At 69.7% G+C, this 55,508-nt stretch carries 55 protein-coding genes and 3 pseudogenes (2 of these 58 cut by a window edge); 25 read left to right on the top strand and 33 right to left on the bottom strand.

The window, feature by feature from the left end; translation table 11 throughout:
* The 7 genes from uppS to ispH all read right to left on the bottom strand — a co-directional run.
* Positions 1-261 carry the start of a polyprenyl diphosphate synthase gene (gene uppS, locus ACWGDX_RS07940; RefSeq protein WP_453623295.1) on the bottom strand. Its footprint begins 498 nt before the window's first position, so 261 of the gene's 759 nt are visible here — the first part of the coding sequence; the start codon lies at positions 259-261; the stop codon falls past the left edge of the window.
* A gap of 127 nt (positions 262-388) precedes the next feature.
* Complete coding sequence (locus ACWGDX_RS07935; RefSeq protein WP_453623293.1) at positions 389-1,276, bottom strand: SAM-dependent methyltransferase; 888 nt, start codon at positions 1,274-1,276, stop codon at positions 389-391.
* 52 nt (positions 1,277-1,328) lie between these two features.
* Positions 1,329-1,688: a hypothetical protein gene (locus ACWGDX_RS07930; RefSeq protein WP_453623291.1), complete on the bottom strand. Its 360-nt coding sequence runs from the start codon at positions 1,686-1,688 to the stop codon at positions 1,329-1,331.
* Between the two features lie 31 nt (positions 1,689-1,719).
* A complete protein-coding gene (locus tag ACWGDX_RS07925; protein WP_453623289.1) occupies positions 1,720-2,805 on the bottom strand; it encodes a polyprenyl synthetase family protein in 1,086 nt (361 codons plus the stop codon).
* Complete coding sequence (ispG, locus tag ACWGDX_RS07920) at positions 2,802-3,962, bottom strand: flavodoxin-dependent (E)-4-hydroxy-3-methylbut-2-enyl-diphosphate synthase (RefSeq protein WP_453623287.1); 1,161 nt, start codon at positions 3,960-3,962, stop codon at positions 2,802-2,804. The genes ACWGDX_RS07925 and ispG overlap by 4 nt, the downstream gene beginning before the upstream one ends.
* Positions 3,959-5,863 (bottom strand): 1-deoxy-D-xylulose-5-phosphate synthase, encoded by a 1,905-nt coding sequence (locus ACWGDX_RS07915; RefSeq protein WP_453623285.1) that lies wholly within the window; start codon positions 5,861-5,863, stop codon positions 3,959-3,961. The genes ispG and ACWGDX_RS07915 overlap by 4 nt, the downstream gene beginning before the upstream one ends.
* Positions 5,860-7,182, bottom strand: coding sequence for a 4-hydroxy-3-methylbut-2-enyl diphosphate reductase (gene ispH, locus ACWGDX_RS07910; RefSeq protein WP_453623283.1), 1,323 nt, complete (start codon positions 7,180-7,182; stop codon positions 5,860-5,862). Before ispH ends, ACWGDX_RS07915 begins: the two co-directional genes overlap by 4 nt.
* A gap of 268 nt (positions 7,183-7,450) precedes the next feature.
* Here ispH and ACWGDX_RS07905 point away from each other — a divergent pair, with 268 nt between their 5' ends.
* Positions 7,451-8,797 carry a hypothetical protein gene (locus ACWGDX_RS07905; RefSeq protein WP_453623281.1) on the top strand — a complete coding sequence of 449 codons (1,347 nt, stop codon included), beginning with the start codon at positions 7,451-7,453 and terminating at the stop codon, positions 8,795-8,797.
* Between the two features lie 340 nt (positions 8,798-9,137).
* On the opposite strand, the gene ACWGDX_RS07900 is transcribed toward ACWGDX_RS07905, so the two are convergent.
* From ACWGDX_RS07900 to ACWGDX_RS07890, 3 genes and pseudogenes are all read right to left on the bottom strand, one after another.
* Positions 9,138-9,488 carry a beta/gamma crystallin domain-containing protein gene (locus tag ACWGDX_RS07900; protein WP_453623280.1) on the bottom strand — a complete coding sequence of 117 codons (351 nt, stop codon included), beginning with the start codon at positions 9,486-9,488 and terminating at the stop codon, positions 9,138-9,140.
* A gap of 286 nt (positions 9,489-9,774) precedes the next feature.
* Positions 9,775-9,963: pseudogene (locus ACWGDX_RS07895) on the bottom strand (IS5/IS1182 family transposase); the annotation flags it as partial.
* A gap of 62 nt (positions 9,964-10,025) precedes the next feature.
* Positions 10,026-10,631 carry a TetR/AcrR family transcriptional regulator gene (locus ACWGDX_RS07890; protein WP_453623278.1) on the bottom strand — a complete coding sequence of 202 codons (606 nt, stop codon included), beginning with the start codon at positions 10,629-10,631 and terminating at the stop codon, positions 10,026-10,028.
* Between the two features lie 183 nt (positions 10,632-10,814).
* Here ACWGDX_RS07890 and ACWGDX_RS07885 point away from each other — a divergent pair, with 183 nt between their 5' ends.
* Positions 10,815-11,207, top strand: a complete 393-nt coding sequence (locus ACWGDX_RS07885; RefSeq protein ID WP_453623276.1) for an ester cyclase — start codon at positions 10,815-10,817, stop codon at positions 11,205-11,207.
* 204 nt (positions 11,208-11,411) lie between these two features.
* On the opposite strand, the gene ACWGDX_RS07880 is transcribed toward ACWGDX_RS07885, so the two are convergent.
* A complete protein-coding gene (locus ACWGDX_RS07880) occupies positions 11,412-12,017 on the bottom strand; it encodes a TetR/AcrR family transcriptional regulator (protein WP_453623274.1) in 606 nt (201 codons plus the stop codon).
* A gap of 110 nt (positions 12,018-12,127) precedes the next feature.
* Between ACWGDX_RS07880 and ACWGDX_RS07875 the strand changes: the two genes are divergently transcribed.
* Entirely contained in the window at positions 12,128-12,781 is a 654-nt protein-coding gene (locus ACWGDX_RS07875; RefSeq protein ID WP_453623272.1) for a hypothetical protein, read from the top strand.
* Positions 12,782-13,411: 630 nt separating this feature from the next.
* On the opposite strand, the gene ACWGDX_RS07870 is transcribed toward ACWGDX_RS07875, so the two are convergent.
* Together ACWGDX_RS07870 and ACWGDX_RS07865 are read right to left on the bottom strand one after the other, a co-directional pair.
* Positions 13,412-13,807, bottom strand: coding sequence for an effector-associated constant component EACC1 (locus tag ACWGDX_RS07870; protein WP_453623270.1), 396 nt, complete (start codon positions 13,805-13,807; stop codon positions 13,412-13,414).
* 31 nt (positions 13,808-13,838) lie between these two features.
* Positions 13,839-14,216, bottom strand: a complete 378-nt coding sequence (locus tag ACWGDX_RS07865) for a winged helix-turn-helix transcriptional regulator (RefSeq protein WP_453623268.1) — start codon at positions 14,214-14,216, stop codon at positions 13,839-13,841.
* 128 nt (positions 14,217-14,344) lie between these two features.
* Here ACWGDX_RS07865 and ACWGDX_RS07860 point away from each other — a divergent pair, with 128 nt between their 5' ends.
* Entirely contained in the window at positions 14,345-14,752 is a 408-nt protein-coding gene (locus ACWGDX_RS07860; protein ID WP_453623267.1) for a RidA family protein, read from the top strand.
* A 285-nt stretch (positions 14,753-15,037) separates the two neighbouring features.
* Here ACWGDX_RS07860 and ACWGDX_RS07855 read toward each other — a convergent pair whose 3' ends face one another.
* Positions 15,038-15,994 (bottom strand): alpha/beta fold hydrolase, encoded by a 957-nt coding sequence (locus ACWGDX_RS07855; protein ID WP_453623265.1) that lies wholly within the window; start codon positions 15,992-15,994, stop codon positions 15,038-15,040.
* Positions 15,995-16,235: 241 nt separating this feature from the next.
* Between ACWGDX_RS07855 and ACWGDX_RS07850 the strand changes: the two genes are divergently transcribed.
* Entirely contained in the window at positions 16,236-16,736 is a 501-nt protein-coding gene (locus ACWGDX_RS07850; RefSeq protein ID WP_453623263.1) for a winged helix-turn-helix transcriptional regulator, read from the top strand.
* A gap of 222 nt (positions 16,737-16,958) precedes the next feature.
* On the opposite strand, the gene ACWGDX_RS07845 is transcribed toward ACWGDX_RS07850, so the two are convergent.
* From ACWGDX_RS07845 to ACWGDX_RS07820, 6 genes are all read right to left on the bottom strand, one after another.
* Positions 16,959-17,267: a hypothetical protein gene (locus ACWGDX_RS07845; RefSeq protein ID WP_453623261.1), complete on the bottom strand. Its 309-nt coding sequence runs from the start codon at positions 17,265-17,267 to the stop codon at positions 16,959-16,961.
* Between the two features lie 206 nt (positions 17,268-17,473).
* A complete protein-coding gene (locus ACWGDX_RS07840) occupies positions 17,474-18,955 on the bottom strand; it encodes a multicopper oxidase family protein (protein ID WP_453623259.1) in 1,482 nt (493 codons plus the stop codon).
* A 365-nt stretch (positions 18,956-19,320) separates the two neighbouring features.
* On the bottom strand, positions 19,321-19,917 hold the full coding sequence (locus ACWGDX_RS07835) for a hypothetical protein (RefSeq protein WP_453623257.1): 597 nt from the start codon (positions 19,915-19,917) through the stop codon (positions 19,321-19,323).
* Positions 19,918-19,990: 73 nt separating this feature from the next.
* Complete coding sequence (locus ACWGDX_RS07830) at positions 19,991-20,470, bottom strand: hypothetical protein (protein WP_453623255.1); 480 nt, start codon at positions 20,468-20,470, stop codon at positions 19,991-19,993.
* Positions 20,471-20,507: 37 nt separating this feature from the next.
* Positions 20,508-21,101, bottom strand: a complete 594-nt coding sequence (locus ACWGDX_RS07825) for a hypothetical protein (RefSeq protein ID WP_453623253.1) — start codon at positions 21,099-21,101, stop codon at positions 20,508-20,510.
* A gap of 104 nt (positions 21,102-21,205) precedes the next feature.
* Positions 21,206-22,147 (bottom strand): CPBP family intramembrane glutamic endopeptidase, encoded by a 942-nt coding sequence (locus ACWGDX_RS07820; RefSeq protein ID WP_453623251.1) that lies wholly within the window; start codon positions 22,145-22,147, stop codon positions 21,206-21,208.
* A 446-nt stretch (positions 22,148-22,593) separates the two neighbouring features.
* Between ACWGDX_RS07820 and ACWGDX_RS07815 the strand changes: the two are divergent.
* Together ACWGDX_RS07815 and ACWGDX_RS07810 are read left to right on the top strand one after the other, a co-directional pair.
* Positions 22,594-22,770 (top strand): annotated as a pseudogene (locus ACWGDX_RS07815) (AAA family ATPase); the annotation flags it as partial.
* A 33-nt stretch (positions 22,771-22,803) separates the two neighbouring features.
* Positions 22,804-23,389, top strand: a pseudogene (locus ACWGDX_RS07810) (ECF transporter S component); the annotation flags it as partial.
* 77 nt (positions 23,390-23,466) lie between these two features.
* Here the strand turns inward: ACWGDX_RS07810 and ACWGDX_RS07805 are convergent.
* The gene (locus ACWGDX_RS07805; protein WP_453623249.1) at positions 23,467-24,123 is read right to left on the bottom strand and encodes an SDR family NAD(P)-dependent oxidoreductase; all 657 of its coding nucleotides are present in this window, start codon (positions 24,121-24,123) and stop codon (positions 23,467-23,469) included.
* An 82-nt stretch (positions 24,124-24,205) separates the two neighbouring features.
* Here ACWGDX_RS07805 and ACWGDX_RS07800 point away from each other — a divergent pair, with 82 nt between their 5' ends.
* Positions 24,206-24,595: a MerR family transcriptional regulator gene (locus ACWGDX_RS07800; protein WP_453623247.1), complete on the top strand. Its 390-nt coding sequence runs from the start codon at positions 24,206-24,208 to the stop codon at positions 24,593-24,595.
* Here the strand turns inward: ACWGDX_RS07800 and ACWGDX_RS07795 are convergent.
* On the bottom strand, positions 24,489-24,824 hold the full coding sequence (locus tag ACWGDX_RS07795; RefSeq protein WP_453623339.1) for a hypothetical protein: 336 nt from the start codon (positions 24,822-24,824) through the stop codon (positions 24,489-24,491). The genes ACWGDX_RS07800 and ACWGDX_RS07795 overlap by 107 nt on opposite strands.
* A 396-nt stretch (positions 24,825-25,220) precedes the next feature.
* On the bottom strand, positions 25,221-26,186 hold the full coding sequence (locus ACWGDX_RS07790) for a pirin family protein (RefSeq protein ID WP_453623245.1): 966 nt from the start codon (positions 26,184-26,186) through the stop codon (positions 25,221-25,223).
* A 122-nt stretch (positions 26,187-26,308) separates the two neighbouring features.
* Here ACWGDX_RS07790 and ACWGDX_RS07785 point away from each other — a divergent pair, with 122 nt between their 5' ends.
* Together ACWGDX_RS07785 and ACWGDX_RS07780 are read left to right on the top strand one after the other, a co-directional pair.
* Complete coding sequence (locus tag ACWGDX_RS07785; RefSeq protein ID WP_453623243.1) at positions 26,309-26,695, top strand: tetratricopeptide repeat protein; 387 nt, start codon at positions 26,309-26,311, stop codon at positions 26,693-26,695.
* Positions 26,696-27,050: 355 nt separating this feature from the next.
* Complete coding sequence (locus ACWGDX_RS07780) at positions 27,051-27,410, top strand: hypothetical protein (RefSeq protein WP_453623241.1); 360 nt, start codon at positions 27,051-27,053, stop codon at positions 27,408-27,410.
* 118 nt (positions 27,411-27,528) lie between these two features.
* Here ACWGDX_RS07780 and ACWGDX_RS07775 read toward each other — a convergent pair whose 3' ends face one another.
* Together ACWGDX_RS07775 and ACWGDX_RS07770 are read right to left on the bottom strand one after the other, a co-directional pair.
* A complete protein-coding gene (locus ACWGDX_RS07775; protein WP_453623240.1) occupies positions 27,529-29,379 on the bottom strand; it encodes a transketolase in 1,851 nt (616 codons plus the stop codon).
* 76 nt (positions 29,380-29,455) lie between these two features.
* The gene (locus ACWGDX_RS07770) at positions 29,456-30,784 is read right to left on the bottom strand and encodes an NAD(P)/FAD-dependent oxidoreductase (protein WP_453623238.1); all 1,329 of its coding nucleotides are present in this window, start codon (positions 30,782-30,784) and stop codon (positions 29,456-29,458) included.
* Positions 30,785-31,114: 330 nt separating this feature from the next.
* On the opposite strand from ACWGDX_RS07770, the gene ACWGDX_RS07765 reads away from it, so the two are divergent.
* Positions 31,115-31,570 carry a DUF5709 domain-containing protein gene (locus ACWGDX_RS07765; protein ID WP_453623337.1) on the top strand — a complete coding sequence of 152 codons (456 nt, stop codon included), beginning with the start codon at positions 31,115-31,117 and terminating at the stop codon, positions 31,568-31,570.
* A 96-nt stretch (positions 31,571-31,666) separates the two neighbouring features.
* Here the strand turns inward: ACWGDX_RS07765 and ACWGDX_RS07760 are convergent, their stop codons facing one another.
* From ACWGDX_RS07760 to ACWGDX_RS07745, 4 genes are all read right to left on the bottom strand, one after another.
* Positions 31,667-32,158 (bottom strand): ATP-binding protein, encoded by a 492-nt coding sequence (locus ACWGDX_RS07760; protein WP_453623236.1) that lies wholly within the window; start codon positions 32,156-32,158, stop codon positions 31,667-31,669.
* Positions 32,159-32,365: 207 nt separating this feature from the next.
* A complete protein-coding gene (locus ACWGDX_RS07755) occupies positions 32,366-32,734 on the bottom strand; it encodes a hypothetical protein (RefSeq protein WP_453623234.1) in 369 nt (122 codons plus the stop codon).
* Positions 32,735-32,882: 148 nt separating this feature from the next.
* Positions 32,883-33,416 (bottom strand): type 1 glutamine amidotransferase domain-containing protein, encoded by a 534-nt coding sequence (locus ACWGDX_RS07750; protein ID WP_453623232.1) that lies wholly within the window; start codon positions 33,414-33,416, stop codon positions 32,883-32,885.
* 135 nt (positions 33,417-33,551) lie between these two features.
* A complete protein-coding gene (locus tag ACWGDX_RS07745; protein ID WP_453623230.1) occupies positions 33,552-34,556 on the bottom strand; it encodes an amino acid ABC transporter permease in 1,005 nt (334 codons plus the stop codon).
* A 731-nt stretch (positions 34,557-35,287) separates the two neighbouring features.
* On the opposite strand from ACWGDX_RS07745, the gene ACWGDX_RS07740 reads away from it, so the two are divergent.
* From ACWGDX_RS07740 to ACWGDX_RS07685, 12 genes are all read left to right on the top strand, one after another.
* The gene (locus tag ACWGDX_RS07740; protein WP_453623228.1) at positions 35,288-36,433 is read left to right on the top strand and encodes an LLM class flavin-dependent oxidoreductase; all 1,146 of its coding nucleotides are present in this window, start codon (positions 35,288-35,290) and stop codon (positions 36,431-36,433) included.
* Positions 36,433-37,056, top strand: coding sequence for a GNAT family N-acetyltransferase (locus ACWGDX_RS07735; protein WP_453623226.1), 624 nt, complete (start codon positions 36,433-36,435; stop codon positions 37,054-37,056). The genes ACWGDX_RS07740 and ACWGDX_RS07735 overlap by 1 nt, the downstream gene beginning before the upstream one ends.
* A gap of 127 nt (positions 37,057-37,183) precedes the next feature.
* A complete protein-coding gene (locus ACWGDX_RS07730) occupies positions 37,184-38,074 on the top strand; it encodes an ABC transporter substrate-binding protein (RefSeq protein ID WP_453623335.1) in 891 nt (296 codons plus the stop codon).
* A gap of 15 nt (positions 38,075-38,089) precedes the next feature.
* Positions 38,090-39,148: an amino acid ABC transporter permease gene (locus tag ACWGDX_RS07725; protein ID WP_453623224.1), complete on the top strand. Its 1,059-nt coding sequence runs from the start codon at positions 38,090-38,092 to the stop codon at positions 39,146-39,148.
* 143 nt (positions 39,149-39,291) lie between these two features.
* Positions 39,292-40,044: an amino acid ABC transporter ATP-binding protein gene (locus ACWGDX_RS07720; RefSeq protein WP_453623333.1), complete on the top strand. Its 753-nt coding sequence runs from the start codon at positions 39,292-39,294 to the stop codon at positions 40,042-40,044.
* 72 nt (positions 40,045-40,116) lie between these two features.
* The gene (locus ACWGDX_RS07715; protein ID WP_453623222.1) at positions 40,117-41,106 is read left to right on the top strand and encodes an ABC transporter substrate-binding protein; all 990 of its coding nucleotides are present in this window, start codon (positions 40,117-40,119) and stop codon (positions 41,104-41,106) included.
* Positions 41,107-41,222: 116 nt separating this feature from the next.
* A complete protein-coding gene (locus ACWGDX_RS07710; protein WP_453623220.1) occupies positions 41,223-42,296 on the top strand; it encodes an LLM class flavin-dependent oxidoreductase in 1,074 nt (357 codons plus the stop codon).
* 179 nt (positions 42,297-42,475) lie between these two features.
* On the top strand, positions 42,476-44,767 hold the full coding sequence (locus ACWGDX_RS07705) for an APC family permease (protein ID WP_453623218.1): 2,292 nt from the start codon (positions 42,476-42,478) through the stop codon (positions 44,765-44,767).
* Positions 44,768-44,937: 170 nt separating this feature from the next.
* On the top strand, positions 44,938-45,123 hold the full coding sequence (locus ACWGDX_RS07700) for a hypothetical protein (protein ID WP_382857540.1): 186 nt from the start codon (positions 44,938-44,940) through the stop codon (positions 45,121-45,123).
* A gap of 92 nt (positions 45,124-45,215) precedes the next feature.
* Positions 45,216-45,860 (top strand): hypothetical protein, encoded by a 645-nt coding sequence (locus tag ACWGDX_RS07695; protein WP_453623216.1) that lies wholly within the window; start codon positions 45,216-45,218, stop codon positions 45,858-45,860.
* 206 nt (positions 45,861-46,066) lie between these two features.
* Positions 46,067-47,020 (top strand): DUF6895 family protein, encoded by a 954-nt coding sequence (locus ACWGDX_RS07690; protein WP_453623214.1) that lies wholly within the window; start codon positions 46,067-46,069, stop codon positions 47,018-47,020.
* A 158-nt stretch (positions 47,021-47,178) separates the two neighbouring features.
* A complete protein-coding gene (locus tag ACWGDX_RS07685; protein WP_453623212.1) occupies positions 47,179-48,231 on the top strand; it encodes a serine hydrolase domain-containing protein in 1,053 nt (350 codons plus the stop codon).
* A gap of 53 nt (positions 48,232-48,284) precedes the next feature.
* On the opposite strand, the gene ACWGDX_RS07680 is transcribed toward ACWGDX_RS07685, so the two are convergent.
* Entirely contained in the window at positions 48,285-49,676 is a 1,392-nt protein-coding gene (locus ACWGDX_RS07680) for an LCP family protein (RefSeq protein WP_453623211.1), read from the bottom strand.
* 325 nt (positions 49,677-50,001) lie between these two features.
* Between ACWGDX_RS07680 and ACWGDX_RS07675 the strand changes: the two genes are divergently transcribed.
* Together ACWGDX_RS07675 and ACWGDX_RS07670 are read left to right on the top strand one after the other, a co-directional pair.
* Entirely contained in the window at positions 50,002-50,568 is a 567-nt protein-coding gene (locus tag ACWGDX_RS07675; protein WP_453623209.1) for a COG4315 family predicted lipoprotein, read from the top strand.
* Positions 50,569-50,619: 51 nt separating this feature from the next.
* On the top strand, positions 50,620-51,117 hold the full coding sequence (locus ACWGDX_RS07670) for a hypothetical protein (RefSeq protein ID WP_453623207.1): 498 nt from the start codon (positions 50,620-50,622) through the stop codon (positions 51,115-51,117).
* 166 nt (positions 51,118-51,283) lie between these two features.
* On the opposite strand, the gene ACWGDX_RS07665 is transcribed toward ACWGDX_RS07670, so the two are convergent.
* The 3 genes from ACWGDX_RS07665 to ACWGDX_RS07655 all read right to left on the bottom strand — a co-directional run.
* Positions 51,284-53,155, bottom strand: a complete 1,872-nt coding sequence (locus tag ACWGDX_RS07665; RefSeq protein ID WP_453623205.1) for a LamG-like jellyroll fold domain-containing protein — start codon at positions 53,153-53,155, stop codon at positions 51,284-51,286.
* Positions 53,156-53,559: 404 nt separating this feature from the next.
* Entirely contained in the window at positions 53,560-54,423 is an 864-nt protein-coding gene (locus ACWGDX_RS07660) for a helix-turn-helix domain-containing protein (RefSeq protein ID WP_453623203.1), read from the bottom strand.
* A 158-nt stretch (positions 54,424-54,581) separates the two neighbouring features.
* Positions 54,582-55,508 carry the 3' portion of a GlxA family transcriptional regulator gene (locus ACWGDX_RS07655; RefSeq protein ID WP_453623201.1) on the bottom strand. 24 nt of this gene lie beyond the right edge of the window, so only the last 927 of its 951 coding nucleotides appear in the window; its start codon lies off the right edge, out of view — the gene reads right to left on this strand; it ends in the stop codon at positions 54,582-54,584.

Raw genomic sequence — 55,508 nt, 5'->3', positions numbered from 1 at the left:
GGTGGCGGGGCGGTGGAGGTTCTCGGTGGACAGCGGCCACAGGGTGAGGGTGGTGAGTCCGGTGATGTCCTGGCACCAGGTGAGGAAGTCAAGGACATGCTCGCCGCCGCGCCGGAACCCGTGCAGAGGTGTCTGTCCCTGGGTGCGGGCCCAGCGCCGGTTGCCGTCGAGGATCACCGCCAGATGTCGCGGGGTGGACCCCCGGTCCGCTGCTCGGTGGCCGCGTTCCTGGTGGGAGGGCGTATTGGTGAGGGACGTCATATCCCCTCCTGGGAGATGTCGTTCGACGATGTGGGCTGCTGATGTACGGGAGGCGAGGGCGGCCCCGCAGGCAGAGAAGGTTTTCGACCGCGGCACGCACGCGCGTGACAGGGCTCCAGCGACGCGACTACCCCTGCGCGGTGGTGGGGGTGAGGACGCGTTCGGCGGTGACGGCCAGGTAGTTGAGGACGTTGCTGCGGTGTCCGTTGAGGAAGGGGGACTCGACGCCGGTGCGCAGGTCGCAGTGGGTGCGCAGTTCCCAGTAGGGGATGGCGTCCTGGGTCAGGTCGGTGACCTTGATGGGGGCCAGGCCGTTGGCGGCGAGTGCCCGGAAGTAGGTGCTGCGACGGTGGATGCGGCTCACATAGTGTTCGTCGATGGCCTTGACCTCGGGTGTGTCGAGGGCGACGGCGTCGTTGGCGCACCAGGTCGTCAGGACGTACCGGCCACCGGGCTCCAGGACGCGGGCGAATTCCGCGAACAGCTCGAAGAGGTCGACGTACATGGTCGCCTCGTTGGTGATCACGTACTGGAACGAGGCGTCCGGGAAGGGTGTGGCGGCTATGTTGGCGTAGTGGAACCGTACGGATGCTGCTGAGCCGCGGCGTTCAGCGAGGTCACGGGCGAACTCAAGGTGGTGCGTGCAGAAGTTGACGCCGTCGACGGCACAGCCGAAGGTGTCGTGGATGGCGAAGGAGGTGCCGCCGCGTCCGGAGCCGGCGTCCAGCACGCGGGCGGTGGCGGGGACGGCGCCGAGGCCGTCGAGGATGAGGGAGACCTGGTCGTTCTCCATGCGGTGCATCTCTTCCAGGATGAGCCGGTCGCGGTGTTCGGCGGGCGCGTCGAGGACGGAGCGGTCGAAGTCGCCGGTGGCGAAGTGGTGGTGGTAGAGGTTGTCGGTCTGGCCGAGGAGCAGATTGATCGGGTCGTTCTGCTTCGTTGTCCAGTACTGGTGCAGGCGGTGCTCGTAGTCGTCACGTACGACGTTCCGGGGGGCTTCGCTCTGAAGGTCCATGAGTTTGTCTCCGATGGGTGTGGGCGGGGCCGGTGCTTCTTCTGTGGTGGTGTCAGGCTGCGTGGGTGACGGTGAGGCGGAAGAGTGTTGCCAGGTCGTCGTTCGTCGGACTCGGTACACCGGTGCGCTCCAGTTCTTCGAGAGCGATGCCGAGTTGATCCCTGGCGAGTTGTCCGGAGGAGGCGCGGCCCCCGGCTTCTTCGATCAGGCGGGCGGTGCGGGTCACGTCCCACGGCCGGTCGGTCGAGGAGGTGAGCAGCGCGGTGGTCTCGTTCCCGGCCGGGGTGCCGGAGCGGACCGCCGCCAGGACGGGCAGGGTGACCTCGCGCCGGCGCAGGTCGCTGAAGGCGGGCTTGCCGGTGACGGTGGGGTCGCCGCTGTGGCATCGGGCCCCGCAAGGGTGGCCCGGCATGTCGTCGGCGTTGCCCTGCGTGTCCTCGGGCTCAGGTGTTCCTGGTGATCACGGACTCGGCCAGACGTCGCAGTTCCGCGACGGCGACGGGCGCCAGACAGGGCTCCGTCAGGGCGTGCAGCGCCTGCTCGTACCGTTCGCGCAGCGCGCGCTCCACCGCGGCGACGGCGCCGGTGCTGGTGAGGATCTCCCGGATTCTGCGGGCGCCGGCCCCGTCGAGTGCGCTGTCGCCCAGGAGGGACGTGAGGGTCCGGGCCTCGGCGGGGGTGGCGTGCTGGAGGGCGGTGGCGACGAGGACCGTGTGTTTGGCCGTACGGAAGTCGTCCGTGGTGGACTTGCCGGTGCGTTCGGGATCACCGAAGACGCCGAGCATGTCGTCGCGGAGTTGGTACGCCTCGCCCAGCGGGAACGCGTAGGCGGACAGGGTCTGTAGCTGCTCCGCGCTGGCTCCGGCCAGTGCGGCACCGAGGCGCAGCGGGTGTTCGACGGTGTAGCGCACTGCTTTGTGGCGGATGACGCGCCAGGCGGAGCGGGTGTCCGCGGTGGGGCGTCCGGTGGCGGTCAGGTCGAGGTACTGGCCCACGATCGCCTCGGTCCGCAGGGCGTTCAGCAGTGGCCAGGCAACGGAACGTTGCTCCGGGGTCAGGTCCCCGAGACCGTTGAGAAGGAGCAGGTCGGAGGTCCAGCACAGGACGAGGTCACCGAGGAGGATCGCTGTGTTGGCCCCGATGGCCGTGGCGTCCGGGTGGTCCGCGTGGCGGTCGGTGAGGACGCGGTGTGCGGTGGGCCGACCGTGGCGGGTGTCGGAGCCGTCCATGATGTCGTCGTGGACCATGGCGAAGGCGTGGAAGAGTTCGAGTGACGCGGCGACGCGGAGTACGGCCGTCGGCGGTGGGGTGTCGCTGATGGACTGCCAGCCGATGACGCACAGCGTGGGCCTGATGCGCTTGCCTCCGGAGTCCAGCAGCGCGCGCAGCAGGCCGGTGAACACGGTCAGCTCCGGCAGTTCGGTGGCTTCCCGTTCGCGCTCGTCGAGGAAGTCGTGGATGAGTGCGTCGGTCGTGGCACGGATGGTGGCGGCGTCCATGGGGAACGATGTCGCCGGGCGGGTGGTCATGGTGTGTCCTCACCATTGTTGTGTTCGTCGGGGGTGTCCGGGCCCGGTGTCATCCGTGTGGTCTCGGCGAGCCGCAGGGCCTCGTCGAGCAGCGTCTCGACGATCTTGTGTTCGGGGACGGTGGTGATGACCTGGCCCTTGCGGAAGATCTGGCCCTTGCCGTTGCCGCAGGAGACGCCGAGGTCGGCTTCGCGTGATTCCCCGGGTCCGTTGACGACACAGCCCATGACGGCGATGCGCAGGGGGTGGGGAAAGCCGTCGAAGGCGGCCTCGACCTGCGCGGCGAGGCGGTGGATGTCGACCTGGAGGCGTCCGCAGCCGGGGCAGGAGACGATCTCCAGCTTGCGGGGGCGCAGGCCGAGGGAGGAGAGGATGTGGCAGCCGGCCTTGACCTGTTCGACGGGCGGGGCGGAGAGGGAGACGCGGATGGTGTCGCCGATACCTTCGCCGAGGAGGATGCCGAAGGCGACGGCCGATTTGATGGAGCCCTGGAAGGCGGGTCCGGCTTCGGTGACGCCCAGGTGCAGGGGGTAGTCGCACGCTCGGGCGAGAAGTCGGTTCGCGGCGATCATCGTGGCCGGGTCATGGTGCTTGACCGCGATCTTCAGATCCTGGAAGCCGTGCTCCTCGAAGAGGGAGCACTCCCACAGCGCGGACTCCACCAGGGCCTCGGGGGTGGCCCGGCCGTGTTTGGCGAGGAGGCGGGGGTCGAGGGAGCCGGCGTTGACGCCGATCCGGATCGGTACCCCGGCCGCCGCGGCGGCCTTCGCGATGGCACCCACCTGGTTGTCGAACTTGCGGATGTTGCCGGGGTTGACCCGTACGGCGGCGCAGCCGGCGTCGATGGCGGCGAAGACGTAGCGGGGCTGGAAGTGGATGTCGGCGATCACCGGCAGCTTCGACCGGGCGACGACGGCGGGGAGGGCGTCGGCGTCGTCCTGGGAGGGGACGGCGACGCGGACGATGTCGCAGCCGGCGGCGGTGACTTCGGCGATCTGCTGGAGGGTGGCGTCCACATCGGCGGTGGGGGTGGTGGTCATGGTCTGGACGGAGACCGGCGCGCCGCCGCCCACCAGGACATCGCCGACGTGGAGTTGGCGGGTGCGGCGGCGCGCCGGAGTGGGAGGGAGGATGGGCAGGCCGAGGTCGGTGGTCATCGTGTCCCGCCTTCGTGTTCGAGCTGTTCGAGCTGCGCGGGCTGCGCGGGCTGCGCGGGCTGCTGGGTGTGGTACGGGAGCCCTGCGCGGGCCCGGAGCACGGCGTGGAGGATGCCCCGGCTGTCGAGGCCCGCCGCGCCGAGCAGGCCGGTGCGGGTCGCGTGCGGGAGGAAGCGGGGCGGCAGGCCCAGGGCATGGGCGGGCACGGTGCTTCCGGTGTCGGTGAGTGCCTGGGCGAGGGCTGTTCCCAGGCCGCCGGAGCGGATGCCGTCCTCGACGGTGACCACCAGGCGGTGGCGGGCGGCGAGTTCGGTGAGCTGATGAGGGACGGGCAGGGCCCAGCGGGGGTCGGCGACGGTGCACCCGATGCCCCGCCGGTCGAGATAGGCGGCGGCTTCGACGGCCGCTGCGGCGAGCGGGCCGGTGGCGACGAGCAGGACGTCCCGGATCCCGGAGCGGAAGAGGATGTCGACGGGGCCGCGACGCTCCAGGGCCTGGATGTCGTCCGCGGCCTGGGCTTTGGGGAAGCGCAGTGCGGTGGGTCCGGCGTGGTGGGTGACGGCCTCGGTGAGGAGTTCGCGCAGTTGCGCGGCGTCGCGGGGAATGCCGACCCGTATACCGGGGACGGCGCTGAGCAGGGCCAGGTCCCATATGCCATGGTGGGAGGGACCGTCGGGGCCGGTGATCCCGGCACGGTCCAGGACGAAGGTGACCGGCAGCCCGTGCAGGGCCACGTCCATCAGGACCTGGTCGAAGGCCCGGTTGAGGAAGGTGGCGTAGATCGCCACCACCGGGTGGAAGCCCTCCATCGCCAGCCCGGCCGCCGACGTGACGGCGTGCTGTTCGGCGATCCCGACGTCGAAGACCCGTTCCGGGTACTTCTCCCGCATGGCGTGCAGGCCGGTCGGCCGCAGCATCGACGCGGTGATGGCCACCACCCGCGGGTGCTCGCTCGCCACAGAGGCGAGTTCGTCCGCGAACACGCCTGTCCACGACCGTCCCGGACTCTTGGCCGCCGCGGTGGGGCGGCCGGTGGACGGATCGACGACACCGACCGCGTGCAGGCAGTCCGCCTCGTCCCCCTCAGCCGGTACGTAGCCCCGGCCCTTGACCGTCACCACATGCACGACCACGGGACGGGCCATCGCCCGTGCCCGGCGCAGCGCGTCCTCCACGGCGGTCGTGTCATGGCCGTCGACGGGACCGACATAGCCGAGACCCAGATCGGTGATCACGTTCCGCTCCGCCGGGTGCGCCTGGCGCTCCGCCGTCCTGGTGCCATGGCGCTTCAGCGCGCTCAGATGTCCGGCGAGAGCACCGGTCGTGGGGGCGTAGGAACGGCCGTTGTCATTGAGCACCACGATCACCGGACGGGACCGGCCCGCGCCGAGGTTGTTCAGGCCCTCCCAGGCCAGTCCGCCGGTGAGTGCGCCGTCGCCGATGACGGCCACCACCGCACGGCCGCTCTCCCCCCTGAGGGCTCGTGCTTTCGCGAGGCCGTCCGCGTAGGAGAGGGCGGTGGAGGCATGGGAGTTCTCCACCAGGTCGTGGGGCGACTCGGCCCGCGACGGGTACCCCGACATGCCTCCGGCCTGCCGCAGCGATCCGAATTCCTTACGGCGGCCGGTCAGCAGCTTGTGTACGTATGCCTGGTGCCCGGTGTCGAAGACAAGCGCGTCCCTGGGCGAGTCGAAGACCCGGTGCAGTGCGAGAGTCAGCTCCACCACCCCCAGGTTCGGTCCCAGATGGCCGCCCGTCGCGCACACCGCGTCGACCAGGAACGCCCTGATCTCGGCCGCCAGCTCGCCCAGCTGTTCCCTGGGCACGGCCCGCAGGGCAGCGGGGCTGTCGGCCTGCTCCAGCAGCGGGAATCGGGGGAGGTGTGTGCTGATGGTGCTCATCGGTTCTTCCTCACTGCGGCAGGCGGTGCGAAGTGGATGTCCTCGGTGGTGGTGATCCGTTCCCGGACGGTGAGGGGCCCGAGCCCGGCCAGCGCCGAGAGGGTCTCCTGGACCAGGGCGGGCGGAGCGGACGCCCCGGCGCTGAGTCCGACCGTGGTCACGTCCCGCAGCCAGGCCGGCCGGATGCTGGAGGCGTCCTCGATCAGGTGGGCCGGTGTGCCCGCCGTGCGGGCCAGTTCCACGAGGCGTACCGAGTTGGAGGAGTTCTCCGATCCCAGGACCAGGACGAGGTCCGCCGGCTCGGTGACGGCCCGCAGGGCGTGCTGGCGGTTGGTGGTGGCGTAGCAGATGTCCTCCGAGCCCGGACCGCGGGCCTGGGGGAAACGTTCCTTGAGCGCGGCGATCGTCGCCCGCGTCTCGTCCACGGCGAGCGTGGTCTGCGTCAGGTAGGTGACCTTCGACGGGTCCGGCAGATCCAGGTCGGCGATGTCCCGCGCACTGCCGACGACCACGGTGGCGTCGGGGGCCTCGCCATAGGTGCCCTCGACCTCCTCGTGACCGGCGTGCCCGATCAGGACGATGCTGCTGCCGCGCTCGGCGAAACGGCGTGCCTCCGCGTGGACCTTCGTCACCAGCGGACACGTCGCGTCCACGACCTGGAGATTCCTGCGGGCCGCCTCCGCGCGGACCTGCGGGGAGACACCGTGCGCGGAGAACACCACCAGGGCTCCCGCGGGAACCTCGTCCAGTTCCTCCACGAACACCGCCCCGCGCCGCGCCAGCCCCGCGATGACATGGCTGTTGTGGACGATCTGCTTCCGCACGAACACCCGCCGCCCACCGGGCCCGTGCCGCTGTTCCTGCTCAAGGAGTGCCTCGACGACCTCGATCGCCCGCTCCACCCCGGCACAGAACGATCGCGGGGAAGCCAGCAGGACCGTCCTGGGCCCCGTGATCCGCGCCCACGAGTCCACGGCCGCCTCCGCCACCGGTCGCAGGCCCGCCTCGGAAGCCGCCACTACCACGGCCACACCGCCAGAACCTTCCGCGGCAACGGCTTCTTCGGCCCGGTCAGTGCTCACGGCGGTACGGGCGACAGCGGCCCGGAGACCACTGCCCGACCCTTCCGCCAGCAGCCGGACCGCGCCCGTGACCACCTGGTGACCCGCGGCGTCGAGTGCCCCCGCGACCATCGGCGCGGCCGAGCAGGCCATGACACGCCCGTCGGGCCACACCAGCTCGTCGGCCACCAGCACATGACCGGCGGGTAGTGCCACCGTCAGGGCGGCGGCGTACCAGGACACAGAAGACCGCGACATGCCTGTTCACCTCGTTTGCGGCACGGGAGATCGGCACCGGCAGTTCTTCACTGCCGAGGAGGACCGCGCGAACAGGGATCGCCCCCGACGGCGCGCCTGGATTGAAGGACCGATCCAGGCGGGTACCTCCCCTTCAGTACATCCCCGAAGTCCCGCACCGTGTAGGGGTTTTGGTGCGCGGATGTGCTGCGCGTGCTGCGTCTGTGCGCCCTTGTGAAGGGCGCTGTATCCAGGTCATCTTGGCGAGAGCTGAGAACGGGGAAGAGCGGTGTTCTCTCAGCAATCCAACGCACGGCTTGCGCGACTGCTCAGGGAGGCGGGATGGAACGCGACCCAGCTCGCCCACGCCGTCTCCTCGGTCGCTTCCGAACACGGGCACGACTTGAGCGTGAACCGCACGACAGCGACACGCTGGCTCACGGGCGCCCATCCGCGCCCGCCCGCGCCCGCCTACATCCTGGAGGCGCTTTCCCGGCGCCTGGGCAGGCCGCTGACCGCCGCCGACGCCGGTCTGACCCGCGCCCCCGCCCGCATACCGGACTGGTCCTGGGAGGCAAACCCCGTGCACCATCTGGCCAAGCTCACCAAAAGCCAACTCGACCCCAGCCGCGGGAAACCCCTGGGTGCGGATGTCTACAGTCTCGCCATGCTGGGGATCCCCGACTGGGAGGACCTACGCTCGCGGACCACGGCCCGCCGCGCCGGCGTCATGGCCGGACGGCGCGTCGGCCGCGCGGAAGTAGAGGCCCTGCAGAGCATGACCGCCTTCTTCGCCACCTCGACCGGCGCGTTCGGCGGCGGGCACGCCCGCACCGCCCTCACCGCCTACCTCGCCGATGACGTCACCCCCTGGCTCCTCGCCCCCGCCGGCGAGCACGTGCACGCCCAACTCCTCACGCACACAGCACAGCTCACCATCCTCCTGGGCAACATGTGCGCCGACGACGGCAACAACGCCCTGGGCCAGCACTACCACCGCACAGCCGCCCATCTCGCCGCGGAAGCCGAAGACCCGCACACCTACACCATCGCGATCAGGGCTCTCGCCTCCCACGCGCTGGAACTCGGACACCAGCAGCCCTCACTCGCCCTGACCGAACAGGCCGCCGCCACCGCGACCCGCCACTCCTCACCCCTGACCCAGTCCTTCACCCAGTCCCAACTGGCTCTGGCCCACGCACGAGCCCAGGACCGTCCCCGCGCACTCCGGGCGCTGCACAACGCGGAAGTCCTCCACAGCCACGCGGAGCAGAGTCTGTCCGACCCCTTCGACAGCTACCCGATCGCGGCCCTGCACTACCAGCGGGCCCGGACACTGACGGCACTCGGGGAACACCAGGCGGCCGACCGGGCCTTCCATGTCTCCCTGCGCGCCCGCGCCCCACAGGCACGCCGGGCTCGGGCACTGACCACGGCGCTCCTGGCCGAATCACAACTCCTGCAGGGAAACCTCGAAGAATCCCTCACCACCTGGAAACGCTTCCTCATCGACTACCCGGGGTTACGATCAACCCGCGCCAGCGCCTCCCTCACCACCATGCGCCAGGCACTGCGCCCCTACAGCACCCACCCCGACGTGGCACTCCTGACCGAGGAAGCAGCAGCCCTGAACTGACGATGCGTCACGAAAGAGTGAAAGTGTCTCCGGGGGCTCTTCGTACCGTAGCGCCACTCAGTCGGTTCTCCGGCCGGCCTCTCCCGAGGGGTCCGGCTCGCGCGGGGTGACGTCGGCGCCGGAGCTGCTGCCGTTCAGACCGCCGACCTTGCGACGGCGGCGATCCTGGGCGGCCTGCCCGGACTCCAGGTCGGGGAGAGCCTGCCGCGCTCACACCGTTTGGCTTCGTTGATTTCCAGGGGCTCCGGCTCAACTTCCGTGACGTGGTGACATTCATGTACCGGTCACGCCCGGGAGAGCGTGACCGGACAGTCATTCCCCGCGGCCGGGTGTCAACTTGTCACAGAATCTCGATGGACTTGACCTTCGGCGGACGGTTCGGGAAGCTGATTTCGGTCCAGCGATTGATCCTCACCGAGTCGCCGTTGGCGTCGTAGTAGATCAGGTCGTTGTTGCCCGTCGAGATCTTGTCGACCCACCATCCACCGAAGCCGGTCCTTCCGCGGTTCGCGTAGCAGTCGACGCTTTGCCTGCCGCCGTTGTGAGACCAGATCTTGAGGAAGTTCTCTCCGCCGCGGCACTCGACGTGGTCGATGGCGTAGGCGTTGCCGCTCGTGCTGACGGTGAAGGCGGTAACTGCGGCAAGCGACACGGCCAGGGCACGTGCGACCCTCTTGCTTTTCGAGATCACAGACTCTCCTTGATACGAAGGCCGGAGCACGGGCTGCCCCATGTCGGCGACGCTGCGCCATGACGGAGCGGTACTTCGTCGAGCGGACAGGCGGATGCGGCCCGTCAGGCAGCCATGGGACCCCATCGGGCAGCTCGTGCAATTTCGTCACCACGCTATAGACGAAACAATGCCAGAACTGCCGAAGCCAGGGAAAACGCATCAAAAGGGTGATAACTGCAGGTAAGGCCATGGCGCACGATGGAGCAGGAAACAGCCCGGCCCCCCGCCGGTCCCACCCTGTCCGCCGCCGGCGTCGCGCTCCTCCTTCCAGGCCGGTGCCCCTGTAGCCGCCCTCTGCGATGACCGTTGTACGGCCGACGGCGGCTTTCGCGCCGAACAGCTCCCATGCCTCGCAGTCGTTGCGTTTGCCGGGCAACGGCCGGCCGACGGCCACGACACGGCGGGTATCAGCGTCAACGACGACCTGGTGGTCGTCACCGAGATCGACGCACTAGCGATAGCCGGAACGCCCCGTGCGCGTCCGCCGCACGCCCGCTACGGCAGCCGGCGCTCCAGTGCCATGTCGGCGATGTCCTGGAGTTCGTCGCGGCCGAGGCCGCCGGCGGCCTGGACGGCGATGCCGAACGTCACCGTCATGACATACCGGGCGAGCTGTCGGGGGTCGGCGTCGCGTGGAAGATCGCCCTCGTCGACGGCCCGCTGGAAGCGCTCCTCAAGGCGTAGAGCCGAATCGTTGCGCCACTGGACCAGCATGTCGTGCGCGGGCCGACCCGCTTCGCTCGACGCCAGCGCGCCCTGCACGACCAGGCATCCCGCAGGGCCTTGGGGACGGGTCGTGGTCCGGACCGCTCCGCGGAGAATCGCCTCGGCCACGCCTCGCGCGGTCGGCTCCTCCAGGGCGCGCGTCCCGTAGCCGGCCGGACCCTCGGTGTAGCGCTCCAGAGCTTTGCGGAACAGCTCCTCCTTGTTGCCGAAGGCCGCGTACAGGCTTGGCTTCGTGATGCCCATGGCCTTGGTCAGATCGGTGAGGCTGGCCCCCTCGTATCCCCGTTCCCAGAACACCCGCATGGCGCGTTCCAGCGCCTCGTCGATATCGAACTCTCGGGGCCGACCCGTAACGGCGCTCCGCGAACCAGCCATGTGTGCAGCGTACTTGCGCGTGACGATCCGCACGACTTCTATACCGATCGGAATAGAAGCCTTGTGCTCTCGGTTCCCACCCACGACGGCAGTCACCACGGCGAGTTCGTGGAAGGGCGTCGTCGCAGGCCGGTCATCGTCCCAATACACACCCCGCGGTTCGGGGGCGGCAGAGAGGTCAGCATGTCCGAGAGGGAAGTACGCGAAGTCTTCGAGCGCTACATCGAGGCGCTCAACGCCCATGAGTTCGACCGGATGACCGAGTTCATCCATGACGAGCTCACCGAGAACGGCCGGCCGGTCACGCGGGACGACGTCATCGCGGAGCTGAAGGGGCACGGCGACGCGGTGCCGGACTTCACCTGGCGGGTACGGGACGTGGCCATCGACGGTGACCGCGTCGCAGCCCGTCTGTTCAACAAGGGCACCCCCGCGAAGGAGTGGTTCGGCGTCGCTCCGACCGGCGAAACGATCGAGTACGCCGAGTACTCCTTCCACAAGGTGCGTGACGGACGCTTCTACGAGATGAACTACCTGATCGACGCCCAGGCCGTACAGCGACAACTCGGCATCTGACCTCCGGAAGCGACCCGCCCCCGCGGCTGAAGCCACCGCACCTCCGGGAGCCCGGCCACCGGCCGGGCTCCCGTTGTGTGCCGGCCATGCCGCGACCCGGATCCACGATGAACCCCCAGGCCGGCGGCCCCAGGGGGTTGTGACCCGGCGGCCTGTCTTTCTCCGCGCAGTGCCGTGACCGGCGGCGTCGGAGGTGACCAGTCATCAACTGCGGGAGTCGAGGACGCAGTCGACGGCCATGTACAGGGTTTCCGTCTCGGATCGCAGGATCGATTTCTCGGCGGGCAACGCCCTCTCGGTCGCGAGTCCATTGAGGACGGTCATCAGGAATCTCGCACGTCGAGTGTTCTCTCCCGCGGCCAGCGCACCTTCCTGCGTGAGGATCGCCAGCCAGGACTCGACACGGCGTTGCCCTTCCCGGTCCATGGCGAGATACGCCGCGCGCACCTCGTCGGTCGGCTCGGAGGCGATGAATGTCTCGAAGAGCCTGCCCCATGCCTCTCGTGCCCGTTCCCCCACTCCGGCAGGCGCGAGCACCTGCCGGAGGCAGTTCACCAGCCGGTCTCGTGCCGGCACCGAACGGTCGTGGATCCCGTCCTCGGAGACCACGTGGTCATAGATGACGGCGAGCACCGCGTCCCGCAGTTCGCGCTGCGTCGGGAAAAAGTGTCTGAGTGACCCGGTGCTCACCCCGGCCCGCGCCGCGACCGCTCGCACGCTCAGGTTCACCGAAGGATCTTCTCCGATCATCGCCGCCGCCGCCGCGAGGATCCTGTCCCGCGTGCCGACGCCCTCCTTCTTCTCCGTCACTCCCGCCGCCTCCCATCACACCGCACTAGTACGCCGTGATAGCTTAGCCCCCACATCGCTAGTACAGTGTGCTAGTGCGGGATTCGGCCGAGCGCCAGGGAGGCTCAGGGATGTTCGAGGAGCGGATGCGGCGTCGAGCCGCGAAGCGCGTGCGACCGGGGGACGGGCGGCCCCTTCAACGCTTCCGCTGGTGGCAGCTGCCGGGCCGCGCGCTGTTCCACCTTCCTCTGACGCGGCACGACGGTCGTCGGACGATGTACGCGATCGATGTCCGGCACTGGCAGAACCAGAGCTCCGGCAACGTCAAGGCGCACCTGTACCTCGACGGCAGGCTCCACTCCGAATCCAAGATCCCCGCCGCCTTCCCCGTGCCGGGCGGCACGATCGAGGTGGCGATGAGCGGCTTCGGGATCAAACGCTGCCACTACGTCACCACCGCTGGTGCGGAGCACCAGCTCGTCCCGCACCCTGCCTCCGCCGAGGGCCGCCGCGCCCGCTTCGACCGCGACCACCCGGCGCTGAGCCGGTGGATCGGCTTCTGCTCCCTCATCGCGCTCCTCATGGGCGCCGGTCTTCTCGTCGTACAGATCGTTGAACCGCTCTCTCGGATACCGCCGATCGCCTCACGCGTCGGGAGCTTCGATTCGCCCGTCCACCTGCCGTTGTGGCTCAACGTCACACTCGGGGTGGCGGCAGCGATGGGCAGCATGGAGCGAGCGCTTCGACTGCGCTACAACTGGCTGCTCGACGGTGCGGCGAACTGAGTTCGGATCACGGGGCGGCGGGGCGGAGGCCGCGAATCCAGATGATGGCGCCGCTTGGCTTGTTCTCCATCTACCAGGAGCCGCCTGCTCCAGGCCAAGAAGCACGCTCACCTCGCCAACGACCCCCGGCGTCCGCGGGACGCACTGCTGAATTCCCTTCAGAGGGCAGGCCGCGGGCCGAGGCGTGAGTGGTGGGTGGTCAGGTGCAGGGGTCGTCGTAGTCCAGGTCCGGGAAGGTCTTGTGCCACGTCTTCTCGGGGACTGCTTCGGCGCGGATCGAGCAGAGCGTGTCGGCGAGCTGTGCGGGGTCCATGTCCGGAAGCAGAATCCCCGGGGTGCACCAGACAGTTGCCGTAGTGGTCGGCCCGTACGGCCGGGACGATGCGTGGGCGCGAATCGCTGTGGCGGCGAATCGCTGTGGCGGCTCGTGGTGCCGCCCAACAGGGCGCGGATGAAACTGCAGTACGCGGGCCAGATCGTTCAGGGTGGTCGCAACACTGGGCAGACTGGGCAAGCTGGACCCGGGCGCGTGGCTGTCGGCGCCCACGAGTACGGCGCGCGCACCAGGCGACGCCAGGCCGGTGGCGGCCGGGGCCGGTGGCGCCCCTTCCCCCAGCTGCTCCTGGCTGTTCACGGCGCGGGCGGCCCGGCTGTCGGACCTGCGGCGGGGCCGGCTGTCGGAACCGGGCCGCCGGGAGAGTCCGGAGACGACTCGGGCAGGGCATCGCCGCGCTCCGCGCGCACCGTCGCTCCGAGACCAGCCGCGATTCGCCGGGCCAGTTCCTCCGCTTGGTGCGCGTCCATGGCCCCGACCTGTGTGGAGGTCACGCTGATCTCGGTACCGTCGGCACGGGTGATGGTGACGGTCCGGCTGCCCTTCCTGGTCTGCATCCAGACGATCAGTGCTCCCGCCAGTACCGTCGCGACACCACCCGGGGCGAGCAACGCCAGCACCGCATCGGCCGCAAGGCCCATCGTGCCCGCCTGAGGGGCCGGATCAGCAGCTCTCCGTAACCTGCCGCGCAATACAGGCTGGTTGTCCAGCCACCGGCGCAGATCAGTCGAAGCGGCGGCGGGATTCCTCGATGTCGCTGAGGTAGTGGTGCGTCCAGTCGCACAGTCCCTCGATCGTCTTGCGCAGTGCCCTGCCCGGCTCGGCGAGTGTGTACTCGACCCGCGGCGGCACGGTGGGGTACACGGTCCGCTCCAGCAGTCCGTAGCGCTCCAGCATGCGCAGGTTCTGGGTGAGCATCTTGTGGCTGATGCCGTCGATCTCGTTGCGCAACTCGCTGAAGCGCAGGGTGTCGTCACCGAGGGCCTCGATGATCAGGAGCGCCCACTTGTTGGCGACGTCGGAGAAGATCTCCCGCGCCAGGGAGTCCGCGCGGCGCAGGTCCGCTTCGTCGCGTATGCCGCTGAACTGCTTGGTCACCATCAGGTTCCCCAGTCACCGAAAAGTGCGTTCTTCCATGTCAGCAGACACTCTCCTATGGTTCCTGAGTAACCACAAGAGAGCACGAGCCCCAGGCTCCCCCGCTCCCTGACACACGGAGGCCGCGCATCATGCCCATCACCCTGGTGAACCCCACCGGACTGCCCGAGGTCCCCGTCTACCGGCAAGTGGCGATCGCGTCCGGCTCGAAGCTCGTGTTCGTCGCCGGCCAGGTCTCCGGCGACGCCGATGGGGTCACGGTCGGGGAGGGCGACCTCGCCGCCCAGGTCGAGCAGTGCTACCTCAACGTCGCCACCGCCCTCGCCGGGGCCGGCGGCTCGTTCGAGGACGTGGCGAAGCTGACCGTGTACGTCGTCGACTGGACCCCGGACAAGCTGCCCCTACTGATGGAGGGCATCACTCGGGCGACCGTGAAGCTGGGGTTGACCCCCGTCCCCCCGGCCACCCTGCTGGGCGTGGCAGCCCTGGACGTACCCGAGCACCTGGTCGAGATCGAGGCCACCGCCGTCCTCGGCTGAGAACGGTCTCGGGACTGGTGAGTTCGCACGTTCAGGTGTCGCGTATACCTGTCCGAGGTGCGCCATCAGTCACCCTCGCAGCTCCACCGCGACGTCTCACACAGATTCGGCCGCATCCTGCGCGACACCGACGCTGAACTCTTCGGCCAACTGATCGCCGAGCGCGCTGTACTCCACCGTCAGTCACGGCAGCTGTAGTTCGTTGTGACTGAGCGAGAGTTGTCACCTGGCTCGACATCTGGCACCGACGGATCCGGAAGCCAGGCTTCGGGCTGACGGGGTGGCTCAGGCCGCTATTTCGCTCGTCCCCGTGCGTCGGTCATCCGACGCCGTCGCGTCCAAGAACAGGCGCACCAGGGCGAGCACGGTCTCGGGTGCGTCTTCAGGGATGTAGTGGCCGGCGGCCGGGAGTTCGCTGACCAGGCCATGCGGGAAGGCGGCGTGGAAGAGCGGCAGGAAGTGCTCGGCGCGCAAAGTCTGGTCCTGCATGCCCCAGACAGCCAAGGCGGGAAGCCGCGCCGCCGCCTGCTTGGCGTGGGGCGACGGTGACGCGAAGCGGTGCGCGCCCAGTGCGAAGCCCTTGGCCCAGCCGAGCGCGCCAAGGGTTTCCTCCCGGGTCGGGAAGGCGGCCGCGTAGGCCCGGATCCAGGCCGGTGTGATCACGGTGTTGTTCTGGAAGCCATTGAGTTTCAGGGTGCTCAGTGTGTTGTAGCCGAGTGCGCCGAGCACGTCGTCCAGGGTGCCGTCTGCCTGCGCGCGGGCGATCCAGGTGAACCAGGGGGAATGGGAGGCGTTCTCGGCCAGCGCCCGGGGCAGTGCAGGCTGCCCGAAGGGGGTGGGGGCGTTGAGGGCGATGACGCGGTTGACCAGTTCAGGGTGCCGGGTCAGCAGGCCCATGCCGACCGGGCCGCCGAAGTCGTGCATGACCAGGGTGATCTCGCGCAGACCCAGGTCCAGGACGAATGCCTCCAGGTTGTCCGTGTGGTCCTGGAGCCAGTACGTCCGGTCGCGCGGGGTCTCGCTCTTCCCGAAGCCCATGTGGTCCGGGATCACCATCCGGTACGAGCCGGCAAGTCCGGCGACCAGGTGGCGGAAGAGGTAGCCCCAGGTGGGCTCACCGTGCAGGCACAGCAGAACCGGACCACTGCCCTCGTCGGCGTAGTGCATGCGGAAGCCGGGGGCAGAGCTGAAGTGCGGGGTGTAGGGGAAGGTGTCGTCGAACGTCTCGTGCGCTGTGATCATCGGAAGCTGGTCTCCTCGGAGGGGCGGCAGGTGGCACGGGGCTGGGTTGATCGGCTTAGGCGGGGCACGCCCCTTCACGGTGCGGCCGTGCGGCCGCCGCGGGCCATCCTGAGGAGAATAGACACATGTGGTTTTGAATCGCAACCAGAGTGGTTTTGACTTGCTACCAATTGAGTTTCGTTGTGCAACCGAGGTAGTCTTCTCGGGAAACCAGGCTGGCGGAGTGCGAGCGGAGGCACCGATGGTCGACCAGGACGACGAACCGGATCAGCACGCGGGCGCCCCGGTGCCGCCGACGTGTCCGGTAATGAGTGCGGCCGACCTGCTCGGTGACCGCTGGACCCTGCTGATCCTGCGCGACGCGTTCAACGGGATCCGACGGTTCAGCCAGTTCCAGCGCAGCCTGGGTATCGCCAGGAACATCCTCAGTGCCCGACTTTCCGCCCTGACAGCGGCGGGCGTCCTGCGCACCGAGCCCGGCGCCGACGGCACGAGCTACCGCGCCTACGCGCTCACCGACAAGGGCATCGAGCTCTTCGACCTGATCGTCGCCCTGCGCCAGTGGGGCGAACGTCACCTGATCGACGACGGCATTGCCTATCGGCCCCTCATCGATACGCGCACCGGCGCACCGCTGCCCCGGGTGACTTACACACGCCCTGACGGCACCCCGCTGCACCACAGCGAGACCCGCCTGGGGGAGCCGCGTCCGATGACGGCAGAAGAACAGCCCACGACTTGACAGTGGCCCTCCGACAGACGGGCCAGGTCTCCGCCTCCCACTCCGTAAGTCCGGCCGGAGCCCCTTCCCCGGAGCTTCCTCACCTACCACGCGGGTGACGGATGGCCCGGAACATCGAGGCAGGCGGCAATGCCGGCGGCGAGGCGGCGACAATCATCGACGACGAAGCCCAGGCCACCGCGCGGTGCTGGTGACAAGTGTCGTGCCTGGTCACATTCGTGATCACGTGGCTGCGGTGACCTCGTTCCAGCGGCGGTGGCAGAGAGCGGCTCGGTGCTGGTGTCGGCGTCTCCAACGGGACCATCGCAGGATGTGCTCGGGGGCCACCGCGGGCTTCGGCAGGACGAAGGCCCGCACGAGTCGGAGGAGTTCGGGACGGGTGAGCTCGATCATGGTCTTCTCGGCGGGGCCGTGATCGTCGTCGCTGGCCGCCGCGTTGTCGTGCAGGGCGAGGCTCACGGCGAGGAAAGCCGCGGCGATGACGCTGATCAGGCTCCAGCGGTGCCAGCAGGTCACCTGCCCCTGGTCCATACCGCCTGCACTGCCGCGACCTCCACGGCACTGCGCTCTGATACTTCACCACAAAAGATCATGATTACGGTGTCCCTACCCCTGCCCGCAGCCAGCCCCCGAGCCGCCGACCAACACCCCCCCCGGCCGCCTCTGCCGTCTCCGCCGCCTACAGCGTGCGTCGCGCGGCGGCTGTCCGGCGCTGACTGTGGGCCGGGCGGGGTGGGTCAGGTGCAGTGCAGCAGGAGCATGAATCCGAAGTCCATGTGGAGCTGCTGGTGGCAGTGGAACAGGGAGAGTCCCGGTTGGTCGGCGGTGAAGTCGAAGTCGAGGGTCTGGTAGCCGCCGAGCATGATGACGTCCTTGTGCAGACCGTTGGTGGGGGTGCCGGCGATGTGGGTGATCTCGAAGGTGTGGCGGTGCAGGTGGAGGGGGTGGATGTCGTCGGTGGCGTTGCGGAACCGCATGCGGTAGCGCCTGCCCCGCTCCACCTCGATCACCGGCTTGTTCGTGTCCATGGAGAAGGGCACGCCATTGAGGGTCCAGACGTTGAATCCCTTGTCGGCCGCGTTGCGTTTCTCCACCAGCAGGTCGAGGGTGCGGTCGGGCCGCTGAGCGGTGGCGCCGGTGCGGGCGAAGGTCCGGTAGTCCCATCTGGTTTTCGGTGGTGCGGTCCATCGCGCGGTACCGGTGCGGCCGGCGTACTCGACCACGGTCCCCATGCCGGCCTTGCGGTCGTCGTCGGCCAGGTCCCCCAGCACCCACACGCCCGGGTGGTCCATCTCCACCAGGGCCGAGACGCGTTCGGCGGTGCCGATCCACAGCACCGGCACGCCAGCCGGGCGGGGTACGGGGTTGCCGTCGAGGGCGACCACGGTGAAGGTGTGGCCGGGCAGGGCGAGGCTGCGGATCTCAGTGGCGCTGGCGTTCAGGATGTGGAACAGCACCCGCTGCCCGGACTTGACCCTGATCGGCTCGCCGTGGCCCAGTTTGCGGCCGTTGACACTGAAGACCCGGTAGCCAACCTCGTAGCCGTGCGGCAGGCCCCGGGCCAGCGAGTCGGCCATCGCCTTCTCACCCTTGCGTTTCAGTTCCGGCACCTCGGAGCCCGCGAGAAAGTCCTGGGCCATGTCCCCGCCGTGACTGAGGGACGGCTCGAACTCCTTCAGTGTCAGGAAGACCTCTTGGTCGTAGGCCCCTGGATTGAGTTTCGGCTCGATGTAGACGGGCCCCGCCTGTCCGGTGTAGGTGCTCCGGCCGAGGTCACCGAGCGCTGCCACATGGGTGTGGTAGAAGCGGAAACCGGCCGGTCCGGGCGTGAAGGACAGACGCCGCGTCCCGTGCGCGGGAATGAACGGGGTGCCCTCCTCCGAAGCCCCATCCACCTTTGCGGGAACCACCTGGCCGTGCCAGTGCAACAACTCGGGGATGCCGGTGTCGTTGTGGACGTCGACCACGACCGGACGGCCTTCGGTGAACCGCAGCAGCGGACCGGGGAACTGCCCGTTGTAGGTCGTGGTGGAGACGACCGTGCCCGGCGCGAGCTCGACCGGCCCGGTCGCGATCCGCACCGTGTAATCCGCCTTACGCAACGTCTCGGGCCGCGCAGCCAGCTCCGTAGAACCGCACGACGAGAGCACGCCGGTGCCACCCCCGGCCACCAGGGCCGAGCCCCCCAGCTTCAGGACATCACGACGGGTGATCGGCACAGCTCGCTCCCTTCCCGGTCCAACAGCGCGCCCAGCCGATGCCAAGGACCGACAGCTTCGCACATACGAATTCACTGCATAATTCCCATGAGGGACGCCACGATCTCGGTATCACGGATCCAGACCACCCAAACGCCAGCACACCTAAAGCAATATGGCCTTCGGGAAGGATCGGACACATACGACACGGCGGCATCCCTCACCGAGCAGGTCCTGGATCCGATCGACGGTTACTGGCGAGGCTGAGCGAGTTCTTCGACGCCGCCGCCGAGCAGGCCAACGCCGCCGACACCGAGGACGGCCTGGACCTGGGCGGCCGTTTCACCGATGCCGCCCGGCGGCTCACCGAGAGGCCCGCCGTGATGTCAGGGGGACCAGGTCAGGTAGAGCAGGGCGAGGAGTTCGCCGTTCTCGTTGAGGGCTTTGAGGGTGGACACGCTGTTGTCGGCCACAGGGAACACCATCACGTTGGCTCCGGAGTCCGGATCGGTCACCTCGTCGATCCAGGGACCTCGGCGGGAAAGGACCCCGGTGGACAGCGTCGACTCCTTGAACCTCACGAGGGATTCGACGGGCATGTTCCGTTCGGCTCTGTCGCTCCACAGGCACGCGTATCCATCGATACGCAGAGCGGAGGATTCGTCGAAATCCCAGGTCGAACCGGCGAGTTCGTCGGCGGCGGCGAGGGCGACGAACAATGTGGTCACGTAGTGCCGGGACTGGCCTGGGTCTTCTCCCAGATCGACACTGCCCGCGTAGACCGGGTAAACGCCGGGCCTCACTTCGAAACTGTCGATCCCGGAATCGGCGCATTCCGGAGTGGACCAGTTCAGATCGCCGTCGACCACCACCAGATCGCCCGCCCGGTCGATCCATCCGGGCCCCGGACCGCAGAGCGATTCCTTCTCCAGTTCGGTCCAGCTCTTCCTGATGAACTCCGGAACGAAAACATCCATGTCCATGCGGCAAACCTGTCAGATCGTCAGAAACAGCTCCGGTCCGGCCCGCGACGGACCGGACCGGACCGGAGCTGCTCTACTCGGAGAGTGTGGTCGAAAAGTACGTACGCGCCGTCGGCAGGAACATCAGCACGACAGCACCGGCGATCAGGACGACCGGACCGACAGCGACGACAAGATCGTAGACGCCGCCGGCGGAGGCCTCCGGCTGATATTCGTCGGAGCTCACGCTGTTGACCAGAACGAACAGCAGGAGGGCGCCGACGGCAGTGATCGCGTTCCGCGCCCATGTCCGCCCCCGGCGCATGGCCAGGGCGAAAAGCAGCAGCAGGGCGGTGGTGACCACGGTGAATCCGGCGGACAGGGCGGTCTGCCGAATCGCTCCGTCCTCCCCCGTCTCGCCACGCATTTCATCGAATCCCGAGGGAGAGATGACGAATGTGTCCAGCACCCACGAGACCGGGCCCAGGGCAATCGCCACGAGGAAGAGCAGAAAGGCCGCCTCCACCTCCCTGGGGCGTATCCCGCTTCGGTTCATCTCCGCCTTCGTCGTCATGGTGTCCTATCGTCTCGGCGGTCCCGGCCCGTGGTTGTCACGAGTACGTCCGGACCCGCTCAGCGATGCCCTTCTTGATGATCACCTCGACGCGCAGGTTGCCGGCCTTCGCAGCGTCGTCGAGCTCCTCCGGGGTGCACTTCTCGGCCTCCGGGGTCTCGGGGTCCCCGCAGATCTCCCCGCCGATGATCTCGGTGTCGGTGGCGACCCAGAAGGCTCGTTCACCGACCCGCAGCTTGCCGGGCGCCCAGAAGGTCAGCTCGCCGTGGAACGTACCGTCGGCGCCGGGGGCGTCGGGGTTGTCGACGGGACCGTTCTCCGTACCGCTGCCGGGGGCGTCGTCGTCCGAACCGGAACCCGGATCCCCTCCGGAGTCCGTACCCGAGCCGGAATCCGTACCCGAGCTGGACTCCTTATCCGCGCTCGGGCTCTCGCTCCCGCCACCCGAACCCGCGTCGGAGCTGCCCTCCTCGTCGGCACCGGCACTCGCGGTGGGGCTGGAACCGCTCCCGGAACCGTCGGCGGCGGAGTCGGGACCGCATCCCGTGAGGAATAGGCCCGTGGCGGTCAGGAAGGCCAGAGCGGCGAGCGTGCGGGTGCGCGTTCGGGTGCGCGTACGGGTGGATCGCATGGAAGTGCCCTTTCGGCGTTGTTCGTTGGTGAGTGGCAACGCCGCGCCCCGGTCCGGGCCGCGGCGTTGCCGTAAGGAAGTTCTGGCGGTCGCGATGGGGTCGGTCAGCCGACCGGAGCGATCCGCCGCGACACGTCGGCGTCGTCCTGGCCCGGCTGAGGCGCCACCTGAAGGTGCGGGCCCGTCCGGCGATCGCGCCGCGTGGCGAGCAGCGCGCCGGCGAGAGCGACCTGTACCCCCAGGACGCATGCCTGGGTCAGCGGGGACTCGACGGTCAGCACGGCCATGGTCGCGTTGAAACCGAGATGGACCGCGACGGCCGCCGCGACTCCGGCACGCTCGTACGCGTAACCGGTCAGCAGTGCCACGGGGAAGACGCTGAGCGAGAACATCAGGCCGCTCCAGCTCATCAGCCCGAGCTCCGCCTGGACGGTTCCCTCGATGAAGAACAGCGGCAGATGCCAGACCGCCCAGACGGCACCCAGCAGAAGTCCGGCCCGAAGCCGGCTCATGGACGCACGCAGACGGGGATACGCGGTGCCACGCCAGCCGGGCTCCTCGGCCACCGGACCGCCGATCAGCATGCTGACGAAGAACGGCACGATTCCGCCGACGCTCGAAATCAGTTCCTTGCCCTCGCTCAGGCTCACCGTGGCGCCACCGAGGAAGCCGGCGAGGAGCGCGCCCGCCACCACGCTCCCCGATGTCAGCACCAGCAGGGGCAGCACCCACAACAGGCGTACGCCCTGCCGGAATCTCACCGTACGAACGGGTACGGGCTCCCCGCGGCGGGCGCGGCGCACCCGGACCGCGATCGCGCCGAACACCGGGCCGAAGCCACCGAGCAGAAAGGGGATGGCGGTGGGGGAACTCGTCGGCGATCCGCCGAGTGTGATCACGATCAGCCAGAAGGTCCAGGTCATCGCGAAGGTGACAGCGAAAAAGAGGCCGAGGCCGCTTCGCCGGCCCTGAATGCCGCCGGCCTCGGCCTGCCGCGGCGCTTCACCGCTCCCGGTGAGTCCGCCTCCGCTTTTCTGCTGGAACATCTGAACTGCCCTTTCCACTGAGGCGCTCTCCGCGCCATGTCCACGACGCTGCGCACGGCGAAAGCCCGGCACACCGGGCGTAGGGCCAGGCGGTCGACCGGGGTGCCGGCCGCCACCACGGAAGATCCCTTCGGTGGTGGGAGTGCCGCGGGATCACAGACGACCCGTTGATCGATTCTGAGGCGGGGCCGCGTCCGCCAGGAACGGTGCGCGCCTTTGTTGCCTTCCGGTACAGGCCACTGTGCCCTCGTGTCCTGCGGCAACGCGGTGGCGGGCGACCGGGCGGGCGTCGCCCTGTCGTACCTCACAAACCTCGGCGTGCCCCAGGACCCCACGCGGAATCGCGGCGTGCGAGTTGTACGGGCGCCGGGAAGTCGCCGAGCATTTCCTCGTCAAGAGCGCACCCGAGCAGAACGGCCCGCCCACGAGCGAGCAGGACGCCCCGTCTCGCCCTCGCCATCCAGCTCTCCGCCGCATCCAGGGTCGTCCTGCTGGACGAACCGACCCGCGGCCTGGACTATCGGGCGAAGACCGCACTGATCCGGATCGTGGACACCCTCGCAGCCGAAGGCCGAGCCGTCGTCATCTCCACCCACGACATCGAGTTCGCCGCGCGCGCCGCCGCCATCCGGCTGACCCCGCGCGTCGGCGTGGTCATGGCGCTGGCCGCCTTCCTCGGACTGGTCCCGTTCTTCTGGCCGTTCGTCGTGGCGCCGGGCACTTTCAGCTCCGGCTACGCTCCCCCACTGATCTTCGGGGTCCTGTTGATCCTCGTCCTGTGCGTGGTGCTCTCCGAGATCGCCGAAGGCGGCATCGACTCCAAGGCACTCAACCTGCTGGGCGTCCTCTCCGCCGTCAACGCGGCCCTGCGCCCCCTGGGAGCCGGAACCGCCGGCATCGAAAACCGTCTTCTTCGTTCTGGTCCTGGCCGGGCGGGTCCACGGTCCGGGCTTCGGCTTCACCCTCGGCTGCACCTCACTGTTCGCCTCGGCGCTCATCACCGGCGGCGTCGGCCCCTGGATGCCATACCAGATGTTCGGCTGCGCCTTCGCCGGCATGCTCGCCGGGTTCCTGCCACGCGCCACCGGCCGGAGCGAGGTACTGCCCCTGGACGTCTACGGATCGCTCCCCGGCTACCTCTTCGGCTTCCTCCTCAACCTCTCCTTCCGGCCCTTCTCCCTCGACCCGAACAGCTCCCTCGCCTACCTGCCCGGCCTGAAACACCACTCGAACCGGCAACGTAGGGCGGACCCGTCGGAGCCGGATCCAGATACTGAGGTGCTTCTTCTCGACGGCCCGTCTCTCCGGCCCCCGGGTCATCAGGAGCGGCCGGCATGCAGCACCTCGCGGTCCCACAGGTGGCGCGGCTGCGTGTGCAGCCGCCAGTAGTGCTCGGCGATGTCGTCGGGGTCGAAGTCGGTGCCGGAGGCGACCGGGCCGTCCACGGTGACGCTCGCCACATGCACTCCAGAGGATCCGTACTGCTGATCGAGCAGCGCAACCAGGGTCCGGACGCCCGCCTTGCCCAAGGAGAGGCTCACGTACCGCGGCTTGGGCTCGGGCATGCCACCCGTGACAACAAACGTTCCGCTCCCGCGCTCCGCCATTGCCGGCGCGAGACGTGCCGCGGCATTGAGCGCGCCGACCACATTGACCGCCCATGCCTCCATGTGATCACGCACCGACAACTCACCCAGCTCGTCCGCGCGGACCAACGCGGCGTTGTACACGGCGACTTCCGGCACGCCGTGCTCACCGACGGCCCGGTCCAGGGCCGCGTCCAACTCGGCCCGGTCGGTGCTGTCCGCCCGCAACGCGACGACGGGAACGCCATAGGAAGCGATCGGGCCCGCCGCGGCGCGCAGCGTCTGCCCGCCCCTGGCGATCAGCGTGATCGGCAGCCCCTCCCTGGCGAACCGACGCGCGACCGCCTGCCCGATCCCCGGTCCCGCACCAATGATCACCGCACCCGGCATGACCAGGCTCCTCTCTTCACGATCAGCGACACTGGGGGACGCTAAGGCGTCACATCAATGTGAAGGTCAAGGAGAGGACCGGATGCGAATCGGCGACCTGGCCCACGAAACCGGGGTGAGCAGAAGGCTGTTGCGCTACTACGAGGAGCAGGGTCTGCTGCGGCCGGTCCGGTCGGACAACGGCTACCGTGAGTACGCCGAGGCGGACGTCGCGACGGTGAACCACATCCGAGCGATGCTCGCCGCCGGGCTTTCCACCGCGGTCATCGCCAAAGTCGTGCACTGCCTGCACGACAAGGACGAGCTGAGGGTGCCATCCGGCTGCCCGACCTTCATCGGGGAGCTGAGACGCGAACGCACCCGCATCACCGGGACAATCGCCCAACTCGAGAGTTCCCGGCGCATACTCGACGCCGTTCTCGACACGGCGCCCCGGGACGGAGAGGACCCGTCACGCGAGACTCACCTATAAAAACGGATCCGATGCGCTCTACGGCCTCCGCGGCCAGATGGCCCCGCACCAGGAAGTACGGGCAGTACGCGACTTCCTGCTGCGGGGCGCATATGGTGACAGAAGCCGCACCGTGCTCTTCCTTGATCTGCGCCGCGACCCGCCGCACAACCGCCATGACTTTCATGAGCAGTTCTTCGCCCCCGTCACCGAGGTCGATCAGCGAAGGAATATGCCGCTTCGGTACCACCACGACGTGCACCGGATGAGCAGGGTTGGTGTGCTCGAACGCAGGGGTCACAGTAAGTGACTTTCCATGCCGGACGGTAACGTCACCGCAACCCTACCGTCCAGCCTCTACTTGCTCCTGCCTCACACCAGCCCCTTGCGATCACGACGTGGAACGCTCGGCCGAGAAGCCCGGTCGTGAGCTGACGAGCCGTCACGAAAGTCAGCATTGGGTCAGCATGAGGTCTGGCACAGACGAGAACGGGAGGCAACACCTGCGACTCGAACAGGCCCTCCGAAGCAGACCTGGACCACCCCGGCCGAGGGGCCAGATCGCTCGGCCGAGGCGCCAGATCGCTCGGCCGAGGGAATTGACGATCAACGAATGCCGTCCGGCCAACAAACACGAAAGTGCAGATCAGCGTGTGCGTCCCCGTGGTTTCAGCGGGGTCGGCGGGAGGGCTGGGGCGGGGAGGCGGTCGCCTTCGAAGCCGTGGACGTCGCCGAAGCGGGATCCGGACATCCAGGCCTCGCGGGCCTGTGCGATATCCTCGTTCGACCGGCCGATGAAGTTCCACCACATCACCAGCTCCTCCTCGAACGGCTCGCCGCCGAGAAGCATCAGACCGGCGTCGGACTCCGCGCGCAGGGGCAGTTCCGAGCGGCCGCAGCCGAGGTAGAGCATGGATCCCGGCAGTACGGGGACGCCGTCGACCTCGGCCTCGCCGGACATGGAGAGGACCGCGTACTCGAAGTCCGGTTCCAGCGGCAGGCGTGTTTCGGTGCCGCCGGCGAGTGCCAGGTCGGCGCCGATGATCGGGCTGTACGCGGTGCCGGGTGAGACCGCGCCGTCGAGCGCGCCGAGGATGACGGTGGCGGTCAGGCCCGGAGCCGTGACGACGGGCAGGTCCGCGTGGTGCTGGAAGTGCGGCTGGACATGGCGGTGGGCGTCCGGGAGCGCCACCCAGAGCTGGGCGCCGTGCAGAAAACGGGCGTGCCGGCGCGGGCTCTCCTCGGAGTGGGAGATCGCCCGGCCCGAGGTCATCAGGCCCAGCTCGCGCGGGCGTACGGTCTGGAGGCTGCCGAGGCTGTCGCGGTGCAGCACCTCACCGTCGTGCAGCCAGCTCACGGTCTGGAGGCCCATATGGGGATGGGGCGGCACCTGCATGCCGGCCTCGTCTGCGATGTCGTCGGGACCGTAGTGATCGACAAAGGCCCACGCGCCGACCATCCGCCGCCCCAGGTTGGGCAGCAGTCTGCGGACCTCGGTGGATTCACCGAGCTGGACCCGGCGCGGGCTCAGCAGCTCGCGCACCGGCTCGGCCACGACGAAGCCGCGACCGCCGCAGACGGTGAGGGCGGCCTGACGATCAAGATTGCTCATGACGCCCAACCTAATCCCGCGGCGTCCGGAGGGGCAGTATCCACACCAAATCGATAGTGGAATGTTCAACCATGTTCTGCCGTTGTCAGCGTACGAGACCATCGGAGATCGGAGGAGGACACGTGGAAAGCACGTACTACGAGTACGGAACGGCGGCCGAGCGCTGGGACCGCGCACAGCTGTTCTTCGAGGCCAAGGAGTACATGACGGCGGCCCGTATCCTCGACGGGCTGGTGGCCGAGGTGCCGGAGCAGGTCGCCCCGCGGCTGCTGCTCGCCCGTACGTACTACCACTCCGCGCGGCTGGCCAAGGCCGAGACCGAGCTGCGCACCGTCCTGGAGCGCGACCCGGTGGAGCCGTACGCGCGGCTGATGCTGGGCCGCACGCTGGAGCGTCAGGGCCGCCGTACGGAGGCCGCGACCCAGCTCCGGATGGCCGCCGCGCTCGCCGGTGAGTTTCCGGCACCGACCGCCGACGCGACGCACGACACAACCCACGACACGGCGTGACGCGACGTACGTGACGCACAGGACGTACGCGCCGTGAGCGCCACCGGCGTCAGGAGCATGAGCGCTCCTGACGCCGGACGCCGGGCCTGACCTGAGGCCCCGTCCGCCCTGGACCCGCCCCGGGCCGCCGTATCACGCACCGTCAGGCCGCGTCCGGTCCCGTCCGGTCCCCTGCCGCACCGCTGGGATGCCGCTGAACTCCGGCAGGCGTGCCGGTGGCTTGTTCTCTCCCTTTCCGCACCTTGTTGAACGTGTAAGTATTTCGCCCGGCTGCCGGTCCCGGCGGCGACACGTTCCCCGGGGCCGGTCCGCGGCGCCCCCGCCGCCCCCGGCACCCCACTGTGAAGGGACCCTCATGACCGCACGTACCAGGAAGCTCGCCGCCACCGCGGCAACCGCCGCCGCACTGGTCGCCGTCATGGGCGGGGCGCAGCCCGCCGCCGCGGCCGGTTACCCCGAGGCCGCCTTCTACACCGGTGCCGGTCAGTCGGGCACCGGGATCCTTGTCGACCTGGCCGACACCGGAACCTGCCAGAACCTGTCCCAGCCGGCCCTGTCCGGCGCGAATCTGTCCGCCCAGGACATCGATGTCTACTTCAACGCGGACTGCCGCACCGGCGCGCCCGGCACCACCAGCGACCTCTTCTACCGGCTGGGCAGCCTCCACCTCGGCGACTTCGGCTTCCCCGCGGTGAGTTACCGCGTCCGCCCCTGAACTCGCCCCGCCCGCGGGTACCTCAGCACACCGGCAAAGGCACCAGCGAAGGCACGGGCAAAAGCGCCGGCACCGGCACCGCACGGTCCTCCGTGCGGCGCCCCCGCCGCCGGCGTCCTCAGCGGATGATCTTCTCCACCAGCAGCCGCACGCCCGCCGCGATCGAGTCCGCGTCGATACCCGCCGCGCGGAGCTGCTCCCGAGGTGTCGCCGAGCCCGGAATCCTGTTCACCGCCAGCCGTACCAGCCTCTTGGGCGCCGGGCGGCCGTCCGAGAACACCTCGGCCACCGCGTCCCCGACACCGCCCTGCGGGTGATGGTCCTCCACCGTGATCAGACAGTTCGTGTCGGCCGCCGCGGCCTGGAGCGTGTGCTCGTCGGCCGGCTTGATCGAGTAGAGGTCGATCACCCGTACGGGGATGCCCTCACCGGCCAGCAGATCGGCCGCCCTCAGACACTCGTGGACGGTGACTCCCGCGCCGATCAGGGTCACCCGGTCCGCGTCCGAGCGGCGCAGCACCTTGCTGCCGCCGACCGGGAACTCCTCGTCGGGACCGTAGACGACCGGGGTCGCGCCCCGGAGCGTACGGAGATAGCGCACGCCCGACAGCGCGTGCATCTCCGCCACGAGCCGTGCCGTCTGATTGGCGTCGCAGGGGTGCAGCACCGTACTGCCGTGCACGGCGCGGAACATCGCCAGATCCTCCAGGCCCATCTGGGACGGACCGTCCTGACCGATCGCGACACCGGCGTGCGAGCCGACGACATTGATCGAGGCCCGGCTGACGGCCGCCATCCTCAGGAAGTCGTGCGCGCGGGTCAGGAAGGCCGCGAACGTCGACGCGAACGGGACATGCCCGAGCGCCTGCATCCCGACGGCCGCCGCGATCAGTTGCTGTTCCGCGATGTAGCACTCGAAGAACCGGTCGGGGTGCTCCTTGGCGAAGAACTCGACCCGGGTGGAGTCGCTGACCTCGCCGTCGAGCGCGACGACATCGCCCTGGGCCGTACCGAGCGCGGCGAGCGCCCTGCCGTACGCGTCACGCGTGGCGACCGAGTCACCCACGTCGTAGCGCGGCAGTTCGAGCGTGACGGGGTGCCTGGCGGTACGGGCGGGGGCCTCGGGCTCGGCGGGCTTCGCCACGGAGATCCGGATCGAGCGCCGTCCGCCCAGTTCCTCGATGGCGCTCTCCGCGTCGGGCAGCGGCTTGCCGTGCATCCCTTCGCGGTCCTCGACGGAGGCGACGCCCTTTCCCTTCCGGGTGCCCGCGATGATCGCGGTCGGCCTGCGGCGCGTCGACCGGGCCTCGTCGAAGGCCGCGTCGATGGCGTCGACGTCGTGCCCGTCGATCTCGATGGTGTGCCAGTCGAACGCGCGCAGCCTGCGGCCGTACGCCTCCAGATCCCGCTGATGGCGGGTGGGTCCGCGCTGGCCGAGCCGGTTGACGTCGATGACGAGGGTCAGCGAGTCGAGATGTTCGACACCGGCGTGCTCGATCGCCTCCCACACCGATCCCTCGGCCATCTCGCTGTCGCCCGACAGCACCCAGACGCGGTACGGGGTCCGGCCGAGCCGCTGCCCGGCGAGTGCCATGCCCACGCCCACCGGCAGTCCCTGGCCCAGCGAGCCGGTGGCGACATCGACCCACGGCAGCCGTGGGGTCGGATGGCCTTCGAGCCGGCTGTCGAGGGTCCGGTAGGTGAGGAACTCCTTCTCGTCGATCGCGCCCGCCGCCAGATACATGGAGTACAGCAGCGGAGAGGCATGGCCCTTGGAGAAGAGCAGCCGGTCGTTGCCCTGACGGCCGGGCCGGTCGAAGTCGTAGCGCAGGTGCTTGGCCATCAGCACCGCCATGAGGTCGGCGGCCGACATCGACGAGGTCGGATGCCCCGAGCCCGCCGTATCGGCGACCCGTACGGAGTCGACCCTCAACTGCTGGCCCAGTTCGGTCAGTTGTTCGCTGTTCATGTCACTCCTCGCGAGATGTGCCGGACGTACGGAACGTGCTCGACGTACGGGACGTGGTGGACGTGCTTCACATGCTTCACGTGTCTGAGGTGTGCGGTCCGCCGGGGACCCTCGCCAGCTCGGGCGACGACGATTCGAGCGGCACGGTCCAGGATCGGACCAGACCGAGCTGTACGGCCTGACGCGGCAGCACCGCTTCGAGCAGCCAGTCGGCGGCGACGCGTACCCGGTTGCCCGGCATGGCCGCCAGGTGGTAGCCGCGGGTGACCGCTCCCGCGAGCGGTCCGGAGAGCGGTACCCCGAGCGGATTGGCCGCGGCCTTGACACCGCCGAGATCGACGACGAATCCCAGGTCGTGGTGGCGGTAGACCCGCTGCTCCCCATGGCCGAGGGTGGCCGCCACATTGCGGCCCGCCAGCCGGCCCTGCCTGCTCGCGTGCTGGGCGGTCATCGGGGTGAACTCGCCCGGCCTGGTGAGGTCCGGGACGGCCGCCGCGTCACCGCAGGCGAACACCTCGGGATGGCCGGGCACATTGAGCCGGGCGTCGACGAGCAGCCTGCCCCGTTCGACCGGCACCCCGATCTCGGAGACCAGCGGGTCCGGCCGCACCCCCACACACCACACCAGGGTGTGGGTCTCGATGAACTCGCCGTCGTCCAGCGTGATCCCGGTCCGTCCCGCCTCCTTGACGGAGGTGCGGGTCCGTACGTCCACGCCGCGCCGGCGCAGCACCCGGTCCGCGGTGGTGGAGAGCCGCCGGTCCAGTTCGGGCAGGACGCGCGGGGCGATGTCGAGAAGCAGCCAGCGGGGTTTGCGCTTATGACACCAGGCGGGCTGTTTGCGGACCAGCGCGTCCGTGAAGAGCTGGCCCTGCGCGGCGACCTCGGTCCCCGTGTATCCGGCTCCGACCACGACGAAGGTCCCACGGGCGGTGCCCTCACGGTGGTCGTCGGTGGCGGCGGCCAGCTCGATCTGACGGGTCACGTGGTCCCGTAGGTAGAGGGCTTCCGGGAGCCCCCGGAAGCCGTGCGCGTACTCGGCGACGCCCGGGACCGGAAGCAGTTTGTTGACACTGCCCACAGCGAGGACGAGCCGGTCGTACGTCAGCTCGCCCCGGTCGCCCTCCGGCCCCGTGTACGTGACACGCCGTGACTCCAGGTCGACATGGCCGGCCTCGCCGAGGACGAGCCGTACCCGCGGCAGTGTCCCGGGGAGAGAGACGGTCACCCGGCGCGGTTCCAGAATGCCCGCGGCGACCTGGGGCAGGAGCGGGAGATAGAGGAAGTAGTCCGTGGGGTTCAGCAGGACCACTTCCGCGGTGTCCCGGACGGTGTGGGAGAGGGTACGAGCAGCCTCGTACCCGGCGAATCCGGCTCCGACGATGACAATGCGTTCTCGGCTCACATTCGACTCCGGAGTGTGACATATCGGGTCGTAAGGATCGACTTGTCACGTGCCCGCCGAGGGGAACGACAAACACCTCCCCGCCCCTGAAGCGTTCTCGGAAGCGTTGTGCGCGGTGCCGCGCACCGGGGTGTGCGGCACCGCTCTCCCCCGCCTCCACAGACCCCTCCGCCTGCCGGTTGACACGGTCGTGAGAGGTGGGAAGGTGGACGCAGAGGGAGGAGCCGCCCCCCTCCCCCGGGCAGTAACTCCCACGCGCCGGCGCACGACCGGACCGCAGGAGGCGAGGAGAACGACGTGAGCGGCGACAGCGGCGACAGCGGCCGGACCATGGGCGACGAGGTCTACCAGCCGGACGGCTCGGAGGTCATCGACGACGAGGGCATCCTCGACGCCGAGGACACTCTCCTCGACCGTGGTTCCGACCCCTTCGACGAAGGCTGGTCGCCGCCGGAGCGTCCCCTCGGCGTCGAGCACACAGGGACGACGGCCGCCGAGCAGCGGGCGGGGGAAACGCTGGACCAGCGGCTCGCGGAGGAGGTCCCCGATCTCACGGTCCCCATCGGGGACGGTATCGGTGACCTGCCGTACGGCGAGGGCGAGACGCTCGACGACGAGGTCGGCGACGGCCGGTCGGGCCGGCTGGTGGCGCCGGACGAGGGCGCGCACGAGGACGCCGAGAAGGACATGATCGCCAGCGATGTCGGCATCGACGGCGCCGCCGCTTCGGCGGAGGAGGCCGCGGTCCATCTCGTTCCCTACCCGGACGAGACCGAGCCGGAGTGAACCGTGCGGGGCGAAGCCGTACACCGGGCCCGGAGCGGGTGAACGTCCGCCCGGCGTACGGCACTTCCACCGCGCACGACGCTCACAACGGCACGGTCACACCAGCACCGGGACGAGCGGGGCCGGGATGAGCGAGGCGGGGACGGGTTCCCGCCGCGCCGTGCCGAGCCCGGTGAGCGGTGTCCACGGCACACGCGGGACGTCCTGTGGACTTCGGACGCTTCTGGTGAACCAGATGACCTTGCCCTCGGCCGTGGCACACGTACCCCAGCTGTCGCTCAGCGCCGCGACCCTGGCGAGGCCGCCGCCACCGGCCGTGAGCAGCCGCGGCATGCGCGGGCCGTTGTCCTCGACGGAGGCCGTGAGATGCCGGCCCGTCCAGCGGAGTTCGAGCACGCAGCGATTGCCGTCACCGACATGGCGGTGGACATTGGTCAGCAGTTCCTCGACACCTTTGCCGACGGATGCCACATGCAGGTCGAGCCTCCAGTACCGAAGATGCGCGGCGACGACGCGCCGGAGTTGCGGAACACGCTCCGGAGAGGCGTGCAGTTCGACCACGTAATGACGGTCGGGTGGAACGGTCATGGCCGAGGCTCCTCACAGAGAGGCCCACGAGCTTCACCACGTTGGATCAACGACCCCCGAGCACGAAGCGTGAGCGAAAGCCACTTCTGGGTCATCCTCAGGGTGAGGTGGGCCGTCCGGAAGCGCAACACGAGCCGTACCGAGGCCACGAAAGCGGCCAATCCAGTCGCAGCGGCAGCAGCTGACGGCCAGGGGCAGCGGCAGCCGCTACCGGCTCTCCAGGAGCACCTGGATCTCTTCCTCCTGGTCACCGAAGGCCGTACCGACATCGTGGACGGTGAACGCGGAGGCCAGCGTCCTACGCATGGTGTCCACCGCCGTGTAGCCGCCCTGGAGGGTGGCCGTGAGCGGCGCCGTCAGCCGCGCGGGGTCCGGCTGCTTCCGCAGACGCGAGGCGTCGAAGGTCGCGAGCCATACGGTCGGTCGCCGCTCGGCCACGTCCTGGGGGATGTCGTCGGCCGCGCGATCGCAGGCGAAGGCCGTACGGAGCACACCGAACACAGCGCGCGCGTCCTCCTTCGCCCCGCCGGTGAGCGCCACGACCACCTCGTCCATGGGCTGGTCCACACTGTTCACATCGATCGTTCCTCTCCGTGTCCCGGTGTCGCGGTGTCCGGTCTCCACCCTCTCCCCGGCGGCCGCGGTGTGCGACCGGACCGCGCACCCGCGGGACGTCTGCCGGGTCGGGGCCCGGGGGCCGATGGCTCGCGGCCGCCCGTCGCGTCTACGCTCCGAACTCCTTGAGGAACGTCGCGCAGAAGGCGTTGAGGTCGTCCGGCCTCCGGCTGGTGATCAGGGTGCTGGGTGCGGACGTGCAGACATGGACCTGCTCGTCGACCCAGGTGGCGCCCGCGTTGGCGAGATCGGTCCGCAGGCTCGGCCAGGAGGTCAGTGTCCTGCCGCGCACCACATCCGCCTCGATCATCGTCCAGGGGGCATGGCAGATCGCCGCCACCGGTTTGCCCGCGTCGAAGAAGCCCTTGACGAAGGACACGGCCGCCGGGTCCATCCGCAGGGCGTCCGGGTTGGCGACACCACCGGGAAGCACCAGCGCGTCGTAGTCACCGGCGGCCGTCTCGGACACCGTGCGGTCGACGGGGAAGGTGTCCGCCTTGTCGAGATGGTCGAACGCCTGGATCTCGCCCGGTGCCGTGGAGACCAGTACACGCTCTCCGCCGGCGTCACCCACGGCCTTCCACGGCTCGGTCAGCTCGACCTGCTCCACGCCCTCCGGAGCCGCGAGGAATGCCACACGCATGTGATTCACGTCCTCTCCCGCGCGTCGTGCTCGTACGGCTCTTCTCGTACACCTCTTCCCCTACCCAGTTTTCCCCTACCCAGAAATCCGCGTCGGTCCCGGGCGCGCGGACGCGGCGGGGCACTCGGCGGGGACTCAGAGACGTTTCGCGTCGGGGGCGGTCGCGGTACGGAGCCGTGCCGTCACGGTCGTCGTACGGCGGCGCAGTCGCTGGAGGGGCGTGGGCGGCAGCTCGCGGGCCGCGCCCCGGGCGTAGTACCGCTCGACATAGAACTGGCCGACGGACAGCACGCTGGTGACGACGATGTACCAGATGGTCGCCACCATCAGCAGCGGGATGACCTGGTACGTACGGTTGTAGATGAGCTGCACGGAGAACAGCAGGTCCTGTACGGCGAGGACGCTGACGATGCTGGTCCCCTTCAGGGTGCCGATGAGCATATTGCCCGCGGTGGGAACGATGGAGCGCATCGCCTGCGGCACGATGACACGGCGCAGCACCCGCCACCGGCTCAGCCCCAGGGACTGCGCGGCCTCGGTCTGGCCGGCGTCCACCGAGAGGATCCCGCCGCGTACCACCTCCGCCGCGTAGGCCGCCTCGTGCAGGGTGAGACCGATCAGCGCGGTGAGTCCGGCGCCGAAGAGGTTCACGGTCTTGAAGGTGAGGAACTCGGGGCCGAAGGGGATACCGATGCCGAGCGTCGGATAGAGCGCGCCGATGTTGAACCAGAACAGGAGCTGCACCAGCAGCGGGGTGGATCTGAAGATCCATACGTAACCCCAACTGAGCGTGCGCAGCACGGGGTTGGCGGAGAGCCGCAGCACGGCGAAGACCGTGCCGATGAGAAAACCGAGCACCATCACACCCGCGGTCAGCCAGAGCGTGAGCAGCAGCCCGTCGAGTACCGCGGGGGTGGTGAAGTACTGGCCGACCACACTCCACTGGAACCGCTGGTTGCGCACGACGGAGTTGACGACCATCGCGAGGACCAGCAGCGCGGCGGCGCCCGACAGCCACCGTCCGGGATGCCGGCGCGGCACGATACGGGAGATCTCGTCGGGCCGGGGCAGGGTGAGGTCGCGTCTCGGAGGGGACGCGTCCGGCACGCGGAGGACATCGGGCGGGGGCGATACAGACATGAGGGGGCTCCGGCGGGAGTGCGGTCGGCGGTGGTCGGTGTACTCCGGGTGCCCCGGGGTGCTCCAGGTCCGGACGCTCCAGGTGCTCCGGCGCTCCAGGTCCGGGTGCTCCAGGTGCTCCGGGTCCGGGTGCTCCGGGTCCGGATGCTCCAGGTACTTCGAGTGCTCCGAACGTCATCACGCGCCGTGTCCCTCAACACGGCCGGTACGGCCCGGTGTTCACCTCGGAGACCCTGGGGTCCGAGGTGCGCACGGAGGCCGGACGCGTCTCGATCGTACGGGCGGGGACGGCGCGGTTGTCAAGGAGGCCCCGGCGCCCCGGTCAACTCATGTACCACTGTGCGGGCATCGGTTGACTTCGGTGAAAGTCCCGTGCTCAATTGGCTGCATGCAGAAGCAGCTGCCGTTGGTCACCCGCGGCCACATCGACTTCGGTCGAGTGTGGTCCGCCTCTTGTTGCGCCTGATCGCACCTGACCCCGGCAGCGGGCCGCCCGACCGGCCCCTCCCTCCCTCGGTGACCCCGTCGCGGGCCGAGTTCCCCTTCTTCACCGGGTGCACGCTGCCGTCTTCCTCCTGACGCTCCACGCGCCACTCCGCACGTACCACTCCGCTTCGACGCGTTCCACACGCCACTCCGCTTCCGCCGTGCCCGCGGTCTGCCCAGGGTTCCTTCGGCATGCCCTCCCTCCGCGTACGCACCGCGTTTCTCCGCCGTACGAAAGGTCCCTCATGCCTGTGGAGTTCCTCGGTATCGCCGCCACCCACGACGGGTCGGAGACGAGTCCCCGCTCCGGCGCCGCGTTCGACAAGGAGTACACGCTCAAGCTGGCCCGCGCCCATGAGGACCACGGCTGGGACCGGGTGCTGTTCGCGTACGGCTCGGGCTCGCCCGATCCCGCTCCCGCCGCCGCGTTCATCGCCTCCCGGCTGGACAAGCTCCAGATCCTGCTGGCGCACCGGCCGAATGTGTCGTATCCGACCTTCGCCGCCAAGACGTTCGCGACTCTGGACCGGATCAGCGACGGGCGGCTCACGGTCCACTTCATCACCGGTGGGAACGACCATGAACAGGGCCGCGAGGGGGACACGCTCACCAAGGACCAGCGCTACTCGCGCACACGCGAGTACATCGAGATCGTCAAGCGGATCTGGACCACGCACGAGGCCTTCGACCACGAGGGCGAGCACTACCGGTTCCACGACTTCGTCAGCGATGTCTTCCCGGTCCAGCAGCCCCGCCCGAACGTCTCGTTCGGCGGCTCCTCACCGGCCGCGTACCAGGCGGGCGGCGCCGAGGCGGACATCTACTGCCTGTGGGGCGAGCCGCTGGAGAAGACCGCGGAGCAGATCGAGGCGGTGAGGGCCGCCGCGCGCGCGGCAGGGCGTACGGCACCGCCCCGTATCCAGGTGGCCTTCCGGCCGATCATCGCGCCGACCGAGGAACTCGCCTGGGAGAAGGCGCACCGGACGGTGGACACGATCAAGGCCCGCAGGGAGCGGGGCGACGCGGCTCTGGTACGCCGCTACCGCCGGGGAGAGCCCGAGAACACCGGGTCGCAGCGGCTGATCGCGATCGCGGAGTCGGGTGAGCGCTACGACCGGGCGCTGTGGACGCCGACCGCCGCGGCCACCGGTGGCGCGGGCAACTCCAACGCCCTGGTCGGGACGCCGGAGACGGTCGCCCAGGCGCTGCTCGACTACTACGACCTGGGCGTGGACATCCTCTCCGCGCGCGGTTACGACCTGCTGGGCGACGCCATCGACTTCGGCCGTCATGTCATCCCGCTCGTACGCGAAGAGGTCGCCAAGCGGGACGCCGAGAGGGACACCGAGCGCGTGGCACCCGGCACCCGGAGCCTGGTCGAGGCCGGCTGATGACCTCCGTCGCCGAACCCGGCGGTCTGACCTGGGTACGGACCGCACTCTCCGATCCGCTGGTGCTGCCGATGCTGCGCGAGCTGGACCAGGAGTACACCTCCCGCTACGGCAAGGAGGCGCACGGCGAGATGGACCGCTATCCGGCGGAGGAGTTCGCCCCGCCGCACGGCGTCCTGCTGCTGTTGCTGGAGCACGGCGAGCCGGTCGCGGGCGGAGCGTTCCGCCGCTTCGACGGCACCACGGCCGAGCTGAAGCGGATCTGGACCCACTCCGCCCACCGGCGACGGGGGCTGGCCGCGCGGGTGGTCGGGGAGCTGGAGCGGATCGCCGCCGTACGGGGCTACCGCCGGATCCATCTCACCACCGGGCCGCGCCAGCCCGAGGCCAGGGGGCTGTATCTGAGGACCGGATACACACCGCTGTTCGACACGAGTGCCGACCCGGAGACCATCGGTCCGCTCCGGTTCGAGAAGCATCTCGCCACCGCCCGCCGCTCCGGCCCGGCCGGCTCCGCCGCTCCCACCGACTTGGCCGCCCCCACCGCCCCCACCGCCCCTACTGCCCCCACCGTCTCCACCGTCTCCACCGTCTCCACCGTCTCCACCGAAGGAAAGGTATGAGCCCGTGCGCACCCTGATCCCGGGCCGTCTCCGGCCCGCGCGCCGCGAGCGGCCCGTATCTCCTCGGACGGACCGCTCCGTACGCCGTCACCGCCGGCTGCCGGCCGCCGTTCTGGCCGCCCTGCTCCTGCCCGTCCTCGCGGGCTGCGGTGCGGACACATCGTCCGGAACGGAGACGGCGGGCGCCGCCTCGCCCGCGCCGTCGGACGATGTCACCGCCTCGCTGACGAAGAACGCCGGGCTGGCGGAACTGCTGCCCGAGAACGTCCGCGCACAGGGGACTCTCCGGATCGCCTCCTCCGTGGGCGCGGCGCCCAGCGCGTACTTCCCCGACGCGACGAGCCGCCGGCCCGCGGGGCTCGACATCGACATCGCGGACGCCGTCGGCAAACTGCTGGGGCTGAGGCTGGAGCGCCAGGAAGCCAGCTTCGAGGCGATCCTGCCCGCGCTCAGCAGTGGCAAGTACGACGTGGGCACCGGAAACTTCGGCGTCACCGAGGAGCGGCTGAAGACGATCGACTTCGTCACCTATATCAATGACGGACAGGGGTTCGCCGTCCGCAAGGACGACACCGGTCTGAGCAAGGTGACCCGGCTCGACCAGCTCTGCGGCAAGACCGTCGGCACCTCGGCGGGCACCACCTTCGAAGCGACGCTGAACTCCCGGAAGAGTGTCTGCGCGGACGCCGGCGAGAAGCCGTACACGGTCAAGGTCTTCTCCGAGAACGGCGCCCTTCTGACCAGCCTTCAGCAGGGCCGGATCGATGTGGTCATGTCGACCATCAACGGTCTGCGCTACCAGGCCGCGCAGCCGGCGGCCGGGGTCAGATTCCTGGGCGAGTTCCACCGGCTCGACGTCGGTTTCGCCTTCGACAAGGGCTCCCCCCTGCTCAAGGCGTTCCAGGGTGCTGTCAACGAGCTGATCGACAACGGCACATACGACCGGATTCTCAAGAAGTGGGGGACACAGGATTCCGCCATCGAGGAGTCCCGGATCAGCCCGCCCGAGACGAAGTAGCGGCAGGAGCCCCCGATGGATACCGCAACCGGCACCGAGGCGGACAGACCGTCCGTACCGCCGTCATCCTCTGTGACGCCGTCATCTTCCGTGACACCGACGGACGCCCTGTCGTCGTCCGGCCCTTCGCCGAAGGAGGCGTCACCACCGGGCACGGAGGATCTCGCCGCGCTGAAGGTCGTGCCCGCGCGGCACTACTGGCGCTGGGTGGCCGGTGCCGCCGCGCTCGTCGTCGTCGCGCAGTTCGTACACGGGCTGGCCACCAATCCGGGCTGGGACTGGGAGACCTTCTTCCTCTATCTCTCCACGGACAGTGTGCTGAGGGCCGTCTGGGTGACCCTCCAGCTCACCGCGTACGGGACCGCGCTGGGCTTCGCCCTCGGTGTCGTCCTCGCCTTCATGCGGCTGTCGCGCAGTGTGATTCTCCAGACGGTCGCCTGGACCTATATCTGGGCCTTCCGCTCGATCCCGCTGATCGTCCAGCTTCTGTTCTGGTTCAACCTGGCCTATCTCTACCAGGAGTTGGGGGTCGGCATCCCGTTCGGCCCCGTCCTGTGGAGCTTCGACACGATGAACCTGGTCGGCGCCATGTCGGCCGCCGTCATCGGTCTGGCGCTGCATCAGGCCGCCTACGCGGCCGAGATCGTACGCGGCGGGATCATCTCCGTCGAGGGCGGACAGCTCGAAGCAGCGGCGGCACTGGGCATCCCCCGGCTGCGTCAGATACGCCGCATCCTGCTGCCGCAGGCGATGCGCGGCATCCTGCCCAACGCCGCCAACGAGGTCATCTCCCTCTTCAAGGGCACCTCGATCGTCTCCGTGATGGCCATCGGCGAGCTGTTCTACCAGGTTCAGGTGATCTACGGCCGCAACGGCCGGGTCGTACCGCTGCTGATGGTCGCCACCGCCTGGTACATCCTGCTGACCACCCTGCTGTCCGTCGCCCAGTACTACGTGGAGCGGCACTTCGCGCGCGGGGCCGAGCGCACTCCCCCGCCCACCCCGTTCCAGCGAGCCAGGAGCTTCACCCGCAGGATGCGGGCCGCTGCCGCCACCGGAGGTTTCCCGCGATGAGTACGGACATTGCTCCCGAGCCGGCACCCGGCGGCGGCGACCGGGACAGCACCGCGGTCCGCGCCCGGAACACCGCCACCGCCGCCACCACTGGCACCGGCACCACCGCTGACACCGGCGGTGGCAGCGGCAGCGGCGATCTGATGGTGGACGTGCGGGGTGTGCACAAGAACTTCGGCCCGCTGGAGGTGCTCCGCGGGGTCGACCTCCAGGTCCGCACCGGCGAGGTCACCGTCGTACTGGGCCCCTCCGGCTCGGGAAAGTCGACCCTGCTGCGCAGCATCAACCACCTCGAAAAGCTCAACCGGGGGTACGTCAGCATCGACGGCGAGCTGATCGGCTACCGCCGCTCCGGCTCCAAGCTGCATGAACTCAAGGAGAGAGACGTCCTGAAGCAGCGGCTGCACATCGGCTTCGTCTTCCAGAACTTCAATCTCTTCCCGCATCTCACCGTGGTCGAGAACATCATCGAGGCTCCCGTCTCGGCGCTGCGCCGTCCCCGCAGGACCGCCGTCGAGCAGGCGGAACGGCTGCTGGAGCGGGTGGGTCTCGCCGACAAGGCCACCGCCTATCCACGACAGCTCTCCGGCGGTCAGCAGCAGCGCGTGGCGATCGCCCGCGCGCTCGCGCTGGAGCCCAAGGTGCTGCTCTTCGACGAGCCCACCTCGGCGCTCGACCCCGAGCTGGTCGGCGAGGTCCTCGATGTCATCAAGGACCTGGCCCGCAGCGGCACCACCATGATCGTCGTCACCCATGAGATCGGCTTCGCCCGTGAGGTCGCCGACACCGTCGTCTTCATGGACGACGGTGTGATCGTCGAGCAGGGCCCGCCCGCCGAGGTCCTGGACCGGCCGCGCCATGAGCGGACCAAGGCGTTTCTCTCCAAGGTGCTCTGACCCACCTTCCCGTCCATCGACCCATCGACCCATCACCCATCGACCCGTCGTCTTTCCCACGAGGAGCCTTCCGTGCCGTCCAGACCCGTCCTCCGTACCACCGCCGCCCTTCTCGGCCTTGTCGCCACGCTCTCCCTCTCGGCCTGCGGCAACTCCGCCGACGGCTCCACCGAGCAGGTGGTGGCCAAGGACGGAGGCAAGGACGGTCTGCGGATCGATCTCAGCCCCGACCAGAAGCGGATCACCACGCCCGAGGTGGACTCCATCGCCGCGCTCGTCCCGGCGGCGATCCGCGATCGCGGCACGCTCGAAGTGGTCAACTCGGCAGGTTCCGTACCGCCGTTGGCCTTCTACGCCACCGACGACAAGACCGTCATCGGTATCGAGACGGACATCTCCTCGCTGATCGCGGATGTCCTCGGGCTGAAGCCGAGCTACCACACGGTCGACTGGGCGAACATCTTCGTCGGTCTCGACAGCGGCAAGTACGACGTGGGGTTCAGCAACATCACCGTCACCGAGGAGCGCAAGGAGAAATACGACTTCGCCACCTACCGGCTGGACAATCTCGCGTTCGAGGCGAAGAAGGGCGCCGACTGGAAGGTCTCGGCTCCGGAGGACGTGGCGGGCCGGACCATCGGTGTCGGCTCCGGCACCAACCAGGAGAAGCTGCTGGTCGACTGGAGCAAGCAGAACGTGGAGAACGGTCTGAAGGCGACGGACATCAAGTACTACCAGAACGCCAGCGACTACTACCTCGCCCTCGGCTCCGGACGCCTCGACGCCTATCTCGGGCCCAACCCCGTCGCCGCGTACCACGCCGCCTCCACCGGGGAGACCGAGATCATCGGTACCTACTCGGGCGGCGGAGCCGATGTGCAGGGCAAGATCGCGGCCACCACCAAGAAGGACAACGGTCTGATCAAGGCCCTCCATGAGGCGCTCGGCACCGTGATCGAGAACGGTACGTACGAGAAGGTCCTGGCGCGCTGGGGACTCTCGAACGAGACCGTGCCGTCCTCCGAGCTGAACCCCCCGGGGCTGCCCAAGACCGACGAGTAGCCGGGCCCCCGGGCCCCGGGCCCCCGGGCCCGCTCCGGACCACCGGTCCCGCTCCGGGCCACCGGACCTTCGCCGGCCGCTCCCCTCCGACCGGCCCGTACGAGCGGAAGGCAGCCATGAAGTTCTCCGTCCTCACCATCGTCGGCCACGCGCCGCACCCCCTCACCGGGGAACTCCTCTCCGCCGCCGACCGTCTCGACGAAGTCGTGGAGCTGGGCGCGGAGGCCGAGCGGCTCGGCTTCGACGCCTATGCCGTCGGGGAGCGGCACGCGGGTGCCTTCCTCTCCTCCAGCCCCACGGTGCTCCTCGGCGCCATCGTGTCCCGCACCTCGCGGATCCGGCTGCTCACCGGGGTCACCGTGGTGGCGATCCTGGATCCGGTACGGGTGGCCGAGGACTACGCGACGCTCGATCAGCTCTCCCGCGGGCGGATCGAACTCGTCATCGGCAAGGGGGCGGAGGCGGGGCACTTCGATCTCTTCGGGCTGGACGAGGAGCGGCAGTGGGAGTACCAGGCGGAGAAGTACGAGCTGCTGCGCAGACTCTGGCGCGAGGAAGACCTCGACTGGGAGGGCCGGTTCCGGCCGCCGCTCAGGGGCGTCACCACCGTGCCGCGTCCCTACGCCGGTCCGCCCGCGGTCTGGCACGGCTCGGCCACCAGTCTCAACTCCCCGGAGCTGGCGGCCAAGCACGGCGATCCGCTCTTCACCGCCAACGCCGTCCAGCCCCGTGAGGCGTACGCACGGCTCATCCGTCACTACCGCGAGAAGTTCGAGGAGTACGGACACGATCCGGCGCGGGCGCGGGCGCGGGTGGCGGCGGGGTCGGGCGGTCTCTACATCGCGGACACCACGCACCGGGCCGTCACGGACTTCAAGGAGCAGTACGAGGCCCGTATACGCCAGACCTTCCGGCCACAGCTCGTCGGCAAGGCGGGGTACAACACACCGTTCCGCACGATCGAGGACGCCGTGGAGAACGGGCCCCAGCTCATCGGCAGTCCACAGCGTGTCATCGACAAGATCCTCGGCTACCACGAGGTCTACGGACACGACCTCCAGTCCATCACCGTCGACGGGTTCGGACTGAGCCTGCCCGAGCAGCGCGAGCAGCTCCAGCGCTTCGCGGAGGAGATCGCCCCGGTGGTCCGCCGCGAGGCACCGAGCACTCTCTGGGCCGACAACGGCTAGCCACTGCCCAGCCCAGCCCAGCCCCGTCTTGTCGTGCCCTGCCCCGCCTCCCGTCGGGGGAGGCGTTCGGGCGGGAGGGCCGCGCCGGCCGGGGTCTTCGCCGTACCCCCGAACGGGTTGTCGGTGTCCGCGCCCGTGTGTCGTCCGTCGTGGGAGAGACGGTCGGCACGCTCCTGGCGATGAGACTCGCCCATGTGACGGATAACCAGGGAGAAGACGGTCGGCCGGGGCAGGTACCGGAGGACAGCGAAGGCACGCCCAAGCCCGTCATCGTGGAGAAGCTCGACCCGGAGCAGTCCATGGTGCTGCGTCAGGTGGGCCGCGAGTGGGGGCGGGTGTCCGCCGCCCGCGACGCGTGGCGCGCGGCGCTGCCCGTGGACCCCGACATCGGCCGCTATCCCGAGCCCGCGCAGATCACCCCGGCACGCTTCGGCCGGATCGTACGGGTACCTCCGCTCGGTGGGATGCCGTCGCCCGCCGGGACCGGTGGCGTGGAGACGGTGGAGAGCCGGACGGAGCCGCCCACGCTCGGGCCGCGGATCCGGCACGCGGTCCTCGGGGCGCCGCTGCGGAGCACGGCGATCGCCCGGGAGCGGATGCGCAAGATCGTGGCGCTGCCGGTGCTCTCGGCGGACGCGCTGTCGTCGGTCGCGTACGGTCCCGAGGCGCTGCTCGCCGTACTGGTGCTGGCCGGTACCGCGGGACTCGCCTATTCGCTGCCGGTGGCCGGGGCGATCGTCTTTCTGATGCTGGCGGTCGGGCTGTCGTACCGTCAGACGATCCGCGCGTATCCGCACGGCGGCGGGTCGTACATCGTCGCGACGGACAATCTCGGGCGGGTACCCGGGCTGGTGGCCGCGGCCGGACTGATGACGGACTACGTCCTCACGGTCGCCGTCTCGGTCTCGTCCGGGATGGCGGCGGTCACCTCGGCGCTTCCGGGGCTCTCGGACGATGTCGTCCTGATCGGTCTGCTGGTCATCGCCGTTCTGCTCGCGGGGAATCTGCGCGGTGTCAAACAGGCCGGGGCGCTGTTCGCCGCGCCCACGTACGCGTTCGTTCTCGCCATCCTCTCGCTGGTGGCCGTGGGGCTGTACGACGCGTCGGGACGTGGCTTCGAGGCCACCCCGACCCCGCCGCCGCACGCCGTCGAGGGGGTCGGTCTGCTGCTGGTGATGCGGGCGTTCGCCTCCGGCTCCACGGCGATGACCGGTATCGAGGCGATCTCCAACGCGGTGCCCGCGTTCGAGCCCGTCTCCTGGCGCAACGCGCGTACGACGCTGTCGTGGATGATCGGACTGCTCGTCACCCTGTTCGCCGGCACGATCGCACTGGTCCATCTGACGGGTGTCGTACCCGAGTCCCAGGAGACGGTCCTGTCGCAGCTCGCTCATACCACCTTCGGCTCGGGCGGTATGTATGTCTTCATCCAGGCGGCGACGGCTCTGATCCTGCTGCTCGCGGCGAACACCGCGTACAACGACTTCCCCCGGGTGCTGTATCTGCTGGCACGTGACGACCACGCGCCACGGACCTTTCTGCGGCTGGGCGACCGGCTGGCGTTCAGCAACGGAATCATCCTGCTCTCCGTGGCGGCGGCGGTGGTCTATGCCGCCTTCGACGGGAAGACCGCGTCACTCATTCCGCTGTACGCCGTCGGGGTCTTTCTCGCCTTCACCCTGTCGCAGAGCGGCATGGTGGTCCACTGGTGGCGCAGGCGTGAGCGGCACTGGCGCAAAAGCCTCGTCTTCAACGGGGTGGGCGCCCTGCTCTCGGCCGTCGTCTTCATCACCGCGGGCATCACCAAGTTCACCGAGGGAGCCTGGCTCGCCCTCCTCACCGTCGCCCTGTTCCTGCTGGTGACGACCAGGATCCGGCGCCACTACGACATGGTGCGCCGGGCGCTGCGGCTGCACTCCAAGGTGATCGAGATCCCGAGCCGTACGCTCCCGCCACGGCCGGGCGCGCGTACCCCGGGGAAGGCACCCGACGGTGCCGAGGGACCGTCAGAAGACGTGCTCCCCCGGAAGGAGCAGGACGAGGAGAGAGAGGACACCCCCGAGGAGATCCGCCATCTCTCCGTCGTCCTGGTGGACGCGCTGCATCAGGCGAGCATGCGCGCGATGGCCTACGCGGCCTCCCTCCAGCAGCCCGTTCTGGCCCTGCATGTCAGTCCGAGCGACGAGGACGCCGAACGTTTCCGTGAGGGCTGGCTCCTGTGGGGGGACCATCTGCCGCTGAGAATCGTCCTCTCCCCCTACCGGGCCATCGTGACTCCGCTGATCAGCTATATCGAGCAGCTGCACCATCAGCGACCCGATCTGACCATCACCGTGATCCTTCCGGAGATCGTCGTACGGCACTGGTGGCACCGGCTGCTCCACAGCCCGCTCGCCGGACGGTTGCGGCGGGCGCTCCGGCCGCTGCCGAAGATCGTGGTGACGACGGTCCCCTTCCATGTGGAGGGATGACGGGGTGTGAACCCGCCGGGCGGGGAGACGGCGCAGGCCTTCCGGGGAGCCCAGTCCGAAGAGCGGATCGAATGCTCACCATTCGTCCCGATTGGTCGGTTTATTCGTTTCGATCTAGGGTGAGCGATGGCACTGCCCAGATAGGGCAAGTGCGTCTACACGAGGAGCCCATGATGCTTTCTCAGACCATCAGGCCCGGAGAAATCACCCTGGACCGTTACGCGTTGGGTGCCGCCATGGCCGAGCCCGAGGCGCCCTGCAGTGATGCGCCGGTGTACGCGCCGGAAGCCGCCGGTCTGCTGCTACTGCTGCTTCTGCTGTCCCCGAAGGAGCCGAAGGAGCCCAAGGGCCTGTGAACCACGACCGGTCGCGGACCATTTACCAAGAATCAGCGGCCGGCCTGGCACGACGTGCCCTCGGAGCCCTTCGGGGCACCGGGGGCACGGCCATGGTCGCCGAACACGTCGAGAGCGAGCGGGATCCCGGCGCCGCCCTGGCCGCCATCCGGATCCTCGGCGCCGATGTCCTCGCCCCCGCCGTACTGGGCGGCGCCGCGTTCCATCCGCTGGACGCGGAGGCCGTGGCCCTGTCCTTCACGGCCCTGCCGCCTTCGCGGGACGAACCGGTCCCGCCACCCGCCGGACCCGAGGAGCCCTGGCTGATGGCCTGGCGCGACTGGGGCACCGTCACTCTGCTGACCGTCCTCACCAGCGGCGGCACCGGGCGGACGGCGGCGCCCCGGCCGTCCTCACCGCCGGCCGGCGCCCCCGCCGCCGAGGACGGGACGGGGTGGGCCGCCTGGTCGGTCAGGATGGGCCGGCTCAGCGCCCTGGCGCTGCCCGGACTGGAGAGTCCGGTGCATGACGCGGCCCGCGCCGCGCCGCTGGCACTGGCCCGTGGTGCGACCCGCGCCGTGCTGCGCAGGGACTACCCCACCGCCGCGCGGATCGTACGGTGGCTGGCCTGGCTCCGCGCGGACGGGGTGGAGCTGCCGCTCGACCCGGCGCCGCTGGTGGAGCACATCGGTCTGATGGCCGGAGGCGACCGGCTCGCGCTGGACATGGCCATCGCGCGCCGTCTGGCCCCCGCCTGACGGGCGGCCATGTCCCCCGTTTCCCCGCGATCGGCGTCCCGCGAGCCGCGTCCCCGCGAGCCGCCTCCCCGCGATCGGCCCTGGGCCGTGTCCTGGCCCCGACCGCTGGTCCCACCACTGATCCCGCTCCTGCCGATCCCACCCCGTCCACCCCGGTCAACAGACCCTGTCTGGCTGATCGTCACCAGATCGGACGAGATCCCGCCATGCCGATGTCCGTCGCACAAGCCGCCCACCGGATCACCTCCCTGGCGCTGACCTGGCTCCACACCCACCGCGAGCACGGCGCCCTGCCACCCGGAACCACCGCCGAACTCGCCGAGCCCGACAGCGTCTACAAGCCGCTGGGCGAGACCGCTCTCGCCGCCTCCCTCGTCCTGCGCGAGGCGGTGGCCGGCCGCGCCGAACTGCGGCTCGCCCGTGAACTGCTGGACTTCAGCTGGGAGCAACTCGGCTCCGGGGCCATGCTCCATGAGCGGCTGCTGCGCTATCCGATGATGAGCGACCCGCTGGAGACCTACGCCCACTTCGCCCGGAGCGGCTACCGCCACCAGGCGCTGGACCGGCTGCTCGCCCACACCACCTCGCTCCGCTCCGCCCGCGCCGTCGAGGTGATGCCCAACCGGCGGCTGGCGATCGCCAACGCCGCCCGGGTCGGCGGCTTCGGCCAGGACGACGACCGCGCCGTCGACTGGGCCGCGCTGACCGAGGCCACCTGGCTGGGCTCATTCCCCGAACCGTGGCTCATCGACTGGATGACCGCCTACAACATGACGCACACCGTCTTCCATCTCACCGACTGGGGCCGTATTCCGGCGGGTCTGCCGGCCGGCACGGCCCGCTATCTCGGCGACTGGCTGCCCGCCTGGATCGACATCTGGGCCGAGATCGGCGAGTGGGATCTGGTGGCCGAGCTTATGATCGTCGGGAGTTCGCTGCCCGATCCGTACTGCGATCCGGCGGACTGGGAGCGACTGGCCCGTCTCCAGCACGAGGACGGGCTGATGCCCCGCGACGGACACCCCGTCAGCGAGGATCCCGGCGAACGCTTCGCGGCGCACCACCACACCACTGTGGTCGCCGCGGTCGCCGGTACGCTCGCCCTCTCCCGCGCCCTCGGCACCCCGGGCACCCCAGGCACCCCAGGCACCCGCCCATGACATCGGGCGCGATGGGGACGGTGTCATCGGACGCGGTGTCATCGGACGCGGTGGGGACGGCGTACGCGACAGTGGCTCACGACGGGCCGGCACGAGCGCCGGAGTGGGCCCGCGGTCCGGCCTCGGCCGTCGCCGCCTCCGCCCGCGGAGCGAGCGGGGTGGCCGTCGCGATCCGCCGGGGCGACCGGCGGGCCGTGGTGACCTATGGCCGTACCGCGCACGACGGCGCCCCGGTCACGGCCGACACCCGCTTCGAGACCGGCTCGCTCACCAAGTGCTTCACCGCGCTGCTGCTCGCCGAACTGGCCGCCCGCGGCGATGTCTCGTACGGCGATCCCCTCACCCGGCTGCTGCCTCCCGGCTCCGTGCCCGCACCGCGCGGCGGGCCCATCACCCTGCTCCATCTCGCCACCCACACCTCGGGGCTGCCCCGGCTGCCCCCCGGGCTGCTCGCCGGGGCGGCGCCGCGCTGGTTCACCAATCCGTACGAGGGCTTCCGCACCGACGATCTGCTGCGCGCGCTCGCGAGGACCCGTCCGTTCGCCCGGCCCGGTGACCGGGTGCGGTACTCCAACTTCGGGGTGGGGCTGCTCGGGCATCTCCTCGGCCGTGCCGTGCCCGGCCGGCTGGGGTACGGGGAGCTGCTGGCGGACCGGATCCTGGACCCGCTCGGGCTGCACCGGACGGGCTGCGCACCGGGTCTTCGACAGGCCACCGGCTACTGGCACGGCCGCGCCCGGCCGCCCTGGCGGATCCCGGGTCTCGCCGGGGCGGGCGCGATCCGCTCCAGCGCCCGCGATCTGCTGACCCTGCTCGACGCCCTCCTCGACGTCTCACCCGACGTCTCACCCGACGTCTCACCCGACGTCTCACCCGATGCCTCGCCGGACGCTCCGGTCGCCACCAGCACTGGCACCGATTCCCTGTCCCTGTCCGCGCCGTTGCGGGCGGCGCTGGCGGATGCGGTCCGTCCACGGCTCGCGCTGCGCGGGGGCACCAGAGGGCTGGCGCTCGTCTGGAACATCCGCGTCCGGCCGGACGGCGATGTCTATCACCACTCCGGCGGCACCCGTGGTTTCACGGCGTTCGCCGGATTCAGTCCCCGGCACCGGACCGCCGTGGTCGCCCTGGCCAACACCGCCCCGTCCGCCGACCAGCGCTTCATCCAGAGCGCCTACGGGACGCTGCTGTCGCTGCCTGAGCAGTTGTGACATCCGGAGGCGTTCCTCACGGGCCGTGGCTTCACCGGCCGCTCACGCGCCGCTCATCCGGTGACCGCGGGCAGATCGGGGCCGATGGTGAGCGTCACCGTGCCCGGCGCGGCCCGGACGGACCGGACGGGGACAAGACCGGGAAGCCGCGCGGCGACCGCCCTGGCCTGGTCCGCGAGACCCTCCGGATAGCTGAGCGTGGTGCGGTCGGCCGGCGCGGGCGCGTTGCCGGTGCCGCTGATCCGGAAGCCGAACCCCCTCAGCCGGTCGGCCGTCTCCCGGGCCTTGCCGGACACGCCCGTACCGTTGAGGACCGTCACCGCCACGGTGGCCGCCGCCGGGGGCAGTTGACGGGCCGCCGCCGCCAGCAGGGCCCCGGTCATCTCCCGGTCGAGGGCGAGGGCGGTGAACAGCCGCTGGGCGGCGGGTCCGTTCCAGACGACATTGGCCCGGTCACTGGGAACGTCCCGTTCCCGGGGGTAGTTGGGCACGGTCAGGAAGGAGATCCGTTCCGTGGGCAGCGAGGTGAGGCCGGAGGCCAGCTCGTGGAGGGGCTTGAGGCCGGCCAGTTCGGGATCGGTGGTGAGTGACCCGGTGGCCGAGTCGAGGAATCCGTACAGGGCCCGGGGATCGTAGAGCCTCGACCTGGCGCGGGCGGCGAGTGCCCGCATGAACTCCTGCTGCCGGCCGATACGGCCGATGTCCGTGCCGTCGCCGAGGCTGTAGCGGGCCCGTACATAGCCCAGGGCCTGGCTGTCCTTCACCGTCTGGCATCCCGCGCGGAGATCGAGATGGGCCTTTCTGTCGTGGATGGGCCGCTCGGGACAGATCTCGACTCCCCCGAGAGCGTTGATCATTCCTGTGAATCCCCGGAAGTCCACGACAAGGAAGTGGTCGACGCGGACCCGGGTGTTCTGCTCGACGGTCTTGATCGCGCAGGCAGCGGCCTTGCCGGTGTCCCCGGTGGAACCGCCGATCGCGAACGCCTCGTTGATCTTGAAGTCGTGCGGTACGGAGAAGGTGCCGTCCCCCTGGTCGCAGGCCGGGATCCGGACCCAGGAGTCACGCGGGAAGGACACCACCGTGGCCCACTTCCCGCCGCCGCCGACATGGAGCAGCAGCAGGGTGTCGGACTGCATGGTGGTCAGCCCCCGGCCGTAGCCGTCCCCCGCGCCTTCGCGGCTGTCGGAGCCGATGACCAGGATGTTCCGCCCGCCCTGGGTGGCCCCGGGCCGGTTGTCGCCGATCGCGTCGTCCACACCCGCACCCTGGATGTTGCCGCTGAGCCGGGTGTACAGCCAGCCGCCCGCCCCCGATGTGCCCAGCACCAGAAGAGCGGCGGCCAGGGCGATCCAGCGTCCGATCCGACGGCGCGGGGAGCGCGGGCGCGGGCGTCCCCCGCTCCGCGCGGGCCGGTTCCCCGGGCTCGTCCGTACTGCGTCCACGGCGTCAAACTCCTTACTGCGGCCCGGTCGTGGAACGGATCGTACGGGGAGCGACGTGCCCGATGTGCCGGATGTGTCGGACAATCATTCAGCCGGGAACGAGGATCGGCCACGCGTCGAACACGGGTGCCGAAGCCGACCGGGAGCACCACACCGCGGGCCCGCGGGAGCGGGGCTCCCGCAGGCCCGCGGGGGCGGGGGGCAAGGTACGTCGGACGGCCCTGTCCGGTGGCCCGGGGTCCGCGGGTGCCGTGTAGTGGAGGGTGCGGCCCCGGCCGGGCGGGCGGTGTGCCGTCCGCGTGCGGGCCGGATCGGAGGAGCCTCGATGGGGAGCACGTCCAGTACGGCCGGTGTCATGGCCGTGGCGCTGCTCTGCGTCGCGGCGGCGGCCGGCTGTGCCGGCGGCGGCGGAGGCGGCTCATCGGCGGCGCGGTCCGAGGCACCCGACGGTCTCGCGGCGGACGCGCCCACCCCCTCGGGCCCGTCCTCGCCCGGCGTGGACAGGGACGAGGTGTCCGCGCGGTCCACCCCGCTCGGCAGGATCCTGGTCGACGGCGCGGACCGGACCCTCTATCTCTTCGAGGGGGACAGAAGGAACCTGTCCACCTGTACGGGGCCCTGTGTGAAGATCTGGCATCCGCTGACCGTGGCGAAGAGGGCGGCCTCGGGCGGCGGCGGGGTCGAGGAGAGTCTGCTGGCTGTCGCCGTCCGCGGTGACGGCGCCCGGCAGGTCACCTACAACGGGCATCCCCTCTATACGTTCGAACTCGACCACAAGCCCGGCGACACCAACGGCCAGGGCGACATCTCCTTCCAGCACAGGTGGTACGTCGTCGACACCGCGGGCCACAGGAACACCACCCCGCAGCAGGACACCGGCGGTCTCTACTGATCCCCGCCCCCGCCTCCGAACCCCCTGGCCACCGGTGAGACAGGAGAAGCGATGTCATCAGACACGTCCGTCGTATCCCCCCATCGCGGACGGAAGCTCCGTGTGCTGCGGGGAGCGGCCCGGCTGGTGGCCGCCGTCGCCCTGGCCGTGAACGCCTATGTCCACGCCGATCTCGCCCCCCGCTACGACCTCGTCTCCGAGAACATCAGCCAGGGCACGCTCTTCCGTATCGAGGCCGGTCTGGCCGCGCTGGCGGCGCTGCTCGTGCTGATCTGGCACCGGCTGATCAGCGATCTCTTCGCCTGGTGCGTCGCCGCCGGAGGTCTGGCGCTGGTGTTCGTGTACCGGTACGTCGATGTCGGCACCCTCGGGCCGATCCCGAACATGTACGAACCGAAGTGGTACGACGAGAAGTTCGTCGCCGTCGTGGCGATGGCGGTCGCCGTCCTCGCCACGGTCTTCCTGCTGCTCACCCACCACTGGCGGCGGGGCCGGGGCGTCCACGCGGGTCTCGGCAACCGCAGGCGCCGCCGCGGCGGGACGTCCTGACGGGACCGCCGCCCCGCCCCCGGCGGTGGAGCCGGGGACAGGGCGGCGGCGGGAACGGCGGGGCGGCCGGGCGCCGGTCACCCGCATACGGCCACCCGTACAGCGTTTACTCGTACAGCGGCTGCCCGTACAGCGTTTAGTCGTACGGCGTTTACTCGCAGGGCGTTTACTCGTACGGCGTGAGGAACTCCTTCGGCCTCAGCGCACGCTCCACGATGCGGGTGTCACCGATCCAGCCGTAGAAGCCCTGGCCGAACTGCTCGTCGAACTGGGTCCCGCCGATGACGAAGGGCTTGCCGAGCGTCGCGATACCGGTCGACTCCTGCGTGGGGTTACGGGCGATCTTCGAGCCGTCGACGTAGATCACCGTACGGTGACCGTCGTTGACGACGGCGATGTGCGTCCACCGTCCGACCGGCAGGGCGTGGCTCCATGAGGTGGGGTCGGCGTCCTGGCGGTGTGCGTAGACGACGAACTGGATGAACCGCTCCGGGGAGATGTTGAGGCTGCACGTGGGCTCGTCGGGCGACCAGCCGGTGGTCTTGCCCGCCTCGCTGTTGCGTCCCTCCCAGCTCAGGATGCCCATCCAGGCGTGATCGCCCTCGAAGGGCTCCGGCAGCTTGATGAAGGTCTCGATGGTGTAACCCGAGGTGAACTTCGTGCTGTTGAGCGGCGCGTTGGCGGAGGTGGTGAGGATGGCGCCGCGGTCGGGGGACTTCCCGCCGTCGAACCGCAGGCTCGCGTGGGCCGGCTGGCCCGTGTGGTGGTCGTCCGACCAGGTGAGCGCGTCGGCGCCGCTGGAGTGCAGTCGGCTCACGGTCAGGTCGTTGCCGTTGCCGGTCAGGTCGCGCGCGACCTTTCCGTCGGCGACGGGCGTGCCCGCCGTGCCCGCGCCCCCGAGCCCGGAGGAGTCGAAGCGCCAGTAGGCGACGGTGCCGCGCGGCATCACGGCGGAGGCCGGGCGGGCCGGCGGCGGTACGACAGGGGCGAAGCCCGCGAACCGGGTGGCGAAGTCGACGTCCAGGCTGAACCGGTCGGTGGGACCGGTCAGTTCGATCGTCTCGGCCTCCAGCGGTGTCCGCTTCTCCGGGTTGCGCGCGAGGAACCAGGGCGAGAACGTCTCGACGTCGATGACTCCGCGCGCGAGGTCGAAGTCGTACAGCCGGATCATCGCGGCCCCGCCGTAGTAGCGGTCCTGGTAGTTGGTGATGTGGACATGGACGTCATTGCCCGCGCCGTTGGTCAGGACGGTACGGCCGGGCGGCCAGTAGTGACCGCCGAGCGCGAGGAAGATCTGGTCGTGGTCGCGGATGAGGCCGTCCCACAGCCGCTGCCCGTTGCCCGAGAGCTGGGCCTTGCCGTCGTCGCCGGACGCGGCGATGTCATGGGTGGTCAGGATGGCCGGCAGCGTCGGGTGCTGGTCGAGCACCGAGCGCGCCCAGTCCAGCCCCGCGTCGGACACACGCCAGTCCAGGGCGAGGACCAGCCACTCGCGTCCCGCGGCGTTCACCACGTGGTAGCTGTTGTAACCGTCGCGCGAGGAACCGCCGAAGGTCGGCATGGACGCGTAGCGCGCCGGTCCGAAGGCCCTCAGATAGGCGGAGTCACCGCGCTGGTCGTCGGCGCCGTTGATGTCGTGGTTGCCCGCGAGCACGCTGTAGGGCAGTTTGCCGTCGAGCGTACGGAAGGTCTCGGCGGCCAGCTCGATCTCCTCGCTGGTGCCGTGCTCGGTGACATCACCGAGGTGCGTCATGAAGGCGATGTTGGCCTCCTTCCGCTCCTTCACCAGGTAATCGAAGGTCTCGCGCAGCGGCGCCGGGTCGGAGCTGTCGGCGTCGAAAAGGTACTGGGTGTCGGGAAGGACCGCCAACGCGAACCGGGGGCTCACACTGTCGAACCGACCGGTCTCGCCGCCCGACGCCGCCTGCGCCGGTGCCGCGTCGAACAGTGTCGCCGCCGCCCCCGCGGCCGGCACGGCGAGGGCCGCCTGAAGCAGCGTCCGTCTCGCCGGCTTGCCGTGGTTGTCTGCTGTGCTCATGTCGAACTCCCTGCGCTGTACATCTGTGTCAGCCGCACTGTTCTGATCAGCCATGGCGCGACGATGGCGGACAACTGAACGCCATCTGCCCGTTCGCGGTACGTATGGGCCGGTACGCACGCGAGTGCGCCGAACGGGCATCGGCGGAGGGCGCGTCGGTTTCCCGACCGGGAGACCGTTCGGTCGGTCATCGCGGCACCGCGCGAAATCCGTTGGCGACGATCCGCCGCCGCTGCGTCCGGGGAGCCGGTTCCGGCCCGACCCGGAGGTCTTCCCGCACACGCCGGCGCGCCTTCCCGCCGTCCGGCGGCCATGGCTGCGGGCGATCTACGACCAGGTGCGGGCCCGCCCGTACGGCTACCCGTTCCAGGGTGCCTCGGGCGGGGACATCGGCTCGCCCCGGGTCAGAACTCCTTGCGGAGCACGGTGAGCAGTTCCCTGGTGCGGCTCGCGGGCTCCGCGTGGGCCACCATGCGGTCCATCGCCTCCATGTGCTCGGCGACCTCGCCCGCCTCGTCCAGATAGAGCGCGCCCGTCAGATACTCGATGTACACCATGTCGGGCACTTCGGGGACGTCGAAGCGGAACAGTACGAACGGGCTGTACGTCCCGGGGTGGTGTCCCGCTTCCAACTCGGCGATCTGGAGCGTCACATTGGGCTGCTCGGTCGCCTCGATCAGACGGTCGATCTGCGCCCGCATCACCGCCGCCGAGCCGACGGGTCTGCGCAGGACGGTCTCGTCCAGGACGGCCCAGTAGGCCGGTGCGTCGGGGCGGGTGAGCAGCGCCTGACGCCGGCAGCGCAGGGAGACATGGCGCTCTATCCGCTCGGAGTCGGCCGTCCTCCCCAGCGCGCCCGTGGTCAGGACCTGGCGGGCGTACTCCTCGGTCTGGAGCAGACCCGGGACGAAGTGCGGTTCGTAGACCCGGATGGTCGTGGCGGCCTCTTCGAGGCTGACATAGCCGCTGAACCACTCCGGGAGTACGTCATGGAAACGCTGCCACCAGCCCGGCTCGTTCGCCTCCTCGGCCAGCCGCACGAATATCCCGGCCTCCGCCTCGGACACCCCGTACGCGGGCAGCAGGATCTGGAGATACGGGATCTTGAGCCCGACCTCGGCCGTCTCCATCCGCCGGATGGTGGCCGCGGTGATCCGCAGCAGCCTGCCGGCCTGCTCCCTGCTCAGCCCCGCCTTCTCGCGCAGGGCACGCAACTGCCTACTGAGAACGAGCTGCCCGATCGTCGGGGCAGACCGCGGTTCGCTCATGTCCCACCCCCGAGCAACACCACCGTTTTCGGGCAGTGTGCCACAGCAACTGGTATGTGGGGATGCCATGTTGATCGCACAGTTCACTCTTCATGTCACTTGAGTCCCCGACGTGACCGGGGAGACGCCCGGAGCCGCCCCCTCAGCCGCCGCCCCCCTCAGCCGCCGGGGCCGCGGAAGGCGCGCCGGTAGGTGTGCGGGCTGGTGCCGACGACACGCTTGAAGCGTTCCCGGAAGGCCGTGGGCGAGCCGAATCCCGCCTGTGCGGCGATGCGGTCGACGGAGTGGGTGGTGGTCTCCAGGAGGTACTGGGCGCGGCGGACACGGGCGTGGTGGAGCCACCGCAGCGGTGTGGTGCCGGTCTGTTCGCGGAAGCGCCGGCTGAGGGTACGGCTGCTCATCCTGGCCCGCGCGGCGATGTCCTCCAGGGTCAGGTCCCGGTCGGCGTTCTCGTCCATCCACCTCAGGAGCGGTTCCATGGTGGATCCGGACGGCGAGGGCGGCTGGGCGTGGACGATGAACTGGGCCTGGCCGCCTTCGCGTTCGAGTGGCATGACCGAGAGTCTGGCCGTGTCGGCCGCGACGGCGGAGCCGTGGTCCTTGCGGACCATGTGCAGACAGAGGTCGAGTCCGGCGGCGGCTCCGGCCGAGGTGAGGAACTGCCCGTTGTCGACATAGAGCACATCGGGGTCGACGGTGACCTCGGGGTGAAGGGCCGCGAGACGGTCGGCCGCGATCCAGTGGGTGGTGGCGCGCAGCCCGTCGAGGAGACCGGTGGCGGCGAGTACGAAGGCGCCGGCGCAGATGGAGGCGATACGGGTGCCGGCCGCCGCGGCCTCGCGCAGCGCGTCGAGCACGGCGACGGGGACCGGTCCCGCGTGCTCCAGGGTGCCGGGGACGATGATCGTGTCCGCCTCGCGCAGCCGGTCGAGACCGTGCGGGGCGCGCAGCACGAACGGACCGGCGTCGACCTCTTCCGTGGCGGCGCAGATCAGGACGCGGTAGGCGGCGCGGCCGTCCGGCAGGCGGGTGCGGGAGAACACCTCGATGGGGGTGGCGAGGTCGAAGGAGACGACCTGTTCGAG

The organism is Streptomyces sp. NPDC055025, from assembly GCF_053608565.1.
This window is presented reverse-complemented; position numbering and strand designations above follow the sequence as displayed.

Excerpts from the sequence above, each read along its gene's own strand:
- ACWGDX_RS07860 (WP_453623267.1), top strand. The coding sequence starts at position 14,345 with ATGCCCATCACCCTGGTGAACCCCACCGGACTGCCCGAGGTCCCCGTC.
- ispG (WP_453623287.1), bottom strand. The coding sequence starts at position 3,962 with ATGACCACCGACCTCGGCCTGCCCATCCTCCCTCCCACTCCGGCGCGC.
- ACWGDX_RS07805 (WP_453623249.1), bottom strand. The coding sequence starts at position 24,123 with ATGCCGGGTGCGGTGATCATTGGTGCGGGACCGGGGATCGGGCAGGCG.
- ACWGDX_RS07825 (WP_453623253.1), bottom strand. The coding sequence starts at position 21,101 with ATGCGATCCACCCGTACGCGCACCCGAACGCGCACCCGCACGCTCGCC.
- ACWGDX_RS07675 (WP_453623209.1), top strand. The coding sequence starts at position 50,002 with ATGGGGAGCACGTCCAGTACGGCCGGTGTCATGGCCGTGGCGCTGCTC.
- ACWGDX_RS07925 (WP_453623289.1), bottom strand. The coding sequence starts at position 2,805 with ATGACCACCCGCCCGGCGACATCGTTCCCCATGGACGCCGCCACCATC.
- ACWGDX_RS07750 (WP_453623232.1), bottom strand. The coding sequence starts at position 33,416 with ATGCGTGTGGCATTCCTCGCGGCTCCGGAGGGCGTGGAGCAGGTCGAG.
- ACWGDX_RS07935 (WP_453623293.1), bottom strand. The coding sequence starts at position 1,276 with ATGGACCTTCAGAGCGAAGCCCCCCGGAACGTCGTACGTGACGACTAC.
- ACWGDX_RS07885 (WP_453623276.1), top strand. The coding sequence starts at position 10,815 with ATGTCCGAGAGGGAAGTACGCGAAGTCTTCGAGCGCTACATCGAGGCG.
- ACWGDX_RS07665 (WP_453623205.1), bottom strand. The coding sequence starts at position 53,155 with ATGAGCACAGCAGACAACCACGGCAAGCCGGCGAGACGGACGCTGCTT.
- ACWGDX_RS07790 (WP_453623245.1), bottom strand. The coding sequence starts at position 26,186 with ATGAGCAATCTTGATCGTCAGGCCGCCCTCACCGTCTGCGGCGGTCGC.
- ACWGDX_RS07765 (WP_453623337.1), top strand. The coding sequence starts at position 31,115 with ATGGGCGACGAGGTCTACCAGCCGGACGGCTCGGAGGTCATCGACGAC.
- ACWGDX_RS07725 (WP_453623224.1), top strand. The coding sequence starts at position 38,090 with ATGGATACCGCAACCGGCACCGAGGCGGACAGACCGTCCGTACCGCCG.
- ACWGDX_RS07735 (WP_453623226.1), top strand. The coding sequence starts at position 36,433 with ATGACCTCCGTCGCCGAACCCGGCGGTCTGACCTGGGTACGGACCGCA.
- ACWGDX_RS07705 (WP_453623218.1), top strand. The coding sequence starts at position 42,476 with ATGAGACTCGCCCATGTGACGGATAACCAGGGAGAAGACGGTCGGCCG.
- ACWGDX_RS07835 (WP_453623257.1), bottom strand. The coding sequence starts at position 19,917 with ATGGACATGGATGTTTTCGTTCCGGAGTTCATCAGGAAGAGCTGGACC.
- ACWGDX_RS07780 (WP_453623241.1), top strand. The coding sequence starts at position 27,051 with ATGACCGCACGTACCAGGAAGCTCGCCGCCACCGCGGCAACCGCCGCC.
- ispH (WP_453623283.1), bottom strand. The coding sequence starts at position 7,182 with ATGTCGCGGTCTTCTGTGTCCTGGTACGCCGCCGCCCTGACGGTGGCA.
- ACWGDX_RS07875 (WP_453623272.1), top strand. The coding sequence starts at position 12,128 with ATGTTCGAGGAGCGGATGCGGCGTCGAGCCGCGAAGCGCGTGCGACCG.
- ACWGDX_RS07820 (WP_453623251.1), bottom strand. The coding sequence starts at position 22,147 with ATGTTCCAGCAGAAAAGCGGAGGCGGACTCACCGGGAGCGGTGAAGCG.
- ACWGDX_RS07720 (WP_453623333.1), top strand. The coding sequence starts at position 39,292 with ATGGTGGACGTGCGGGGTGTGCACAAGAACTTCGGCCCGCTGGAGGTG.
- ACWGDX_RS07700 (WP_382857540.1), top strand. The coding sequence starts at position 44,938 with ATGATGCTTTCTCAGACCATCAGGCCCGGAGAAATCACCCTGGACCGT.
- ACWGDX_RS07745 (WP_453623230.1), bottom strand. The coding sequence starts at position 34,556 with ATGTCTGTATCGCCCCCGCCCGATGTCCTCCGCGTGCCGGACGCGTCC.
- ACWGDX_RS07710 (WP_453623220.1), top strand. The coding sequence starts at position 41,223 with ATGAAGTTCTCCGTCCTCACCATCGTCGGCCACGCGCCGCACCCCCTC.
- ACWGDX_RS07890 (WP_453623278.1), bottom strand. The coding sequence starts at position 10,631 with ATGGCTGGTTCGCGGAGCGCCGTTACGGGTCGGCCCCGAGAGTTCGAT.
- ACWGDX_RS07915 (WP_453623285.1), bottom strand. The coding sequence starts at position 5,863 with ATGAGCACCATCAGCACACACCTCCCCCGATTCCCGCTGCTGGAGCAG.
- ACWGDX_RS07690 (WP_453623214.1), top strand. The coding sequence starts at position 46,067 with ATGCCGATGTCCGTCGCACAAGCCGCCCACCGGATCACCTCCCTGGCG.
- ACWGDX_RS07740 (WP_453623228.1), top strand. The coding sequence starts at position 35,288 with ATGCCTGTGGAGTTCCTCGGTATCGCCGCCACCCACGACGGGTCGGAG.
- ACWGDX_RS07845 (WP_453623261.1), bottom strand. The coding sequence starts at position 17,267 with ATGGACCAGGGGCAGGTGACCTGCTGGCACCGCTGGAGCCTGATCAGC.
- ACWGDX_RS07865 (WP_453623268.1), bottom strand. The coding sequence starts at position 14,216 with ATGGTGACCAAGCAGTTCAGCGGCATACGCGACGAAGCGGACCTGCGC.
- ACWGDX_RS07800 (WP_453623247.1), top strand. The coding sequence starts at position 24,206 with ATGCGAATCGGCGACCTGGCCCACGAAACCGGGGTGAGCAGAAGGCTG.
- ACWGDX_RS07830 (WP_453623255.1), bottom strand. The coding sequence starts at position 20,470 with ATGACGACGAAGGCGGAGATGAACCGAAGCGGGATACGCCCCAGGGAG.
- ACWGDX_RS07760 (WP_453623236.1), bottom strand. The coding sequence starts at position 32,158 with ATGACCGTTCCACCCGACCGTCATTACGTGGTCGAACTGCACGCCTCT.
- ACWGDX_RS07660 (WP_453623203.1), bottom strand. The coding sequence starts at position 54,423 with ATGAGCGAACCGCGGTCTGCCCCGACGATCGGGCAGCTCGTTCTCAGT.
- ACWGDX_RS07850 (WP_453623263.1), top strand. The coding sequence starts at position 16,236 with ATGGTCGACCAGGACGACGAACCGGATCAGCACGCGGGCGCCCCGGTG.
- ACWGDX_RS07670 (WP_453623207.1), top strand. The coding sequence starts at position 50,620 with ATGTCATCAGACACGTCCGTCGTATCCCCCCATCGCGGACGGAAGCTC.
- ACWGDX_RS07855 (WP_453623265.1), bottom strand. The coding sequence starts at position 15,994 with ATGATCACAGCGCACGAGACGTTCGACGACACCTTCCCCTACACCCCG.
- ACWGDX_RS07775 (WP_453623240.1), bottom strand. The coding sequence starts at position 29,379 with ATGAACAGCGAACAACTGACCGAACTGGGCCAGCAGTTGAGGGTCGAC.
- ACWGDX_RS07930 (WP_453623291.1), bottom strand. The coding sequence starts at position 1,688 with ATGCCGGGCCACCCTTGCGGGGCCCGATGCCACAGCGGCGACCCCACC.
- ACWGDX_RS07695 (WP_453623216.1), top strand. The coding sequence starts at position 45,216 with ATGGTCGCCGAACACGTCGAGAGCGAGCGGGATCCCGGCGCCGCCCTG.